Origin of the sequence: Pseudomonas sp. UYEF17, assembly GCF_040546125.1 — a bacterium.
GTDB classification, from domain to species: domain Bacteria; phylum Pseudomonadota; class Gammaproteobacteria; order Pseudomonadales; family Pseudomonadaceae; genus Aquipseudomonas; species Aquipseudomonas putida_Z.
The window spans coordinates 395,256-452,107 of the sequence record NZ_JBEPNE010000002.1 but is presented as its reverse complement, the minus strand read 5'-3'; the positions used below and the strand labels follow the sequence as shown (position 1 = coordinate 452,107).

The following is a 56,852-nucleotide window of genomic DNA, read 5'->3' as shown; positions in this document are numbered from 1 at the left end:
GCCAGTACCAGGCAGGCCGCAAGCAAGCGTTGCTGCGGCCGGGACACCACCGGCAGCGAGCGCACCTTGCGGGTACGCTCGAACAGGCCGGGCAATGAATCGAGCGGTGCCAACGTACTGGGCCAGTCGCCGCTCAGCGCGACCTTTTGCAGCTCCGCCCACGGTTGCCGTGGCACCTCGCCCAGTGCATCCGGCCAGGCCAGCCAGTGCTCCTGCCTGTCTTCGGCCAGCCCTTTGTACAAATACATGCCGGGTGTGCGCTGCCATTGCCAGGCATGGCCCGCCTCGGGGGGCGGCAGCAGCTGTAGTTCTGCCCAGCAACGTGCCACCTGCAAGCCCCATTCGGCGCACTGCCCGCGCCAGTCCTCCAGTTGCTGACGGGCCACTACCAGTAACCGAAGATGGCCGCGCTCGCGGGCCAGGCAGGCGCATATCACCTCGTCGACTGCCTGCAGCAAGCGGTCTTCGAGCAACAACGGCCATTCTTCACGCTTGAGCCCCGGCGGTGCCGGCACGCGGAAGTAGCTGCAGGCCTCGGCAGGCAGGATCAACGCCACACGGGCCTGCAAGTTCGCCGGGGGCTCGCCCTGCCCATGGCGTTGCACAAGGCCGCCCTCGGCCAGCGCCCAGTGCCAGACAACGCCTGGTCGCAGCAACAACCACGACTGGGCCGGGCTACGCCGCCGCCATTCAAACTTCATGAGCGCCCCCACGGGAGGGCGAAGGTGCAGACATAGGGTGCTCCGTCACGCTGCAGTTCCAGACGCACGCCACGGCCGGGGTGCGCAGGTTGGTCGGAAGGCCAGGCCAGCCAGCGGCCGCCCTGGTAATAAAGAACATTCATGGCGCTGACCCGGTCGAGCCGCTCGCGCTGGACCCAGCGTGGGGTGGCGGCGGCATAGAGATCGGCCGAGCTTTCCAGCAGCAGGCGTTGCTCGCGGGCCTCGAAGCGCAGGCGCTGGCGCTGCAGGCGCGAGCCGCCCTCGGCTTCCGGCATGCCGGTGATGGCGACCCAAAGCAACTGGTTGCTTGCCGGTTGCCAGTCCAGCCAGCGGCTGGCCAAGGGCAGGCGCTGGTCGTAGACACGGCGCATTACCGGGCTGTCGAAGCGACGCTCCAGCGCCAGGCAGAAGTCCAGCACCGAGGTTTCCTGCGTGGTGACCTGCAGGCGCTCGCGAACCTTGAGCCAGCCGTTGACCAGGGCGGCGAGCATGATGCCGAGCAAAGCAGTAAGTGCCAGGGCGACCATCAGCTCGATCAGGGTAAGGCCGGCCTGGCGGTTCTTGCTCGGCCGGGTCCAAGGCTGACGGGTATGCGCCCTCCCTGTGGGAGCGGGCGCGCCCGCGAACACCGGCGAAGCCGGTGCCATACACCGCGGTGCCTGCTTCGCGGGTAAACCCGCTCCCACAGGGACCGCGCAAGCTTCACGATCTCTGTCACTCACGGCTGATCCAGGGGCAGGCACCTGCGCGGGGTGGAACCGGGACTCTGTGGGAGCGGGTTCACCCGCGAACACCGGCGCAGCCGGTGCCATACACCGAGTCGCCTGCTTCGCGGGCATGCCCGCTCCCACAGGGACCGCGCAAGCTTCACGATCTCTGTCACTCACGGCTGATCCAGGGGCAGGCACCTGCGCGGGGTGGAACCGGGCCTCTGTGGGAGCGGGCGCGCCCGCGAACACCGGCGAAGCCGGTGCCATACACCGAGTCGCCTGCTTCGCGGGCATGCCCGCTCCCACTGGGACCGCGCAAGCTTCACGGTTTCTGTAACTCATGGCCGCTCCAGGAACACGGTGTACTGGCCTAGCGGCAGGCGCTGGTCGCGGTCGGCGAACAGCAGCAGTTCGCCGCGACGCAGGTCGCGTAGGCCGGTGCGGCGCAGCTGCAGTTGCCAGTGGCAGCGCTGGCCGCCCTGGCTCAGTTCACCGCCAACCTGGTTTGCCGCCGGCCAGTATTGCTCGACGGCAAAACGGGTTTGCAGTTCTCGCGCGCATAGCAGGCCAAGGCGGTGTTGCTGCAGGTTGTCCTGCACCGCCAGGCGCTGGCGCAAAACCTGGCTGGTCATCACCGCCAGCACCGCGGCAATCGCCAGGGCCACGGTCACCTCCAGCAGGGTAAAGCCACGCTGATGCCGCTTCATGGGGCGACCATCACCTGCAAGCGGCCATCGCGGCTCCAGGCCCATTGCTGGCTGCCATTGGCCCAGCGCCAGCGCACGTTGCCCGGTTGCGCCCAGCCATGTGGGGTGAACAACAGGCGCGGCTGTGGGCTAGCCGGCCAGTCCGGGCGCAGCCCCTTGGGCCAGTCACCAAGGGCAACTGCTTCGACCACCCAGCCATTACCCTCGCGCCGGACGAACTCCGGGCGCTGGCCATTCCAGCGCAGCCCGCGCAGCTGCCCGGCATGCCGGGACAGAGCGGCCTGCGCCCGGGTCTCGCTCGCCAGCCGTTGCAGCGCCTGGTCGACACTGGCCTGGCTGTTGCCGAACCCGGCCACCGCCAATCCGGTCATCAGCCCGGCGATGGCCAGCACCACCAGCAATTCGATCAGGCTGAAGCCCCGCTGACGGCGCACCCGTTACAGCTCCCAGTTACCCAGGTCGGCATCCTGGCCTTCGCCGCCCGGCAGGCCGTCGGCGCCCAGCGAGTACACGTCGACCCGGCCATGCTCGCCGGGCATGCGGTACTGGTACGGGGTGCCCCACGGGTCTTCCGGCAGGCGGCGTACGTAGCCGTCGCTGCGCCAGGCCCGTGGCAGCGGTTCCTGGGCCGGCTTTTTCACCAGCGCGGCCAGGCCCTGCTCGCTACTGGGGAAGCGCAGGTTGTCCAGGCGGTACATGTCCAGCGCCTGCTCCAGGGTGGCCAGGTCGGCCATCACTTTCTGCTTCATGGCCTTGTCCTGATTGCCCAGCACGCTGGGCGCGACCACGGCGATCAGCAGGCCGATGATGAAGATCACCACCATGATTTCCATGAGGGTGAAACCGCGCTGGCGGTTACGTCGATGCTGCATGGCAGTACTCCTTGTCGTCACAGTTGCAGGCCCTGGTTGAGTTGCATGATCGGCAGCAGCACCGCCAGCACGATGAACAGCACCACGGCGCCCATCACCAGGATCATCAGGGGTTCGAACAGCGCCATGGCGGTATCGACCTGGCGGGCGAAGCCACGCTCCTGGTCGTCGGCCACGCGCTCGAGCATGTCGGCCAAAGTGCCACTGGCCTCGCCGCTGCCGACCATGTTCACCAGCAGCGGCGGGAACTGCTGGCTGGCATCCAGTGCGCGATGCAGGCTGGTGCCGCCCTGCACCTGCTGGCGCACCTGCTCCATGGCCAGGCGGATACGCCGGTTGCCGACGGTTTCGGTGGCCACTTGCAGGGCTTCGAGCAGGGCCACGCCGCTGCCGCTGAGGATTGCCAGGCTGCGTGCCAGGCGCGCGCTTTCCAGCACCTGCAGCAGGCTGCCGATATGTGGCAGGCGTAGCAGCAGCTGGTCGCGGCGCAGGCACCAGTGCGGCTTGCGCAGCAACCAGCCGCCGAGCGCGCCGAGCAACAGGGCCAGCCCCAAAAGCCAGGGCCCGGCCTGCACCAGCCCTTGGCTCAGGCCGATCAACAGCGATGTAATGAGCGGCAGGCTCTGCCCGGCATGGGCGAACTGTTCGGTGAGTTTGGGTACGACGAAGGTCATCAGGCCTACCACCACGGCAAGCGACACTCCCATCAACACGGTGGGGTAGATCAGCGCGGTACGTGCCTTGTGCTGCTGTCGTTGAACCTGCTCCAGATGGTCGGCGAGGCGGGTCAGCACCTGGGCCAGGCGCCCGGACCGCTCGCCGGCCTCGACCAGCGCGCAGTACAGGCCGGTAAACGGCGCCCCCTGACGCGCCAAGCTGCGGGCCAGGCCCAGGCCTTCGGCCAACGAGCCGCGCAAGGCCACCAGCACACTGTGCAGGGCGGGCTGGCGCAGTTGCCGTTCCAGGGTAGCCAGGGCGTCGACCAGAGGGATGCCAGCACCGGTCAGGGTGGCCAGCTGCCGAGTCAGTTCGCACAGCTGGGCGCGGCTCAGGCGCTGACGACGTGGTTGTCGGGTGCCGGCTTCGTGACGCTGCAAGCGGCGGGCGAACAGGCCCTGCTCACGCAACAACTGGCGGGCATGGCGTTCGCTGTCGGCCTGCAAGCTGGCCTTGTGGGTCTTGCCGGCTAGGTCGACGGCCTGGTAGCGATAGGTCGGCATGGCTCAGCCCTGCACCACGCGCAGTACTTCGGCCAGGCTGGTCTCGCCACGGGCCAGGCAGTCGCTGGCCATCGCCACCAGGCTCTGCCGGCGCTCGGCCAGGTAGTCCTGCATGGCCAGTTCACTGGCGCCGTCGTACAACAGGCCGATCAGCCCGGCATCCAGCTCGATGAATTCATACAGGCCCAGGCGCCCGATATACCCGCTGCCCTGGCATTGCTCGCAGCCCACCGCGTGGTAGCTGCTGCCCAGCGCCGCCAGTTCGGGCCACAGGTCGCGTTCCGCCGGCTGCAGCGGGTGCGCGACGGCGCAACTGCAAAGGCGCCGCACCAGGCGCTGGGCCAGTACGCCGCGCAGGCACGAGGCGATCAGGAACGGTTCGATGCCCATGTCGCGCAGGCGGGTCACCGCGCCCACCGCACTGTTGGTGTGCAGCGTGGACAACACCAGGTGGCCGGTGAGGCTGGCCTGTACGGCGATCTGCGCGGTCTCCTGGTCACGGATTTCGCCGAGCATGATCACGTCCGGGTCCTGGCGCAGGATGGCGCGAAGGCCGCTGGCAAAGGTCAGCCCGGCACGCGGGTTGATAGCGGTCTGGCCGATGCCGGCGATAGCGTATTCCACCGGGTCCTCGACAGTGAGGATGTTGCGGCTGCCGTCGTTGAGGCTGTTGAGGCTGGCATACAGGGTAGTGGTCTTGCCCGAACCGGTCGGCCCCGTGGACAGCACGATGCCGTTGGGCCGTGCCAGGCAACTGCGCAGGCCCTGCAACACCGCCGCCGGCATGCCCAGGTTGCCCAGCGCCAGCAGGCTGGCCTGCTTGTCGAGCACGCGCATCACCACCCGTTCACCGTGGATGCCGGGCAGTGTCGAGACCCGCACATCCACTTCGCGCCCCGCCGCACGCAGGGTGATACGGCCATCCTGGGGCTGGCGCTTTTCGGCGATGTCCAGACGGGCCATGACCTTGATCCGCGACACCAGCATGGCCGACAGCGCACGCGGTGGGCGCAACACTTCGCGCAGGTGGCCATCGACCCGCAGGCGCACCACCAGGCTCTGCTCGAAGGTTTCTATATGAATGTCCGAAGCGCGCAGGCGCAGGGCCTGGCCGAACAGGCCGTTGATCAGGCGGATCACCGGGGCTTCGTCGTCGCTTTCCAGCAGGTCCTCGATGCGCGGCATTTCGCTCATCAGGCTGTCCAGGTCGACCTGGTCGCCGATGCCTTCGATCAGCGCCTCGGTGGCAGCATCGCCGGCCTGGTACAGCTGGCCGAGGCGTTCGTCGAACAGTGCAGGCTCCAGGTATTCGAGCAGGCTGGGCTGGCCGTGCACGCGCAGCAGCTCCTGCAATTGGGCGCTGTCGGCGTCGTGCCGCAACCATAGCTGCCAGCCCTGCTCCGCAGGGGCCATGGCCACCCCGCTCTGCCGTGCCTGGCGATAAGGCAGCATCACCAGTCACCGCCTTCCAGCCGTGCACGGCTGGAGGGGAACACCTGCAACAACGGCGTAGCGTCTTGCGCATCCGCAAGGTCGGGCAACTGCAGCGGTGTGGTCTGCTGCAAGGTGCGGTACTTGTCTTCGCTGAGCCCGGCCAGGCTCGGCCCGTCACGCAGGATGCGCGGGCGGATGAACACCATCAGGTTCTGCTTGGTGTTCTTGGTGGCGTCGGAGCGGAACAGCCGGCCCAGGTAAGGGATATCGCCAAGCAGCGGCACGCGCTGGTCGCTGGTGCTCAGTTCGTCGCTGATCAGGCCGCCGAGGATCACCAGGCCGTTGTCCTCGACCATGACCTTGGTCTTGATCTCGCGCTTGTTGGTGATCACGTCGCTGGCAGCCGTAGTGTCGGCAATCGACGACACTTCCTGGACGATGTCCAGGCGCACGCTGTTGTCGACGTTGATCTGCGGCTTGATGCGCAGCTTCACCCCGACTTCCTTGCGCTCGATGGTCTGGTACGGGTTGGCATTGTTCTGCGTCACCGATCCTGTGACGAAGGGCACTTCCTGGCCGACCAGGATCGACGCCTCGGCGTTGTCCAGGGTCAGCAGGGTGGGCGTGGACAGCAGGTTGAAGCCGCTCTTGCCCTTCAGCGCGTTGACCAGCATGGCGAAGTTGAAGCCGCCGCCGAAATGGCCGATACCCGCCATGGCGCCGGTGGTGCTGGACAGCAGGTCGCCAAGGGCCTCGTTGTCGCCACTGGCAGCGGCCCCGGCGATGCTGGCGATGTTTACCCCGTTGCTGCCGAAATTGACGATACCGGCACCGAACTTCTCGTCAGCGAACAGCCACTGCACGCCCAGTTCCTGGGCGCTGCTGTCGGACACCTCGGCGATGATCGCTTCCACCACTACCTGGGCACGGCGGATGTCCAACTGCTCGACGATGGCGCGGTAGGCGGCCAGCTCGCTGTCGGGGCCGACCATGACCACGGCGTTGGTGCCTTCTTCGTATTCCAGGCGGATGCCCGAGCCTCCGGCGACAGGCACTACGGGCCTGTCCTTGCCCTCTGCTTCGCCCGCACCTTCAGAGGGCGCCATGCCTTCCTGGCTGAGCCCGCGCAACACCTTGACCACTTCGCCCGCATTGGCATGGCGCAGGTAGATGACCTGGGTACTGCCGCTGCCTGGTGCGTCCTGGGGGCGGTCGAGCTGGCGCAGCAAGCTGGCGATACGTTCCAGGTTGCTGCGCCAGTCGGTAACTACCAACTGGTGCGCCGCCGGATAAGGTGTGATCACACCGACCCGTGGGTCGATCAGGGGTTTGAGAATGCCCAGCACCTGCTCGCTGGCGGCGTTGCGCACATTGAATACCCGCGTGGCCACGCTGTCGCTGCCTTCCCCCTGCTGCCCTCCCGCCTCCACCGGCACCGGCTCCAGGCGAGCGGCCTGGTCGGGAACGATCTTCACGCTGCCGTTGGGCAGGTCGACAGTGGCGTAGCCCTGGGCGCGCAGCTGGGCCAGGAAGATGTCGTAGATGGCATCGGCGTCGTGCAGGTCGACGGTGCGCACGGTGACCTTGCCCTTGACCCGGGGGTCGACGATGAAGGTGGTGCCGGTTATGCGCGACACGCTGTCGATGAACTCGCCCAGTTCGGTGTCGACGAAGTTCACCTCGTACATGGGCGTGCCGTTGTCGTCGAACACCGGCTCTTCAGCACAGGCCATGGACAGGGCCAGGCTCAGCGCGGCCGCCACGCAATATCTAACAGGCATCGTTCATCCTTGCCGCTTGAAGCCGGTCACGGCGGAGCGTGGCGGCCAGGGCAGGCGTTCACGCCGCCCCTGGTTGTTGAAAATCAGGCCATCGCTGTCGATGTCCTGCAGCACGATCCCTGGTGCCAGGCGCTGGCCGCGGGCCAAGGTGCGCACCTGCTCGCCATAGCGCAGCACCACCACACTGGAGGCCAGCGGCTGGGCCTTGAGGCCACCCAGGTATTGCAATGGCAGACGGGTGATGGCGATGGCGCCGTCGTCGACGGGTACCTGCCATTGGCCGACCATCAAGCCAGGCAGCGGCTTGGCGGGCGCGGCGGGCGCAGTGGCCGGTTGCGGCTGGCGGCCCAGTTGCAGCACGCACTGGGCGGCCAGCCAGCCGGCCAGGGTCAGGCCAGCGCCAGTCAGCAGGCGCGAGGCGAGCATCACGAGGCCAGTTGCCTTGGGTGCCAGCCCGGGTGCCCCTGCACGTAGCGCACTTCGGGCAGTTGCAGCGGCGCAAGTTGCCAGTCGCTCGCCTGGCGGGCGAGCCAGGCTTCGACCCGTTGCCACAGCGGCTCGCCGGCCTGGGTTTCGAATTGCAGGCCAAAGGTGCGGCACAGGCCCTGCACCGGTTCCAGGCCACTGATGCGCTTGCCTTGCGGGCTGTAGCTGACACGCCAGGCCTGGCCCTGCCAGCGCGGCAGGTCCTGGCTGTTGTCCAGCAGCAGCGGGTCGCCGAACAGTTGCTCCGCAGCGTTTTCCAACACTTGCTCGACCTGCCGGGCCGGCGCTTCGACCACCGGTGCCGGGTAGCCACCGGTGAGGCTGATCAGGTGTTCGCGGGTAATGGCCGCCCCGGCGGGCAGCGGGTAGTCGTAACGCAGGCCCGGCAGCAGCACCGGCATGCTGCTGTCGTCGGCCAGGGCCTGATGCAGCAGGCGGTCCCAGCTGCCGCCTCGGGTATCGCGGCGCCACAGCGCCTGGGGCGCGCGGGCCAGCGGCTGATCGAGCCAGGCCGCGTGGCCGGCGCGCTGCTGGCGCAATTCTGCCTGCAATGCCCCGACACGCTGTTGCGCGACGGGTGCCAGCTGTTGCTCAAAGGCCGGGAAGAAACGCCCGTCGAACTGCCACAGCCCGGCCACGCGTTGGCAGCGCAGGCGGAAGGCGCCGCTGCCCCGGCAACCGGCGAACAGCACCGGCACGCGGCGGCCGCTGGCCTGGCTCACCTCGACCGGCGCCGGCCACAGGTCCTGGCCGCGGGCACACAGCAGCACGTCGATCTGCGCCACCCGCTCGGCCAGCCACAGACCCGGCCCGGTACCGACATCGGCCATGGCCACCACCAGGTCGGCCTCGCGCCGGGCTTGTTCGAACACCGGCTGCAATGACTGGTACCACTGTTTAAGGGAGGCTTTCTGGTCCTGGGCGTAGGGGTCGGTCACGCCGACCACGGCAATACGTGCACCGCCGCGTTCGAAGACGTGCAAGGCTTCCAGGCCCAACGCCAGGCGTTGCGTGTCTGCCAGCCCGGCGCCCAGGGTAACGGCGCCAGCCTGGCGATACAGCGCCGGGCTGCGCTGTGGCCACAGCACGCGCTCGTCGCTGCTGACCCGCGCTTCGCTGCCCAGCAGCTGGCTGCCCTGCAGGCCGCTTTCGCCTTGGGTCAGGTAGGCCAGGCCACTGCCATTCCAGCCCTGGCCGTTTTCCAGGGTCAGGCTGTTGCCCGCCCCAGCCTCGCCGCGCAGCTGCTCGAGCAACGCAGCCAGCACCGCGTAGCCGCCCAGCTGGGCAGATGCAGCCTGGCTGGCATCGAGCAGCGGCGCCAGTTTCGGGTAGGCGATGCTGGCACTGCTGCCGGTCATCCATGGGGCGCGGCCCAGGTGGCTGACCGGCCCCAGGCGGGTGGCCGGCACCACCGCCTGGCCAGGCTGGCGGGCATCGAGGGTATCGGCCACATACAGCAGGTCGAGGCTGGCGTTGCCGCCCTGCTGCCCAGGGAAGGCGGAGCAGGCGCCGAGCAACGGAGCCAAAGCACCGATACCCATCCAGCCGATCACTTCGCGCCTGTGCACACTGCTTGCCATCGAACCCGCCATCCTTATCCATGTTCATTCAGGGCCCCGGATGTTGCGGCGTTGGCATTACAGTTTGATGGCAGAAATCCGACAGCCATTCCAAAGTGATCTGTACAGCACACTTCTAAGAGCAAGTTGTTTTAAAACCCCCTTAACATTTCTGCCAATGAATCATCATATTTGCGCACTAAAGTCGCGGTTTCCTCTAACTCAGCCAACATAAGGACACCCTGATGAGTCGAGATACCGGCGACAACCTGGACCGGAACCAAAGCGGCAACCTGCCGATGGCCAGCGTCATGGACGCCTACCTGAGCCGCCGCAGCGTGATGCGCGGCAGCCTGGGAGCCGCCATCGCCATGATTGCCGGTACCGGCCTGACAGGCTGCTTCGACGGTGGTGGTTCCGATCACGATGATCCGGTCACCGAGCCGCCGGTCACCGAGCCACCCGTGACTGAGCCGGAAGTGCCGAAACTGGCACTGGGCTTCCAGTCCATCCCGGGCTCGCGCACCGACGCCTGCGTGGTTGCCGCCGGCTACAGCGCCTACGTGCTGGCGCCCTGGGGCACGCCGATCAACAGCAACGGCAACCCGTGGAAGTCCGACGGCAGCAACACCTCGACCGACCAGGCCAACGCCATGGGCATGCACCATGACGGCATGCACTTCTTCCCCATCAATGGCAGCTCCGAAGACGGCCTGCTGGCGATCAACTTCGAGTACATCGACACCGCCGCCCTGCACCCTGCCGGCCCGACCACCGATGTGAACGGCAAGCGCCCGGTCGAGGAAGTGCGCAAGGAAATCAACGCCCACGGCGCCGGCGTGGTGCGCCTGCAGAAAATCGGCGGCCGCTGGCAGGTGGTCGACAACGACCCGCTCAACCGCCGCTTCACTACCGCCTCGCGCATGGAAATCACCGGCCCGCTACGGGGTACCGAGCACGTCAAGACCAAGTACTCCACCGCCGGCACCCACTGCCGCGGTACCAACAACAACTGCGGCAACGGCTATACCCCGTGGGGCACCTACCTGACCTGTGAAGAGAACTGGCCAGGCATCTTCGTCAACAAGGGCACCCGCCCCGAAGACCAGCGCCGCATTGGCGTGGGCACCTCCAGCGGCCAATACAAGTGGGAAACCGCGGCCGGTGACAGCAGCGAAGTGGCCGACGAATTCGCCCGTTTCGACGTCACCGTCAAAGGCGCCAGCGCCACCGACGACTACCGCAACGAAGCCAGCACCTACGGCTATATCGTCGAAATCGACCCGTACAACAGCAACACCCTGGCCACCAAGCGCACGGCGCTGGGCCGCTTCCGCCACGAAGGCTGCGCCCCGGGCCTGCCCGTCGCCGGCAAGCCGCTGGTGTGGTACATGGGTGACGACTCGAACAACGAGTACCTGTACAAGTGGGTGTCCACCGCCGTGTGGGACGCCGCCGACGCCAACCCGGCGGACCGCCTGGCCACCGGCGCCAAGTACCTTGACCAGGGCAAGCTCTACGTGGCCCGCTTCAATGCCGACGGCACTGGCGTATGGCTACTGCTGGACGTGGCCACCGCCACCACTGGCGGCAGTACCCTGGGCGCACTGTATGGCGACCTGCCGGGCATCATCCTCAACACCCGTGGTGCTGGCGATGCCGTGGGCGCAACGCCGATGGACCGCCCGGAATGGACCACGGTCAACCCGCTCAACGGCGACGTGTACCTGACCCTGACCAACAACAGCGCGCGCACCCCGGAAAAGGTCGACGCAGCCAACCCGCGCGGCCCGAACCGTCACGGCCACATCATCCGCTGGCACGACAGCGACGACCAGCTGAGCTTCACCTGGGACATCTTCGTGTTCGGCGCCAACGCTGCCGGCACTGCCGATATCAACCGCTCCGGCCTGACCGAACTGAACCAGTTCGCCAGCCCGGACGGCATGAGTTTCGATAGCCGTGGCGTGTTGTGGTTCGAGACCGACAACGGCGAGAGCACCGTGACCGACTACACCAACGACCAGTTGCTGGCAGTAATCCCCACCAACCTGGTGGATGCCAGCGGCAAGCAGGTGCCGGTGAACGCACAGAACCAGGTGGACCTGCGCCGCTTCTTCGTCGGGCCGAATGGCTGCGAAGTGACCGGGATTACCTTTACCCCGGACAACAAGACGCTGTTCGTCAACATCCAGCACCCGGAGAACTGGCCGTATACCGACAAGGCCACCGATGCCACCCCGACAGGTACCACGGTAAGGCCGCGGGCTGCGACGGTGGTGATCCAGCGTATCGATGGCGGGGAGATCGGCACCGCCTGATCGATCTGTGCACGGGGGCCGCTTTGCGGCCCTATCGCGACACAAGGCCGCTCCTACAAGGGATCGCATTCCCCCTGTAGGAGCGGCCTTGTGTCGCGATAGGGCTGCAAAGCAGCCCCGGCAATCTCAAGCCTTACCACACCATCGGCTCGCGGCTACGCACCCGCACTTGCTGCGCCGGCACCCGGGCATGCCATTGCCCCCCAGCGCCTCCACCTGGAACTCGCTGCGCTCAACCGTTCGAAGGGATCGCATTCCCCTGTAGGAGCGGCCTTGTGTCGCGATGGGCTGCAAAGCAGCCCCGGCAATCTCAAGCCCTACCACACCATCGGCTCACGGCTACGCACCCGCACTTGCTGCGCCGGCACCCGGGCATGCCATTGCACCACCCCCAGCGCCTCCACCTGGAACTCGCTGCGTATCACCCGCCCCTCCTCCGCGAACGACAGCTGCAACAGGAAATACCCGCTGTTCAGCAGCAGCCCTTCGCTCAAGCGCTCGAAGGTTTCGTCATCCACCGCCCCCAGGGCCTGGCGTAGCGCAGTTGCATCCACATACCCCGACGCCGGGCGACCGCTGATGATGCGGCTGAGCAACGAGCGCGGATAACGCCCTTCATACAGCGCTTCCAGCAACGGCAGATGCTCCAGCCCCAAGGCATTGGCATTCAGCCGCCAGCCGGTGGTCTGCGGCAAGGTGCACAGCATTGGGTAACGGCTTTGGCGGCTGGCATCCGGTTCCAGTAGCAGGTTCAACTCGCTGGTATCGAGCATCGGCTGGTTGGCTGCCAAGCGCGGTGGTTGCTGGCGCAGGTACTGGGCGCTCTCGGCGCCCTGCAGGCGGGCATCGCTGTCGGCATCCAGCCAGTCGGCCAGGGCATCGACCAGGCGCTCGGCAGCCATGTCGTCGCCCAGCAGGTAACGCAACTGGCGCGCAGCACGCTCGCCGTCAGCGCCAAGCAGCGCATTGACGTTGAAACAGGTGTGCTGATCGCGCACCCGCAACTGCGCCTGGCCGGCGCCAAAATCGTAGTTCAACGGCTGCCCGCGCAAGGCCTGCCAGAACAGCGGGCTAAGCCGCCAGCTAGGGTCACGCAGGGCCTGCTCGGCATAGGCCAGGCCGGCCTGCTCCATCGCTCGCGCCTGCACCCGCTGGTGCAACAGGCGCACATCATCGACCTGGCGCCGGCCATCTTCCACCAGCCAGGCCATGCCCGTCGCCAGCATCGCCAGCACCACCATCACCATCAGCAGGGCCGCGCCCTGCTGTTGCCTGCCACCCATCCTTGCCTGCCTCTGTCGCCGAATAAAGACGCCAGTCAACACGCCAGGTGTTGCAGGTAGATGGCAGTGACCGTTCGTCATGTGTACGTCATCTGCGCGAGGCAGGATTGTCTTTCCTTTTCATGACCTTACAGGAGTGGTCGCAATGGGTGGCATTGGAATCTGGCAACTGGTGATCGTACTGCTGATCGTATTCCTGCTGTTTGGTACCAAGCGCCTCAAAGGCCTGGGCAGCGATATGGGCGAGGCGATCCAGGGTTTTCGCAAGTCCATGGGCGGCGACAATGACGCCAACGCCCCTGGCCTGGCGCAGGTGCAGCAACAGGCACCGCTGACTGGCCAGGCCACACAACAGCCTCAACCGGACCGTCAGCCCTGATGTTCGAGGTAGGCTTCAGCGAGTTGCTGCTGGTCGGCATCGTCGCGCTGTTGGTTTTAGGCCCGGAGCGCCTGCCGGTGGCGGCACGCACCCTCGGGCGCGGCCTGGGCCAGGCACGCAGGGCCATGCACGCCCTGCGCACGCAGGTGGAGCGGGAGATCGAACTGCCCGCTGTCGAGCTACCCACTCTCGACAGTGCGCCTTTGCAGCGCCTGGAACAGGAGATCCGCCAAGGCATCAGCCTGAACGCGGAGCCGGCCAATGATGCGGCCACGGTCGCTCCCCCCAAGGAAAACCTTTCATGAGCATTGCCATGGACCCGGCGGCGAGCATGCCGCTGACCGAACACCTGCGCGACCTGCGCAAACGCCTGGTGCGTTGCCTGGCGCTGGTGGCGCTGGTGTTCGCCGGGCTGTTCCCCTTCGCCCAGACGCTGTACACGCTGATCTCCGAACCGCTGCGGCGCTTCTTGCCGGAAGGCGCGAGCATGATCGCCACCAGCGTCACTTCGCCGTTCCTGACACCGTTCAAGCTGACCGCGATGTGCGCAGTGTTCGTCGCCATGCCGCTGCTGCTGCACCAGGCCTGGGGCTTTCTGGCGCCGGGGCTGTACCGCCGTGAACGGCGCGTTGCCCTGCCGTTGCTGGTGTCGAGCATCGTGCTGTTCTATGCCGGCATGGCCTTCGCATTCTTCCTGGTGTTCCCGATGATGTTCGGCTTCTTTGCAAGCGTTACACCGGAGGGCGTGGCGATGATGACCGATATCAGCCAGTACCTGGACTTTATCCTGGCGCTGTTTCTGGCGTTCGGGCTGGCGTTCGAGATCCCGGTAGCGACGTTTATCGTGGTTTGGGTGGGGTTGGCCGATGTGGCTACGTTGCGACGCAGCAGGCCCTACGTGATAGTCGGCTGCTTTGTGGTGGGGATGATACTGACGCCGCCGGATGTGTTTTCGCAGACGATGCTGGCGGTGCCGATGTGGGTGCTGTTCGAGGTGGGGTTGCTGGCTTGTGGGTGGTTGAAGCGGCCTGGGCAGGGCAAGGAGATTGTGGCTGGGTTGTAGGGCCTCTTCGCGGGTAAACCCGCTCCCACAGGGATCGCACAATATCCGAGGGTTGTGCGATCCCTGTGGGAGCGGGTTTACCCGCGAATAGCCTTGATGCGGTTTAGAACTCGGCGAGCCGCCAGACTTCGTAGGCTGGCGTCTCGTACGGGTGGCTCTGCTTGAGTGCAGCGACGACCTGGGCAATCAGGTCGTCAGCCACCACCAGCTCCACCTTCCACTCTTCCACCACCTCGACCTGGCCGGTTTGCCCGAGGAACGGCTGGCTGCCGTCCAGCGGGCGGAACTGGCCCTGGCCCAGCGTCTGCCAGGCGCAGTGATCATAGTCGCCGATGCGCCCGCCACCCGCGGCGAACACAGCGGCCTTGACCACTTCGACGTGGCTGGCGGGGACGAAGAAGGCGAGCTTGTACACGCCTTAGTTCACCCACACCCGTGCGTTACGGAACATACGCATCAGTGCGGCATCTTCCTGCCACTCATCCGGGCGCCAGGAGTTCTGCACGGCACGGAACACACGCTCCGGGTGCGGCATCATGATGGTCACGCGGCCGTCGCGGCTGGTGAGGCCGGTGATACCACGCGGCGAGCCGTTCGGGTTGGCCGGGTAGGCTTCGGTGACCTTGCCGTGGTTGTCGACGTAGCGCAGCGCCACGCAACCGGACAGGTCGGCTGCCAGCAGTGCTTCTTCGCTGGCGAACTCGGCATGGCCTTCACCGTGGGCGATGGCGATCGGCATGCGCGAACCGGCCATGCCCTGCAGGAAGATCGAGTTGGACTTCTGCACTTCGACCATGGCCACACGCGCTTCGAACTGCTCCGAGCGGTTGCGCACGAAGTGCGGCCAGTGCTCGGTGCCCGGGATCAGCTCGTGCAGGTTGGACATCATCTGGCAACCGTTGCACACGCCCAGGGCGAAGCTGTCGGTACGCTCGAAGAAGGCCTGGAAGGCGTCACGGGCGCGGCTGTTGAACAGCGCCGACTTGGCCCAGCCTTCACCGGCACCCAGCACATCGCCGTAGGAGAAGCCACCGCAGGCGACCAGGCCCTTGAAGGCTTCGAAGTCGACACGGCCAGCGAGGATGTCGCTCATGTGCACGTCGATGGCGGCGAAGCCGGCACGGTCGAAGGCGGCTGCCATCTCGACCTGGCCGTTGACGCCCTGCTCGCGCAGGATGGCCACTTGCGGGCGCACGCCCTTCTTGATGTACGGCGCGGCGATGTCGTCGTTGACATCGAAGCCCAGCTTGACCGACAGGCCCGGGTTGTCTTCCTCGAGCAGCAGGTCGAATTCCTGGTCAGCGCAGTCGGCGTTGTCGCGCAGGCGCTGGATCTGGTAGCTGGTCTCGGCCCACTGGCGCTGCAGCATGCGGCGGTCGTCGTCGAACAGCACTTCGCCGTTCAGGCTGATGGACACTTCACCGTTGTTGACCGGCTTGCCGATCACCGCGACGCAGCCTTCACCCAGGCCAGCGGCGCTGAACTGTGCCAGTACGTCGGGGGTGGCATCCTGGCGAACCTGGATGACCGCGCCCAGCTCTTCGTTGAAGAGGATGGCCGGCACGTCGCCCTGGCTGTCGGTCAGCGGGTCGAGGTGCAGGTCGAGGCCGCAGTGGCCGGCGAAGGCCATTTCCAGCACGGTGGTGACCAGGCCGCCGTCGGAGCGGTCGTGGTAGGCCAGCAGGTGGCCATCTTCGTTCAGGCCCTGGATCACGGCGAAGAACGCCTTCAGGTCTTCGGCGTCGTCGACGTCCGGTGCCTGGGCAGCGATCTTGCCGTAGGTCTGTGCCAGGATCGAGGCGCCCATGCGGTTCTTGCCGCGGCCCAGGTCGATCAGGATCAGGTCGGTCTCGCCCTTGTCCATGCGCAGTTGCGGGGTCAGGGTCTTGCGGATGTCGGTGACCGGGGCGAAGCCGGTGATGATCAGCGACATTGGCGAGGTAACGCTCTTCTCGACGCCCTCGTCGCTCCACTTGGTCTTCATCGACATCGAGTCTTTGCCGACCGGAATGGTAATGCCCAGCTCCGGGCACAGCTCCATGCCGACAGCCTTGACGGTGTCGTACAGGCGGGCGTCTTCACCTGGGTGGCCGGCGGCAGACATCCAGTTGGCCGACAGTTTGATGTCGGACAGCTTCTTGATGCGCGAGGCAGCCAGGTTGGTCAGTGTCTCGCCAATTGCCATGCGGCCGGACGCCGGGGCATCCAGCAGCGCCAGCGGGGTACGCTCGCCCATGGCCATGGCTTCACCGGTGTAGACGTCGAAGCTGGTGGCGGTGACGGCGCAGTCGGCCACCGGTACCTGCCACGGGCCGACCATCTGGTCACGAGCGACCAGGCCGGTGATGGTACGGTCGCCGATGGTGATCAGGAAGCTCTTGCTGGCCACGGCCGGGTGGCTGAGGACGCGCTGAACGGCGTTGTCCAGGTCCAGCTTGCTCGGGTCGAAGTCATCGCCCAGCTCGGCTTCGCGGGTAACCGAACGGTGCATGCGTGGCGGCTTGCCCAGCAGTACGTCGAGCGGCATGTCTACCGGCGTGTTGCCGAAGTGGCTGTCGCTTACGGTCAGGTGTTGTTCTTCAGTCGCTTCACCCACTACGGCAAACGGGCAACGCTCACGCTCGCAGATTGCCTTGAAGCGCTCGAAGTCGACGGCGCTGACGGCCAGCACGTAGCGCTCTTGCGATTCGTTGCTCCAGATTTCGTGCGGGGCCATGCCCGGCTCGTCGTTGGGCACGTTGCGCAGTTCGAAGCGGCCACCACGGCCACCGTCGTTGACCAGCTCAGGGAAGGCGTTGGAGATACCGCCGGCGCCAACGTCGTGGATGAAGGCGATCGGGTTGTTGTCGCCCAGCTGCCAGCAGCGGTCGATGACCTCCTGGCAACGGCGCTCCATTTCCGGGTTTTCGCGCTGTACCGAAGCGAAGTCCAGGTCAGCCGAGCTGGCACCGGTAGCCACCGACGAAGCGGCGCCGCCGCCCAGGCCGATCAGCATGGCCGGGCCACCGAGCACGATCAGCTTGGCGCCGACGGTGATCTCGCCCTTCTGCACGTGGTCTTCACGGATGTTGCCCATGCCACCGGCAAGCATGATCGGCTTGTGGTAGCCGCGCACTTCTTCACCGTGCGGGGTGTTGATGGCCTGCTCGAAGGTACGGAAGTAGCCGGTCAGCGCCGGGCGACCGAATTCGTTGTTGAACGCAGCGCCACCCAGTGGGCCTTCGATCATGATGTCGAGGGCGTCGACGATGCGCTCAGGCTTGCCGTAGGCCTGCTCCCACGGCTGTTCGAAGCCCGGGATACGCAGGTTGGACACGGTGAAGCCGGTCAGGCCAGCCTTGGGCTTGGCGCCACGGCCGGTCGCGCCTTCGTCGCGGATTTCACCGCCGGAGCCAGTGGAGGCGCCGGAGAACGGGGCGATGGCGGTCGGGTGGTTGTGCGTCTCGACCTTCATCAGGATGTGCACCGGCTCCTGCACCGCGCCGTACTGGCGGGTTTCAGGGTTCGGGAAGAAACGGCCGGCAACGTTGCCGACGATCACCGAGGCGTTGTCCTTGTAAGCAGACAGCACACCTTCGTTGTGCATCTGGTAGGTGTTCTTGATCATGCCGAACAGGCTCTTTTCCTGAGCCTGGCCGTCGATGTCCCAACTGGCGTTGAAGATCTTGTGGCGGCAGTGCTCGGAGTTGGCCTGGGCGAACATCATCAGTTCGATGTCGTTCGGGTTGCGCTTGAGGCCCTGGAAGGCGTTGACCAGGTAGTCGATCTCGTCTTCGGCCAGGGCCAGGCCCAGGTCGATGTTGGCCTTGGCCAAGGCGTCACGGCCACCGGCGAGGATGTCCACCGAGGTCATCGGCTTGGGCTGGGCATGGCTGAACAGGTCAGCGGCCTGCTCCAGCTGGCCGAGCACGCGCTGGGTCATGCGGTCGTGCAGCTCGGCGGCGATCAGTTCGGCGTCGGCTTCGCTCAGGTTGCCGGCAACGTAGTAGGCGATACCGCGCTCCAGGCGCTGGATCGACTGCAGGCCGCAGTTGTGGGCGATGTCGCTGGCCTTGCTGGCCCACGGCGAAATGGTGCCCAGGCGCGGCACGACCAGGAACAGGCGGCCGCTCGGCTCCTGTACCGGCACGCTCGGGCCGTACTTGAGCAGACGCCCCAGCACCTGCTGCTGGTCGGCGGTCAGCTCGCCGTCGACATCGGCGAAGTGGGCAAATTCGGCATACAAACCAGTAACAGCGGGGACTTTCTGGCTCAGTTGCTCGAGTAATTTACCGTGGCGAAAGGCAGAAAGGGCAGGAGCGCCGCGCAGGATCAACATCGTCGGGACAGCCTCAGGAAGGGGTGTGCTTAGAGGCCGTGCATTCTAGCCTAATTCGAAGGGTTTCGGCACCCGCTCTAAGCCACGGCTGCCGGGCGGCGGAACCGGACTTTCGGGTCAAAAAAATACACCTGCCTCGCTCGCCCTGTAGGAGCGGCCTTGTGTCGCGATGGGGCGCGCAGCGGCCCCAGATTTTCAGCTCCGCCGCAAATATCCCGGGGCCGCTGCGCGCCCCATCGCGACACAAGGCCGCTCCTACAAGGGGACCAGGCCGCCATTGTACATAAAGCGCTACCAGACAAGCTAACAGTTGTCGAGATATGGTTGGGCCAGTCCTTTGCGTATACTGCAACCTATGTTCGCCCACACTGCTTTGCGCCAGCGTTGCGCCAGATGGCTTTTCGCAACCGGACTCTTTCTGCTGCTCGGTGCCTGCGTTGAAAAACCCAGCACCCTCGAGCGCGTGAAGGAGGATGGCGTGCTGCGCGTGATCACCCGCAACAGCCCGGCCACCTACTTCCAGGACCGCAACGGCGAAACCGGCTTCGAATACGAGCTGGTCCAGCATTTCGCCGAGGATCTCGGCGTAAAGCTGCAGATCGAGACCGCCGACAACCTCGACGAGCTGTACGACAGCCTCGGCAAGCCCTCCGGCCCGGTGCTGGCAGCGGCCGGCCTGGTCACCAGCGAGCGGCGCAAGGCCCAGGTCAGGTACTCCCACCCTTACCTGGAAGTGACCCCACAGGTCATCTACCGCAACGGCCGCACGCGCCCCACCAACGCCAAGGGCCTGGTCGGCAAGAAGATCATGGTGCTCAAGGGCAGCAGCCACGCCGACCAGCTGGCCGAGCTGAAAAAGCAGTACCCGGGCCTGGAATACGAAGAATCCGACGCCGTCGAGGTGGTCGACCTGCTGCGCATGGTCGATGAAGGCCAGATCGACCTGACCCTGGTCGACTCCAACGAGCTGGCGATGAACCAGGTGTACTTCCCCAACGTGCGGGTTGCCTTCGACCTGGGCGACACCCGCGACCAGCGCTGGGCGGTGGCGGCCGGTGAAGACAACAGCCTGCTCAACGAGGTCAACGAGTTCCTCGACAAGGCACAGAAGAACGGCACCCTGCAACGCCTGAAGGACCGCTACTACGGCCATGTCGACGTACTGGGCTATGTGGGTGCCTACACCTTCGCCCAGCACCTGCAGCAGCGCCTGCCCAAGTACGAGAAGCACTTCAAGAGCTACGCCAAGGTCGAGCAGGTGGACTGGCGCCTGCTGGCCGCCATCGGCTACCAGGAATCGATGTGGCAGCCCGAGGTCACCTCCAAGACCGGCGTGCGCGGCCTGATGATGCTGACCCAGCGCACCGCCCAGGCGATGGGCGTATCCAATCGCCTGGACCCGAAGCAGAGCATCCAGGGCGGCGCCAAGTATTTCATGAAGATCAAGGAAGAGCTCGACGACAGCATCCAGGAACCGGACCGCACCTGGTTCGCCCTGGCCGCCTACAACGTCGGCACCGGCCACCTGGAAGACGCCCGCACCCTGGCCAAGCGCGAGAAGCTCAACCCGAACAAGTGGCTGGACGTGAAGAAGATGCTGCCACGGCTTTCGCAGAAGCAGTGGTATCGGCAGACCAAATACGGTTATGCACGTGGCGGCGAGCCGGTGCATTTCGTGGCCAACATCCGTCGCTACTACGACATCCTCACCTGGGTGACCCAGCCGCAGCTCGAAGGCCAGGTGGCCGAGGGCAGCCTGCATGTGCCCGGGGTGAACAAGGACAAGCCGGCGGAGCAGTCGCCGCCGATGTAAGCCTGCACCGGCCTCTTCGCGGGTAAACCCGCTCCCACAGGTACATCACAGGTTTTGAAGATAGTGGTATTCCTGTGGGAGCGGGTTTACCCGCGAAGGGGCCGGAACAGGTCAAGACTTGGCCCGGCGGGCCTTGAAGAAGTCACTGAGGATCTGCCCGCACTCCTCCGCCAGCACCCCGCCCTCCACCATCACCCGGTGGTTCAGGAAGCCCTGCCCGAAGAACTGCCCCTGGCTCTGCACGATCCCCGCCTTGGGCTCCAGCGCGCCGTAGACCACCCGCATCACCCGCGAATGCACGATCAACCCCGCACACATGCTGCACGGTTCCAGGGTCACATACAGGGTGCTGCCCGGCAGCCGGTAGTTGCTGGCGGATTTCGCCGCCGCGCGAATGGCCACCATCTCGGCGTGCGCACTGGGGTCACTGTCGATGATCGGCCGATTGAAGCCCTGCCCGATCACCTGCCCGTGCTGCACCAGTACCGCGCCCACCGGCACCTCGCCCATGGCCGCACCTTCGGCGGCCAGGGCCAGGGCCAGGCGCATGAATTCCTGATCGCGGCTGCGATCGATGATCTGCGGGCGCATCAGACCACCGCGATCGCGGCCATCAGGCCGGTTTCCATGTGGTCGATGACGTGGCAGTGGAACATCCAGGTGCCCGGGTTATCCGCCACCAGCGCCACCTGGGCGCGCTCGTTCTTGCCCAGCAGGTAGGTATCGGTGAACCACGGCTCCTTGATGTCGTGGCGGTTGGAGCCAATCACCTTGAAGCTCATGCCGTGCAGGTGGATCGGGTGCTGGTACTGGGTCATGTTCTTCAGCTCGAAGATGTAGCTCTTGCCCTTCTTCAGCGTGGCAATCGGCCGATCGGCGCAAGTCTTGTCGGTGATATCCCAGGCCTGGCCGTTGATCTGCCACATGCTCGACGGCCTATCCTGGTCCGTAGTGACCGAGACTTTCGCCGCCCACTCGAAATTGAAGTTGAGCTTTTCGGCATTCTCCAGGTCCGGCTCGGCGATCGGGTTGGGCGGGAGCGCCGGCGGCCAGTCGCTCGGCGCGTCGTTGCTGGCCACCGAACGCAGGGTGCCCAGGCGAACGAAACCGTCGCGCAGGGAGATCTCCTCCCCCGCCTCGGGTATACGAATAGCCAGGCAGATACGCATGCCTGGGCCGAGCCAGTAGTCATCGTCCAATGGGCGCGGGGTTACCGGGTTGCCGTCCAGAGCATAGATTTTTGCCTCGCAGTTGCCCTTGAGGTTGAGGCGGTAGGTCCAGGTGTTGTCCAGGTTAAGCAGACGCACCCGCACAACCTGGCCGGCTGGCAGCTCGGTGACCGAATCGGCCTGGCCATTGATGGTGATCAGGCGCCCGGCGGTGCCGTTGCGCGCCGCCTCACGCGGGATGCTGAACGGCAACCAGGCGCCCTGCTCGTCCACGTGCCAGTTCTTCAGGCTGAGCGTGCGCTCATGCTGGAAGCCGGTCGGCTCGCGCTCCTCGACGATCAGCGGGCCGACCAGGCCACGGCCCAGCTCTTCGGAGCTGCTGACGTGCGGGTGGTACCAGTAGCTGCCGGCATCCGGCACACGGAACTTGTAGTCGAAATACTCGCCCGGCTTGACCGGCAGTTGCGACACATAGGGCACGCCGTCCATTTCCAGCGGCAGGCGGATACCGTGCCAGTGGATGGTGGTTTCGACCGGCAGGTGGTTGATGAAGCGCACCCGCAGCCAGGTACCCTGGCGCACGCGCAGTTCGGTACCCGGTGCCGACGGGCCGAAGGCCCAGGCCTCGGTCTTGTGCCCAGGCACCAGTTCGACATCCAAGGGCGCTGCGATCAGCTCATAGTCATGGCCGGCGTTGTCATCTTCGACCTTGCCCAGCCAATAACGCGCCGCGCCACCGGCGCCCAGGCCAACCACAACCAGGCCGGTCAGGCCCTTGAGCATTCGTCGACGGGTGAAGGACATCGGTGCGGGTACCTCGTGTTCTGCGCAATCAAGCTGCCAGCATGGCTGGCGATGAAGGGCGAATACGATACACCTGCAAATGGGAAATATTAAGTGAAGTCTCTTTGGATGCTAACAGCAGCCTTGCTATCGCACGTGCTGTCGGGGGCCAGACAAAGGTCGTTGAACCATTGCTGGTCCCCAACGGACGGCACGCGCAAGGCCGCCTGCAGCAATTGCGGGTCGAGCAGAATGTCCAGGTTGTTCAGGCGCGTGGCTATGTCGGGGTGCGTATCGAACGGATGAGTAGTGGCCAGCCCCAGCACTTCCTCGCCCAGGTGCAACGGCGTGCCTTGCAGGTGCGCCGCCAGCGCCTGCAAAAGGTTGCTGCCACCGTGAGCGAGCAGCAAGCCGTCGATCACCCTGCCCAGGGCAATCACCCGTAACAGCGCCTGTACGAACAGCTTCGGGCCAGCGACCTCGGCACCTGCCCGATCAGCCAGCAATTCCTGTGCACGCCCCCAGTGATGAACCGCAAGCTGGAAATGGTGCAAGAACTGCCCGGCCAGCCACAAGGTGGGCCGAACCACCCAGCGCGGAGCATCCTCGTCGCCGACCATGGCCGAATAATGCGCGCACATCAGGCTGAATCGCGCACTGGTTTCGCTACCCCGCTCCGTATCACGGCGCCTGAAATGGCCCAGTTCGTGACCGATGATCGAGGCCGCCTCGGCCTGGCTCAAGGCGGCCAGGCAAGGTAGAGGCAGATACAATGTGCGCCCCCTGAGGACCTGCCCGTCGGGCTGCAGCAGGATCGGAACGCTGGTGACGAAAAACCCTTGGTCAAGCCCGACCACGATATGGTCCGGGGCCGGCGCGTGCAGTTGCGTTGCCAAGGTCTCGATCCACTGCCACACCGCTGGGGTCGCCTGCCTGCCGAGCGGGCGGGCCAGAAAACTGGCGGTCGGAGACTGCATCAGCGGCCACTGCCGACGCATTCGCCAGACCTGGCGAACACACACAACCAGAACAGAGGCCAGCGGCAGTACCACGATCAGCACCGTCATGCCGCCCTGCGCTGCGCGGCTCGCTCCGGAACTGGCCTCGTAGAGCAACGACAGGCAAAGCGAACCGGCAAGCATGACCATGTAAATGCTCAAGCAACAGCCCAGGCCCTGCCAGCTGGCCATCATGCGCTCATGCAGATAGGCCGCAGAACGCAGCGCCCGCCAGGCGTCCAACTTCAGCTTGAGCCAGGCCCAGAGGCCTGCCAGCAAAGCGGCCACCGCCAGCCAGCAGCTCACACTGGCCATCATCTTGCGTACGCTTACCCAGTGGCGATCCGCATCGAGCAGGTCCAGTTGGCGCTGCAGGGCCTGCCGCGGATCGAGATGCCTGGCAAGCTCCTTGCGGGCTTCCCACGGCAATTGGCGTAGCAACGTCTCATTGGGGGCAGCCAGCCATTGCCGTATGGTCCGGGCCTGATCCTGCGCCGTGTCAGCCCGCCAGTACTGCACTTTACCCCAGCCAAACAGCACCAGTGGCAACAGCAGCAGGATCAGGCCCCAACCGAAGCGCCTCATTGCCCCATAGCGCCAACGGTCACGATCAGGCTCATCTGGCCGCATCACCCAGACGCGCCACGCCCGGAAACAACTGCGCCAACGTACGCCTGGCCTGGGCCGCTTGCACATAGGCATAAAGCAGATCCACCAGTTCCTGCAGGCCAAGGCGGCGCCCGGCCACGACGGGCGTGCACAACCACAGCCTGACGCGCAAGCCGCCCGCGACGACCACCGCGTCAGGCGAGGCCAGCGCCCTGAAACAGGCCGGTGCCAGCGCTGGTGCATGGCTGAACGCCGACACGGTAAAGATCAGCCGGGTGGTGAAGTAACCCTGCTCGACCTCGAAACCGTCGAAGGAATGCAGTGGGGTCGGCGCCTGCGCGTTGGCGAAGCACAGGGTATCTGGCGTCACGCTCAGCACCCGCTTGCCGTGCCGGCGGTATAGCACGACGGCGCAGGCTAGCCCCGCTACCCCGAGGCCGGCCAGGCCGAGGCCGAAACCAGACATCAGCCAGATGACACCGCTGCTGGCACCGGGACTGAACTGCACCGCCAGGGCGGTCAGCCATATCCCCAGTGCGCCGAACAGCAGGCCAATCACAGCACAGGCCAGCGCCTTGCCGAGCGAGCGCTCCAGCAGTACGAAGCTGTCGGTGGGGCCATCAGCCTGCTCCTGCAGGTACGCGAGGTGGGCTTCGCGTTCGCCGTTATCCATCGGTCTGCAACAGATCCAGTTGCCGTTGCGCATGTGCCGCATCGCGGTAGGCCGCCAGCAGGGCGAGCACTTCCTCGTTCCCCAGCTTGCGTCCGTTGCTGGCCAGGCCTGCGGACATGATGCGGATCTGCGGTCGCGGTTTCTTCAACACCATGGCCTGGTTACCGAAGAACTGCAGTTTCACCACATGATGCTTTGGCAGGACGGCTTCGCTGCTCATTTCCAGCGTCTGCACCATGACCAGCCCTTCATCCTTGACCGAAACGTCTTCCACTTCCGCCAGGTCTACCGGTGCATCCAGCGTATCGACAAACAATTGCCGGCGGGTCAGGCGCATGAATACCTGGGTACCGGCATTACGGTGTTGCCAGGTCACCGCTGCTGCAATCAAGGTGATGAAGACACCGGCTGCAACCGCCCCCAAGCGCTCAGGGTTGAATGTCACGGCCGTGATGATCAGGGAACCCAGCAACAATACTGGCCCCCAGACCCGGTAACGCCGGGAGTTGGTGAACTCGCTCTGCTCGGGCACGCGCTCGATCACTTGCTTGAGCTCAGCGATCACCCGGTCGCGCTGGGCGGCACGGCTTTGCTCATAGTCCTGACCGAGCGAGCCAGACAGCTCGGACAGCGGGTCGTTGAACTCGCCCATGGTCATTGCGCCTCCGTGTTCTGTGCTGCCAGGTAATCGGTAAGGAATGCCTGGGCATTGCCCTGATGCGACAGCCCTTCCGAATAGCCGACCTGCATTGCCTGAGCCTCACCCGGCAGATACAGTTCGCCGCCCCAGTTACCCTGGATGATCAGCACAACGTATTTCTTGCCATCCACGGTGGTGGAGTAACGGGTATCCCTGCTGGTTTTCTCCACCTGCATTTTCTGGATGCGCATGTTCCAGTCGTGATCGACGCCCTCGATTTGTACCAGCGCTTCGTTGGCGGCGCGTGCACCGATGCGCAGCGTCCACACCTTGGCACCTTGCGTCCCCGTGTAGGCAATTACCTGGTCAGCCACTTCCGGCCGTTCTTCAGCGTGAACCTGGCCCAGCCACAGGCTGAGCGCAGCCACCAGAAGGGCAGTCCATTTGCGATAAGCGAGCATGTCTTTTCCATCCTGAATCGGAACAAACGCCCATTGAAATAAGCCTGGCCCGTCTAGCCAACCCCGCTGACCGGTTCGCACAACAGACAGCGCCGTGCGCACAATGGCTGTCGCTGAAAATGTGCACGCGTTACCATTTCCGGCCATGCCGCCCTCAGCCAAGGATGCCTAGCGCACATGCGATCGATCAGCCCCTACCTCGACACCGACTTTTCATTCGATAGCCCCGGGTCACTCGCCGAGGCCGGTGTGCTGGACGCGAACAGCGCGCGGGTGATGGGCAGCGCGTCCGGCCACTATCGGGCGCAGACGGTACACGACGGGTTGCAGTACTTCGATTGCAACCTGCAATTTCCGGAGCCGCTGAGGATCGACAAGGTGCTGCCGCAAAGCCTGTGCATCGTGCAGGTGTTCGACGGGGCGTGGCAGCACACGGTGGACGGAAGGCTCAACTGTTATGCCCCTGGCCAATTGCACATGCTGGGCCTTGGTGAAAGCCTGGAGGCCCAGGACCAATTGCCCGCCAACAGTCACGCCCGTATGGCCGGGGTACGTATTGCTGGCGATTACCTGCACGAGCTGGCCCGGGACGACGCGCAGCTGAAGCCTCTGCTGGCGCTGGTCGCCGATGGCATGCGCTTCGACCAGTTGCCACAGTGCCCAGCGGTGAGCCGCCTGTTCCAGCAGCTCTATCTGTCGCCCTACACCGGCGGGCTCAGGCGCCTGCATTGCGAGAGCCTGAGCCTGGCCATCGTGCTGGAGCTGGCCAGCCACCTGATCGGGCACAGGTCTGCCGAGAAGATTCAGGACCGGGGGCGCCGCGATCTCGCCGTTGAAACGCGCCGCCAGCTCGACGAAAACCTGAACGCCCCGCCCACTGCTGCAGCCCTCGCTCGCCAATTGGGGGTGAGCGAAACCACCATGCGCCGCGCGTTCAGCCACGAATACGGCCGGTCGCTCCTGCAATACGTTCGGCAACAAAGAATGGAACTGGCCCGCGCCCTTCTGCTGGAGCGTCGATGGCAGGTATCGCAGGTTGCCTACCATGTCGGCTACGCCAACCCTGCCAATTTCTGCCATGCCTACAAGGCGTATTTCGGGCATTCTCCTGGGGCCGAGTAGGATTCCAGGCTCCCTGTATCTAGAATTTCAGTCAAAAAGATATTTTCAACAAGCGCTGAAATTGGTGATTCGACTGAAAAACTTGACAGATTTTCATTAAAAGCCCTATTTTCAACGGATGATGAAATTAGCAGATCTAGTGAAAATCGAAGAGCAGTCTGCCGATGCACTCCGCAGCATCCTGGCCGAGGTCCCGGCTGCCGAGCGGCTGGAAGTCAGCTTAGCCAAGCGAAACGACGAAATAGACTTGGTCGCCCAACTCGAGGTATTCGGCGAACGGCACACACTGGTAGCTGAGGTGAAATCAAATGCGCAACCTCGTCATGTTCGCGCTGCGCTACTCCATCTACAGGACTATGTACGGCGCCAGCCTGAGTCAGTAGTCCCTGTACTGATCGCGCCCTATTTGTCAGTCGAAGCTCAAGCATTGTGCAGGCAGTACAACGTCGCGTATCTCGATCTGGAGGGTAATGCCCGGTTTGCCTTTGGCACGTTCTTCATTTCTCGTCAGGTCGCCAGCAAACCAACAGCCGAACGACGTGAACTGCGTTCCTTGTTCAAGCCAAAATCAGCTCAGGTATTACGGCGCATGCTGCGTGAGCCTGCGCATCCATGGCGAGTTGCTGAGCTGGCAGAAGCAGCTGGTGTCAGTCTCGGCCTGGTGAGCAACGTTCGCTCAGGGCTGCTGGACCGTGAGTGGGCCGAACGCTCAGAGCAGGGGATATTCCTGTCTGATCCTGATGCTTTACTCGATGCCTGGCGCGAGGATTACGAACCGCCCCCACACAAACGAATAGGCTTTTACACGACGCTGCATGGCGCATTGTTTGACGAAGCTATCCGTACGCTTCATCCACAGCAAGACGGGAAAGTAACTGCAGCAATGGCTTCGTTTACCGCAGCAACGTGGCTGGCACCGTATGGACGCACTGGAACCCACTACTTCTACGCCGATTTGCAGGGGATCGAAAAACTGCGCTCGACTCTGAAACTATCTCCCAGTAACAAAGGGGAGAACGTGATCGTTTATCTGCTTGATGATCAAGGATTATTAGACGACATCGTGGAGCCCGCCCCCGGAGTCATTTGCACCAGCCCTGTGCAGACCTACCTTGATCTCGCCAAATCGGGAGAGCGAGGACGAGAGGCGGCTGATTTTCTTCGACAAGAGAAACTGAAATGGTCGAAATGACTCCGAATGAACCGCAGCGGGCTAATGACTACGACGACCGCACCACAGCAGCGGTCAAGTCCGTTTTGATTGAGATCGGACAAGTCCTTGGTAGCTTCAAAGGCAAATTCGCCGTGGTAGGGGGCGCCGTACCCTGGCTATTGCTGAATGAAAACGAAGACATGCCGCACGTGGGTACGCTCGACCTCGATCTTGGCCTCGATGCTGAAGCGCTGGGGGACGGTGAGTACGCCAACCTGGTCGATGAGTTACTGAGTCATGGCTATGCACAAAGTCAGCAGCTAAAACGCTTCCAGCTAGTGCGGCAAATCAAAACGGTCGACGACGGGCCTCCTATTGATGTGATCATTGACTTCCTGAGGCCGAAAGACACAGAACTGGTAAAGAACGTACCACCACTTATCACTGACTTCGCAGTGCAACGCGCTGACGGTGCCGATCTGGCCCTTCGTTTTTACCAGATGGTGGCGATTTCCGGGAACATGCCAAACGGCGGCACCAATCGCGTCGAGGTCGCCGTTTGTTCCATCCCTGCTCTGCTCGCAATGAAAGGCCACGCCATCGAAGGACGTTACAAGCAAAAAGACGCGTATGACATCTACTACTGCGTTCGGAATTACCCAGGGGGATCTGAAGCATTAGCAGAGGAGTGTCGCCCTGTGCTTGAGATCGCCAGTGGAAAGGCCGGCTATACATTTATCGCCAAAAAGTTCGACTGCGTAGAGGGCTTTGGCCCCACTTGTGTACGCGGCTTTGTTGAAGAAACACAGATCTTGGGCGATCGCACCCCAGAACAGTGGCAGCTAGATGCGTTCGGGCAGGTCGATGCGTGGCTTCGGGCTTTGGGTATTCGATAGCGAACAAGGACCAGAAACAGGTTCCGACCGGAGCCACCTGCCAAATTGTCAGACTGCTAAAACCAGAAGCCCGCAATCAAGCGGGCTTCTGGACTTTGTACGCAAGTCGCTGCCGGTTTATGCCGGACGCGGGATCATTCCCACTCGATGGTCGCTGGCGGCTTGCTCGACACGTCGTAGGTAACGCGCGAGATACCGTCGATTTCGTTGATGATACGGCCGCTGACGGTTTCCAGCAGTTCGTACGGCAGGTGCGCCCAGCGCGCGGTCATGAAATCCACGGTCTCGACGGCACGCAGGGCCACGACCCAGGCGTAGCGACGGCCATCGCCAACGACGCCAACCGACTTGACCGGCTGGAACACCACGAATGCCTGGCTGGTCTTGTGGTACCAGTCGGCCTTGCGCAGCTCTTCGATGAAGATGTGGTCGGCGCGACGCAGGATGTCGGCGTATTCCTTCTTCACTTCACCGAGGATACGCACGCCCAGGCCCGGGCCCGGGAACGGGTGGCGGTAGACCATGTCGTACGGCAGGCCCAGCTCCAGGCCGATCTTGCGCACTTCGTCCTTGAACAGTTCACGCAGCGGCTCGACCAGCTTGAGGTTCATTTCCTCAGGCAGGCCACCGACGTTGTGGTGCGACTTGATCACGTGGGCCTTGCCGCTCTTGGCGCCAGCCGATTCGATCACGTCCGGGTAGATGGTGCCCTGGGCGAGGAACTGGATGTTTTCCAGCTTGCTGGCTTCGGCATCGAACACGTCGATGAAGGTGCGGCCGATGATCTTGCGCTTCTTCTCCGGGTCGGCTTCGCCGGCCAGGTTGTCGAGGAACTGCTTTTCAGCGTCGGCGCGGATGACCTTGACGCCCATGTTCTCCTTGAACATGGCCATCACCTGGTCGCCTTCGTGCAGGCGCAGCAGGCCGTTGTCGACGAATACGCAGGTCAGCTGGTCGCCGATGGCGCGGTGCAGCAGTGCGGCAACGACGGAGCTGTCGACGCCGCCGGACAGGCCCAGCAGGACGTTGGCCGAACCAACCTGCTCACGCACCTGGGCAATAGCATCTTCGACGATGTTGGACGGAGTCCACAGGGCTTCACAGCCGCAGATGTCCTGCACGAAGCGGGACAGAATGCGACCGCCCTGCTTGGTGTGGGTCACTTCCGGGTGGAACTGCACGCCGTAGTAGCCGCGCGCGTCGTCGAACATGCCGGCGATCGGGCAGCTCGGGGTGCTGGCCAGCACGTGGAAGTTGCCCGGCATCTGGGTGACCTTGTCGCCGTGGCTCATCCACACGTCCAGGCCCAGTACGCCGTCGGCATCGATGTGGTCTTCGATGCCGTCGAGCAGGCGGCTCTTGCCGACCACGTCCACACGGGCATAACCGAATTCACGCAGGTCGGAGCCTTCGACCTTGCCGCCCATCTGCTCGGCCATGGTCTGCATGCCGTAGCAGATACCCAGCACGGGTACGTTCAGGTCGAACACCGCCTGCGGGGCGCGCGGGCTGTTGGCTTCGTGGACCGACTCGGGGCCGCCGGCGAGGATGATGCCGCGCGGGTTGAATTCGCGGATCGCTTCATCGTCCATGTCGAACGGATGCAGCTCGCAGTACACGCCGATTTCGCGCACGCGGCGGGCGATCAGCTGGGTGTACTGGGAACCGAAATCGAGGATCAGGATGCGGTGAGCGTGAATGTCGAGGGCCATGACTCAATCTCGTCAGTGGAAATCGGAAACGACGCGGGGCTGTCATGACAGCCCCGCATGCTTGTATTGCTTGAAGCCTCAGCCTACGCGGTAGTTAGGGGCTTCTTTGGTGATCTGCACGTCATGCACGTGGGACTCGGCCATGCCGGCACCGGTGATGCGCACGAATTCCGGCTTGGTGCGCATCTCTTCGATGGTTGCGCTGCCGGTATAGCCCATGGACGAACGCAGGCCGCCCATCAGCTGGTGGATGATCGCGGCCAGGGCGCCCTTGTAGGGAACACGGCCTTCGATGCCTTCCGGTACCAGCTTCTCGGCGCCGGCCGAGGAGTCCTGGAAGTAGCGGTCGGACGAGCCTTGCGCCTGTGCCATGGCACCCAGCGAGCCCATGCCGCGGTAGGCCTTGTAGGAACGGCCCTGGAACAATTCGACTTCACCCGGAGCCTCTTCGGTACCGGCGAACATCGAACCCATCATCACGCAGGAAGCACCGGCGACGATGGCCTTGGACAGGTCACCCGAGAAGCGGATGCCGCCGTCGGCGATCAGCGGCACGCCAGTGCCTTCCAGTGCAGCGGCAACGTTGGCGATGGCGCTGATTTGCGGCACGCCGACACCGGCAACGATACGGGTGGTGCAGATCGAGCCCGGGCCGATACCGACCTTGACCGCGTCAGCGCCAGCTTCGGCCAGAGCCTTGGCGGCAGCGCCGGTGGCGATGTTGCCGCCGATCACCTGCACTTGCGGGTAGGTTTCCTTGACCCAGCGAACGCGGTCGATCACACCTTTGGAGTGACCGTGGGCGGTGTCGACCACCACCACGTCAACGCCAGCAGCCACCAGGGCGGCAACGCGCTCGCCGGTGTCCTTGCCGGTGCCGACCGCGGCGCCGACGCGCAGGCGACCCTGGTCGTCCTTGCTGGCCAGCGGGTAGGCCTTGGCCTTTTCGATGTCCTTGACGGTCATCATGCCCTTGAGGTTGAACTTGTCGTCAACGATCAGGACTTTTTCCAGGCGGTGCTTGTGCAGCAGCTCACGGACTTCGTTCTTGTCGGCGCCTTCGCGGACGGTGACCAAACGCTCTTTCGGGGTCATCACGTCGCGGACCTTGGCATCCAGGCGGCTTTCGAAGCGCACGTCACGGGAGGTGACGATGCCGACCAGGTCGCCGTTCGCCAGCACCGGAACGCCAGAGATGTTGTTCAGGCGGGTCAGGTCGAACAGGTCGCGCACGGTGGCGTCGGCGTCGATGGTGATCGGGTCCTTGACCACGCCAGCCTCGAACTTCTTGACCTTGCGGACTTCGCTGGCCTGCTGTTCGATGGTCATGTTCTTGTGGATGATGCCGATGCCGCCTTCCTGGGCCATGGCAATGGCCAGGCGCGCTTCGGTCACGGTATCCATGGCGGCGGAAACCAGCGGAATGTTCAGCTCGATGCCGCGGGTCAAACGGGTCTTGAGACTGACTTCATTGGGCAGTACCTCGGAATAGCCAGGTACAAGGAGGATATCGTCGAAGGTCAGGGCTTCTTGGCTGATACGCAGCATCGCGGGGGCTCCCGGGCGGGAAAAATGGAAGCGCGCCATTATACTCATGCACGGCGCGCCGCTCAATGCAAAATAAGGGCCTTCGGTCAGCCTTGTGGCAGTTTTACCTGTACCACGGTCACCGGCTGGTCGAGCCAGTCGGCGAAGCTGTCGAGAAAGGCCTGGGTGAACCCGGCCTCGCCCCAGTTGTTGAAGATGAACCCCAGGTTGGAAAAGGCACATGGCTGCAGGTAAATGAAGCCATTGATGTCATCTTCGAAGCCGCACAACGGGCAGGTGAAGTTGTCGCTCACCGCCGGCATCCATTCTTCCAGGCTTTCGAACAGCGGCTCACCCACCTCGCCCCGGCACTCGGGGCAACCGGCCTCTTCGAGGAAACCTTCGGTAGGGGTATAGATGCAGCGCTTGAGCATCACCTCCAGGCCGTTGACCTGCTCGCCGAAGGGCAGTTTCTGCGGGTGCAGGGCGACTTTGCGGGCACCTTCGGCCAGGGCATGGCCCATGCGATTGCCGGTGCGGCCACAGGTGGTCAGCTGTTCCTCGACGACTTTCTCGCGCACCAGCCAGCGCAGGATGGCGCGGGCCCGGGCTTCATGCACCGGGACGGTAGACAGCTTGGGAACGATGATGCTCTGGGTGTTCATGAACGGGACAAGCCTGAAAAACTGCGGTATTGGCGCAATTCTACCGCCTGCTCAGGCGCTCAGGTAGCGACCGATCAGCGCCAGGCCGCTGGCCAGCACCAGCCAGGTGACCAGGCGCACGAAAGCTTCGCGGGACAGCCGGTGGGTGAGCCTGCGCCCTGCCCAGAGGCCGACGAGCATGACCGGCAACAGGCAGGCAGCGAGCAGCAGCAGGTTCTGGTCGGCATAGACACCTGCGATCAGGAACAGTGTCAGGCGCACCACCGTACTGCAACTGATCAGCGCGCTCTGGGTAGCGCGCACCTGTTCCTTCACCTCCAGCCGCGCGCTCAGGTACAGGGCATAAAGAAAGCCGCCGCTGCCGAACAAGGCACCGAACAGCCCGCCTGCCGTGCCCATCGGCATTGCCCAGAAACCCGACAGACTGGCCGGCCGCACCTTCACCGCCAGCCCGTACAAGGCATAGGCCGTGACGAACAGGCCCATCAGCAGCAGCAACAGGTCGGACTTCAGCTGTAGCAGGAATACCACGCCCAGCGTGCAGCCAATGGCCATGAACGGCAGCAGCCGCAGCAGTTCGCCGCGCACGACATCGCGGCGCGAGGGCAACAGGTTGCCGAAGGCGGCGACGAAATCCAGCAGCACCAGCAGCGGAATGATCCGCGACAGCGGCATGAAGTGGATCAGCACTGGGCCCGCCACCAGCGCGGTGCCGAAACCGGCGATGCCGAAGACGATGTAGGCAGCGCCGACACCAAGCAGGATGGGCAGCCAGTCAAGGCCGGAAAACGACAGTTGGGCGAGCATGGCAGCAGCTCCTGGGAAGACAGGCAAAGGTTAGCCAGCCATGAGCCATGCCGACTAATATGCCTTTGTCGCCACACTCATCTCGAAAAGGCATGACATGACGTCGATCCGCCAATTGCGTTACTTCGTGGAAATCGCCGAATGCGGCAGCTTCAGCGCTGCCGCCGAGCGGCTGTACATCGCCCAGTCGGCGCTGAGCCGGCAGATCAAGGAACTGGAGCAGCAACTGGGCACGCCGCTGTTCGAGCGCACCGCGCGCCTGCCGCGCCTGACACTGGCTGGCCAGGCCTTCCTGGAACGGGCGCGGCGCTTGCTGGCCGACCTGGCGCAGGCCGAGAGGGTTACCCGCGATATTGGCGAAGGGTTGCAGGGCAGCCTGCGCCTGAACCACTCCAGTACCGTACCGCTGACCGGCCCGTTGCTGGCTCGCCTGGGCGGCTACTTGCGCGACAACCCAGGGGTTTCGCTGGAAATTGCCCAGCAGTCGTCGGAGGCTCAACTGGAGGATATCGCTGCCGGGCGGTTGGATATCGGCCTGCTGCGCTTGCCGGTGCTGCGCCAGCATGAAGGGGTAGTGCTGCATGAACTGTTCAGCGAACCCCTGCTGCTGGCGGTCGCCGCCGCGCATCCCTTGGCCAGCGCGCCACAGGTGAAACTGGAACAACTGCGGGAAGAGCGCTTCATTTCCATTCCGCACCGGGACCGTGGCGGGCTGAGCTACCTGTCGGCCTCGATGTGCATGGAGGCAGGCTTTTTCCCGCGAGCGGCGCAGGTGCTGTCGCGCAAGACCACCCAGTTGCAGCTGATTCAGGCGGGGTTTGGGGTGGCGTTGTTGCCGGAATGCATGCGTGAGATTGCGCCAGCGTCAGTCAGCTTCGTGGCGCTGGAAGGAGGGTGTGAGAGTACTGTGGCGATGGCTTGCAGGCGTGACGCAGGTTCGATGGTGCGCCAGTTCGTGACGGCGATGCAGGCCTGAAGGGCCTGCCCCTATAGAACTGCACATAACTCAGTGAATTAGCAGGTGTCCTGTGGGAGCGGCTTTAGCCGCGAACACCGGCGCAGCCGGTGCCATGCACCGCGTTGGATTCTTCGCGGCTAAAGCCGCTCCCACAGGGTATGCGGACTGCTTGCACTTTCGGTTATCTACGCGACAGCGCAGCCCAAAGGGCTGGGCCGGCGATAGGGCCGGGACAGACAACCGGGGCCGATGTCCTTTATGATGCCCGCCATGATCAGAGACCCTTTCGAACGACTCGGCCTGGACCGCGAGGTCCTTACCGTCAGCCAACTGAACGGCCGCGCCCGCGTGCTGCTGGAAGACGTGTTCCGCAGCGTGTGGGTGGAAGGCGAGATTTCCAACCTCGCCCGCCCGGCGTCCGGCCACATGTACTTCACCCTCAAGGACAGCGGCGCACAGGTGCGTTGCGCGCTGTTCCGGCAGAACGCCATGCGGGTGCGCCAGGCCCTGCGCGACGGCCTGGCGGTGCGGGTACGCGGCAAGGTTTCGCTGTTCGAAGGGCGTGGCGACTATCAGCTGATTCTCGACACCGTCGAGCCGGCCGGTGATGGCGCCCTGCGCCTGGCCTTCGAAGCACTGAAGGAAAAGCTCGGTGCCGAGGGGCTGTTCAGCGCCGAACGCAAGCAGCCGCTGCCAGCCCACCCGCAGCGCATCGGCATCATTACCTCGCCCACCGGTGCAGTGATCCGCGACATCATCAGTGTGTTCGGTCGCCGCGCCCCGCAGGTGGAGCTGAACCTGATCCCCACCGCAGTACAGGGCCGCGAAGCCATTGCACAGATCGTGCGCGCCATCCGCCTGGCCGACAGCCTCGGGTTCGATGCGCTGATCCTGGCCCGGGGCGGTGGCTCGCTGGAAGACCTGTGGTGCTTCAACGAAGAAGCCGTGGCGCGGGCCGTGGCCGCCTGTGTCACGCCGATTGTCAGCGCCGTGGGCCATGAGACCGATGTCTCGATCAGCGACTTCGTCGCCGACGTGCGCGCGCCCACACCGTCTGCTGCCGCCGAGCTGCTGGCCCCCGACAACAGTGGCCTGCAGCAACGCCTGGATGGCCTGCAACGGCGCCTGCTGCTGCGCATGCAGAACCGCCTGACCCACGACCGCCTGCGCCTGGAGTCGCTGACCCGGCGCCTGCGCCACCCGGGCGAGCGCCTGCGCCAGCAGGCCCAACGCCTGGACGACCTGGACATGCGCCTGCGCCGCGCGTTCATGCTCAACCTCAACCAGCGTCACGAGCGCCTGGCACGCCTGGACACCCGCCTCGCCGCGCAACACCCGGGGCGCACCCTGAAACTGCTGGGCCAACGCCTGGACAGCCTGGCCGAGCGCCTGCCACGGGCCATGCGCGAGGTGCTCAAGGACCGCCGCCAGCGCTTCCAGGCCCAGTTGCAGACGCTGCAGGTGGTCAGCCCGCTGGCCACCCTCGCCCGCGGCTACAGCATCCTGCTGGACGAACAGGGCCAGGCCATCCGCAGCGCCGAACAGACCCGCAATGGCCAGCGCCTGACCGCCCGCCTGAACGAAGGCGAGCTGTTGGTGCGGGTCGAAGACAACCACCTGACCCCGGTCACCCTCTCACTTCTGGACTGACACATGCCCCGCCTGCTCGCGCCCCTGCTTGCCCTTTCCCTCCTGCTGCTGGCCGGCGGCGCCCAGGCCAGCTACATCACCCGCACGCTGAACAAGCCGGTACCCGGCGGCGTGGCGGTGGTCGACCTCGGCCCCGCCGCCAGCGCGCCCAGCGCCCGCTTCGACGGCAAACCGGTGCTGGTGGTGAAAGAGCAGGACAACTGGCTGGCCATCGTCGGCATCCCGCTGACCCAGAAGCCCGGCACCGCGGTGCTGAGCCAGGGCGGCCGTACCCTGCCTTTCAGCGTAGGTAGTAAAAAGTACCCCGAGCAGCGCATCACCCTGAAGAACACCCGCCAGGTCAACCCGAACCCGGCCGACCTCAAGCGCATCGATCGTGAGCTGGCCGAGCAGATCAAGGCTTACCGCAGCTTCAGCCCGACCCTGCCCAGCAATCTGATTCTCGACAAGCCGGTCAGTGGCCCGCTGTCGAGCAAGTTCGGCGTGCGCCGTTTCTTCAATGGCGAAGAACGCAACCCGCATGCCGGGCTGGACTTCGCGGTGCCGGCCGGCACGCCAATCAAGACCCCGGCAAATGGCAAGGTGATCCTGGTGGGCGATTACTTTTTCAACGGCCGCACGGTGTTCGTCGACCACGGGCAGGGCTTTATCAGCATGTTCTGCCATATGTCGAAGATCGATGTGCAGGTGGGGCAGCAGTTGCGCCGGGGCGAGGTGGTGGGGCGTGTGGGCTCGACCGGGCGGGCTACCGGGCCGCACATGCACTGGAACGTCAGCCTGAACGATGCGCGGGTGGATCCGGCGATTTTCATTGGCGCGTTCCAGCCCTGAGAGCGGTACTGCCTGTGCCGGCCTCTTCGCGGGTAAACCCGCTCCCACAGGGATGGCGTTACACCTGTGGGAGCGGGTTCACCCGCGAAAGGGCCGGCACAGTCGACATCAGTTCAACTGTGTTGCGCCATCGAAAAATACTGCGCAAAAATCGAGAAGCACTCAGAAAATTACAGCGATAAAATCTCGCCTTTCAGCTTTTTTTAAGCATTCCTCTCAATTTTTCCTGAACGCTTGCCATCCCCCACCCCACTGGTTAGGGTTGAAGGCATGAAAACCTTCAGCACCCTCATCCTGCTCCGACAACATCGCAGCCTCTGCCTGGTCAGCGCCCGACTACCAGGCTGAATCGCGTCGCCTCGCCTTTTCATCTCGTTATCGCTCGGCAGGCCCGATCTCGGCCGCACACAAAAGGATTGCTTCCATGACCATGCTCAAAGACCCTTCGAAGAAATACCGCGCTTTCCCGACCATCGACCTGCCTGACCGTACCTGGCCGTCGAAGACCATCACCGCCGCGCCAATCTGGTGCAGCTCCGACCTGCGTGATGGCAACCAGTCGCTGATCGAGCCAATGGATTCGGAGAAGAAACTGCGCTTCTGGAAGACCCTGGTGCAGGTTGGCGTGAAGGAAATCGAAGCCTCGTTCCCGTCCGCCTCGCAGACCGATTTCGATTTCGTGCGCATGCTGATCGAAGACGGCCACATCCCGGACGACACCACCATCCAGGTGCTCACCCAGGCCCGTGAAGACCTCATCGCCCGCACCTTCGAGTCGCTGCGCGGGGCGAAGAAGGCCATCGTCCACCTGTACAACGCCACCAGCCCGTCGTTCCGCCGCATCGTCTTCAACCAGGACAAGCAAGGCGTGAAGGACATCGCGGTGAACGCGGCCAAGCTGTTCGTCAAGTACGCCGCCCAGCAGCCGGAAACCCAGTGGACCTTCCAGTACTCGCCGGAAACCTTCAGCGCCACCGAGATGGAGTTCGCCAAGGAAGTCTGCGACGCGGTCATCGAGGTGTGGAACCCGACCCCCGAGCACAAGATCATCCTCAACCTGCCGGCCACCGTGGAAGTGTCCACCCCGAACATCTATGCCGACCAGATCGAATGGTTCTGCCGTAATGTCAGCCGTCGCGACAGCGTGATCATCAGCCTGCACTGCCACAACGACCGTGGCACCGGCATTGCCGCCACCGAACTGGGCCTGATGGCCGGTGCCGATCGCGCCGAAGGCTGCCTGTTCGGCAACGGCGAGCGTACCGGTAACGTCGACCTGGTGACCCTGGCGTTGAACCTCTACACCCAGGGCATCGACCCGCTGCTGGACTTCTCCGACATCGACGGCGTGCGCAAGGTGGTCGAAGAGTGCAACCAGCTGCCGGTGCACCCACGCCACCCGTACGTGGGCGACTTGGTCCACACCGCGTTCTCCGGCTCGCACCAGGATGCCATCCGCAAGGGCTTCGCCAAGCAGCAGGAAGGCGAGCTGTGGGAAGTGCCTTACTTGCCAATCGACCCGGCCGACATCGGCCGCAGCTACGAGGCGGTAATCCGCGTCAACAGCCAGTCGGGCAAAGGCGGCATCACCTACCTGCTCGAGCAGGAATACGGCATCAGCCTGCCGCGCCGCATGCAGATCGAGTTCAGCCAGGTAGTACAGGGTGAAACCGACCGCCTGGGCCTGGAAATGACCGCCCAGCAGATCTACAGCCTGCTGCACAAGGAATACCTCCAGGCCAACGCTCCGTACGCGCTGGTCAGCCACCGCCTGCAGGAAGAGAACGGCCACAGCGCCGTGGAAGTGGAAGTCGCCGGTGAAGGCGAAACCACCCTGCACTGGCGCGGCAAGGGCAACGGCGCACTGGAAGCACTGGTGGCCGGCCTGCCGATTGCCGTGGAGATCATGGACTACAACGAGCATGCCATTGGCGCCGGTACCAATGCCAAGGCCGCGGCCTATATCGAACTGCGCGTGGCCGGTGGCCGCCCGGTGCATGGTGTGGGTATCGATGAAAACATCACCACAGCCAGCTTCAAGGCACTGTTCAGCGCGCTGAACCGCTCGCTGAGCCTGCAGGAAGCCAAGGCGGCCTGAGCCGTGCCGCAATGAATGAGAAAGCCCGCATCGTTTGATGCGGGCTTTTTTGTTGGCCTGTGCCGGCCTCTTCGCGGGTGAACCCGCTCCCACAGGGATCGCGCTGCACTCAGCATCTGTACAGTACCTGTGGGAGCGGGTTCACCCGCGAAAGGGCCGGTACAGGCGCTGCAAGATCTCCAGGCAAAAAAAGGGGCGCCGACCAAGCGCCCCACAAGCCGTAAAGCACACAACAAATTCAGTTGGCGTCCAGCAGCGCCATCGCCTCCGCGCTGCACGCTTCGATCCGCGCCCAGTCGCCGTTCTTGATCCAGCTGCTGTCGAGCATCCAGGTACCACCCACGCACATCACATTGGGCAGCGCCATGTAATTGCGCACGTTGGCCGGGTTCACCCCACCCGTAGGGCAGAAACGAATATCGCCGAACGGGCCGCCAAAGGCCTTGATCGCCGCCACGCCGCCGCTGATCTCCGCCGGGAACAGCTTGAAGCGGCGGTAGCCCAGGGCGTACCCCATCATGATTTCGGACGGCGTGCTGATGCCTGGCAGCAGCGGGATCTCGCTCTCCACACCGGCTTCGAGAATGTCCTGGGTAATGCCTGGGGTAACGACGAATTGCGCACCCGCAGCTTCAACGGCGGCGAACATACCGCGATCGAGCACGGTGCCGGCGCCGACACAAAGCTCCGGGCGCTGCTCGCGCAACACCTGGATGGCCTTCAGGCCATATTGCGAGCGCAAGGTCACTTCCAGGGTACGGATACCGCCGGCGGCCAGGGCGTCAGCCAGCGGCAGGATGTCTTCCTCACGGGCGATGGTGATCACCGGCAGGATGCGCGCCTTTTCGCAAATGGCGTCGATCCGTGCGGCTTTGTCGGCCATCGAGAGCTTGGACTGTGGGCGTTCGAGGGTGGTCATGACTGTGGATCCTTGGCTCATGGGCACCAGTAGATGTCCAGGGGGGCGTGAAGAAAAGCGCGAATCGGCATTTCGGTAAGGTCGTTGCCAGCCAGCGCGGCGCGCAGGGTAGCGAGTTTGCCCTGCCCTTGTACGGACAGCGCGGTAAAGGCGGAGCTGGCCAGCAGCGAGCGGGTCATCGACAGGCGCTGGTGCGGCACGCTCGGTGCCAGCAAGGGCAGGCAGCGGCGTGGGTTGGCCAGGTCGAGGCCTGCCTCCAGGTTGGGGCTGGCGGGGAACAGCGAAGCGGTGTGGCCATCATCCCCCATGCCCAGCACCAGTACGTCGATCGGCGGCAGCTCGGCCAGGGCCTGATCGGCCTTGCCCGCGGCGGCATCAAGGTTCTCCGCCTGCTGGTAAAGGCCAACGAAGCGGGCCTTGGCCGCCGCGCCCTTGAACAGGTGGCGGGCCAGCAGGCCGGCGTTGCTGTCGGCGTGCTCCACCGGCACCCAGCGCTCATCGGCCAGGCTGACGGTGACCTTGGCCCAGTCGAGGTTTTCGCTGGCCAGCTGCTCGAGGAACGGCACCGGGCTACGGCCACCGGACAGCACCACGCAGGCCTGGCCCTTGGCGGCAATGGCCGCACGCAGGCGCTCGGCCACGTCATGGGCCTGGGTTGCGGCCAGAGCCTTGGCATCCGCCAGCTCGTGTACCTTCACAGCCGCTGGCAGTTTCAGTTCAGATATCCCCATACCACGCCCTCCCATCGCGTGTGATCAGTGCAATCGAGCTCATCGGCCCCCAGGAGCCTGCCGCGTATGGCTTGGGCGCATCGCCCGCGTTACGCCAGCCGGCGATCAGCTGGTCGCACCACTTCCACGCATACTCGATTTCGTCCTTGCGCACGAACAGGTTCTGGTTACCGCGCATCACTTCGAGCAACAGCCGCTCGTATGCATCCGGAATCCGTGCACTGCGCCAGGTATCGGAGAAATTCAGCTGCAACGGGCCGCTGCGCAGTTGCATGCCTTTGTCCAGGCCCTGCTCCTTGGTCATCACCCGTAAAGAGATGCCTTCGTCCGGTTGCAGGCGGATGATCAGCTTGTTACCGATCTGCAAACGCTGTTCCGGGGCGAAGATGTAGTGCGGCGTTTCCTTGAAGTGGATGACGATCTGCGACAGCTTCTGCGGCATGCGCTTGCCGGTACGCAGGTAGAACGGCACCCCCGACCAGCGCCAGTTACGGATGTCGGCACGCAGGGCGACGAAGGTTTCGGTGTCGCTCTGGGCGTTGGCGTTGTCTTCTTCCAGGTAACCAGGCACCGGCTTGCCATCGCTGTAGCCGGCGATGTACTGGCCGCGCACCACACGGGTGCTCAGCCCTTCACCGGTGATCGGTGCCAGGGCCTTGAGTACCTTGACCTTCTCGTCACGGATGGCATCGGCCGACAGTTCGCTGGGCGGGTCCATGGCGATCAGGCACAGCAGCTGCAGCAGGTGGTTCTGGATCATGTCGCGCAGCTGGCCGGCCTTGTCGAAGTAGCCCCAGCGGCCTTCGATACCGACCTTCTCGGCGACTGTGATCTCCACATGGGAGATGGAATTCTGGTTCCACTGGGTTTCGAACAGGCTGTTGGCGAAACGCAGGGCGATCAGGTTCTGCACCGTTTCCTTGCCCAGGTAGTGGTCGATGCGGTAGACCCGGCTCTCCGGGAAGAACCGCGCCACGGCATCGTTGACCCGGCGCGACGACTCCAGGTCGTGGCCAATGGGCTTCTCCAGTACCACCCGGGTGCGTTCGGCCAGCCCGGCCTTGTCGAGGTTTTCGCAGATGGCCCCGTACACCGCCGCAGCGGTGGCGAAGTAGGCGATCAGCGGCAGCTCGCCCGGCAACTGCTCGGCCAGGGCCTGGTAGCCCTCGGGCTGGAGGAAGTCCAGGTGCTGGTAGCTCAGCCTGGCGAGGAAGCGGCCCAGCGCGGCGGGCTCGATATCGGCCTCGGGCACATGCCGGCGCAGGTGCGCTTCGATGCTGTCCAGGTGGCCCTGCGCGCTACCGGCCTCGCGGGCCAGCGCCAGCAGGCGGGTTTCCGGGTGCAACAGGTTGGCCCGGTCGAGCTGGTAGAGCGCAGGAAACAGCTTGCGCAATGCCAGGTCGCCGAGGGCGCCAAACAGGGCAAAGGTGCAAGGTTCGACACTGATCGCAGCCATGATGTTGGTTCTTTCCTAAAGTTGGTCTAGGAATACCGCTTTCACATACGGTTTTCAAGGGATAATGTAGTAAAAACCACAACATTACACACAAGTGTTACAGACAAGTGGTACGTCAACCGCGCCGACAGTACGATAGACGACCGTGCAAAAAGCCTGCTGCTCCCACAGCCGGCTGTCTTCCCGACCCAAGGACACACCCCATGGACCGCGTGCGAAACCTCCTGGAACAGATCCAGGGCCGCCTCGACGAGCTGAACAAGGCCGAACGCAAAGTCGCCGAAGTCATCCTGCTCAACCCGCAACAAGCCACCCGTTTCAGCATTGCTGCGCTGGCCCAGGCGGCCAAGGTCAGCGAACCTACCGTCAACCGCTTCTGCCGCTCGTTCGGCGTCAGCGGCTACCCCGAGCTCAAGCTGCAGCTGGCGCAGAGCCTGGCCAGCGGCGCCGCCTACGTCAGCCGCGCGGTGGAGGCTGACGACGACCCGGCCGCCTACACCCAGAAGATCTTCGCCAGTGCCATCGCCTCGCTCGACAGCGCCTGCCAGCAGCTCGACCCGCAGCAGGTCAGCCGTGCCGTGGACATGATGATCCAGGCCCGGCAGATCCACTTCTTCGGCCTGGGCGCCTCGGCCCCGGTGGCGCTGGACGCCCAGCACAAGTTCTTCCGCTTCAACCTGGCAGTATCCGCCCACGCCGACGTACTGATGCAGCGCATGCTGGCCTCGGTGGCGCACACCGGCGACCTGTTCGTGATCATCTCCTACACCGGGCGCACCCGCGAACTGGTCGAGGTTGCCCGCCTGGCCCGGGAAAACGGCGCCTCGGTGCTGGGCCTGACCGCTGCCGGTTCGCCACTGGCCAATGCCTGCAGCCTGAGCCTGCACATTCCGCTGCCGGAAGACACCGACATCTACATGCCGATGACCTCGCGGATCATCCAGCTGACTGTGCTCGATGTGCTGGCCACCGGCATGACCCTGCGTCGCGGCGTGGACTTCCAGCCGCACCTGCGCAAGATCAAGGAAAGCCTCAACGCCAGCCGCTACCCGATCGAGGACGACGAGCTCAACTGAGCCGGTGTGCCTGCAGGCGCAGGTGGGCACGCTGCCCCGGCGCCAGGCTCAGGCCCTCGCCACTGCCGCTGGCGGCCTCGACACAGACGAAGCGCTGGCATTCACGCCCGGTCACGCCCATCAGCGGGCGGTTGCCCGGGTGCCACACCACCGTGTCGTCGCTGTCACCGGTATCGATGCACAGCTCGCGCTGCCAGGCCGGGTCCTGCAATTGCACCCGCGGCGTGCCGGGGTAGACCTTCTGGCAACCGCCCTTGAGCTTCAGCGCGCCATCTTCACGGCAGGCCTGGCGGTTCAGGCGGTCGTAGCCTTCGATATCCTCCAGCCCGGACAGCGCTATCTCGGACACGTCACTGATGCGCCAGTAGGCCAGCAGGGCATGGCTCAGCTGGCAGGGTTCGCTGTCCTGGTGCTCGGTGCTCAGGCTCAGCTCCATGCGGCTACCCAGCCGGGCATGCAGGTCGACCTGCCAGTCGCACAGGTCCAGCCGCCATTTCAGCGTTACCCCCTCCTCGTCCTCGCGGCTGTCCACCAGCTTCCAGTCGAGCAGGCGCGCCCAGCCATGGGCCGGCCACAAGTCCTCGCTGGGGTGGCGGCCATACCATGGCCAGCACACAGGCACACCACCGCGGATCGCGCCCACCTGCGGCCACTGCTCGGCGCACCACAGCCAGGGCCGTTCACCCGCTGGTTGAAAATGCAGCAGTTGCGCACCCTGGCGGCTGAACACCGCCTGGCAACGGGGATGGTCGATGATCAGCACATCGCGCTGCTGGTAACGCTCCCACTCGAATGTCGGCCGGGGCCGCTGCGAGGTAAAGAAGCGATGGAGCGGATGTTCGGGCATGGTTCAGAGCTCTTGTTGTTTGAGATAGCGCTGTCTCGGCCTATCCCCGACAACCACTGAAGGCCAGTGGCTGCCGGGTACCGAAGTGGATTGGCGTAAATTTACAACAATTGCTCTCAGAATGACGACTGAATCTTCAAACCTGCGACCAGCGCGTTGTCCACCTCATCCACCCCGCCGGGGCTCTTGATGTACTGCAGGTTGGGCCGCACGGTCAGCCAGTTGGTGACGTGGAAGCCGTAGTAGAGCTCGGCGTTGTACTCGGTACGCTGCAGCGGCACGAAGCCTGGGTTGTCGTAATCGCTGATGCCGCTCTGGGCGTTGAGCAGTTCGGCGCGCTTCTTCACGTCGTCATTCACATGAATGCGCGCCACGCCGAAGCCGATATCGTCCTTGGGCCGGGCGTCGAATGCGCCTTTGTAGACCAAGCCCAGTTGCTGATAGTTGTCGACGACGTTGGTGGCCTTGTCGTGCACGGTGAAGTTGGCAAACAGGCTCAGGCCACGGTTCACGTCGCCGCCATGTGCAGTGACCTGCTGCTGCGCCACCACCCACCAGCCATGCTTGCTGGAGTGCGACTTGAAGGCTTCGCCCGTCAGCGCCTGCGGGTTGCCGTTGACGTCATCGAACACATCGTCGGCCTTGGCCGTGCTGTAGTAGTAACCCAGGCGGTACTCGCCCGGCAGGCCATTGACCTTGGGTGACCACACCGCTTCCACCGGCAGGATCGCGCCTTTGGTGCCGCTGCCACTGAGCTTGAAGCCGTTGCCGGTTTCCAGGTTGGAAGGGTTCTGCTCGAAGGCACCGACCTGAACGAAGAATTCCGGAGTGATGTTGTATTTCACCCGCAGCGCCCACTGGCTGACCGGCCAGTTGTACCAGATGCCGCCAACCCAGTTGCCCACCTGCGAGCCGCAGAAGGCCAGGTTCTGGAAATCGCAGGGGAAGCTGTTGAAGTCCTCGCCCTCGCCGAAGCGGCCAAATTTCACGTCCAGTGCGCCGTCGAAGTACTTCTGCTTGACCCACATCTGGGTCAGCCGCCAGGTCTGGCCGCGGCCCCACACTTCCTGCACCGAGCTGAACTGCCCGGCGCGCGGATCGCTGATGCGGTCGTTGGACAGGTTGCGGCCGCTGCGCTCGGTGATCGCCAGTTTGAACTCGGCGTCATGCCAGCCAAAGATTTTCTGCAGGTCCAGGTGCGCGCCCAGGGCGAACTGGTCGCTATAGCGCGCGGTCTTGTCGTCGTTGTAACCACCGTGCAGGTTACCGGCAACCTCACCGACATAATCGAGGGTGAAGTCATAGCCCTTTTCCAGCAGCTCGGTGCGGGTGCCGCCCCAGTCGCCGGTCATCCACTTCGATTCGCTGGAAAAAGCCTCGGCAGCCTGCGCGCCGCTGCCAGCGGCCATCGCCAGCGGTGCGAGCAAGGCGAGCGAACCTAATGTCCTGATGCGTTTGCGCTGTTCCATCCCTTTGCGTCCTCTTTGTTCTTATTGACGGTGTAGACGAGTTATCGGCCTTTGAAGTGCGCCACATTGTCCTTCATGGTTGCGGCAGTAGTGGCCAGGTGCAGGCGCTCGCCGCTGGCGGCGTCGAACAGCAGCACCCGTGCCGGGTCGAATTGCAGGTTCAGGCTGTCGCCGACCCGGCACGCCACATCCGGCGCCAGGCGGCAGCAGACCTTGGTCTGGTTGAGGGTGACGAACACCAGCAGGTCTGGCCCGGTGGGCTCGGTCACCTGCACCTCGGCGCGAATGCCGGGCAGGCCATTGCCCTCGGCTGCACCCAGGGCAATCTGCTCGGGGCGGATGCCCAGGATGATCTCGCGGCCCTCCAGCTCGTCTGCAGCCACCCCCAGGGGCAGTTCGCAACGCGCCTGGCCGCTGTCGAGCACGGCCAGCAGGCGCCCGTCCTGTTGCGTGAGGCGCACCGGGATGAAGTTCATCGGCGGCGAACCGATGAAGCTGGCGACGAACTGGTTGGCCGGATCGTTGTAGATCTGCTGCGGGGTGCCGAACTGCTGGATGATGCCGTCCTTCATCACCGCCACCTTGTCGCCCAGGGTCATGGCCTCGATCTGGTCATGGGTGACGTACACGGTGGTGGTCTTCAGGCGCTGGTGCATCAGTTTCATTTCGGTACGCATTTCGACGCGCAGCTTGGCATCGAGGTTGGACAGCGGTTCATCGAACAGGTAGATCTTCGGCCGCCGCGCCAGCGCCCGGCCCATGGCCACGCGCTGCTGCTGGCCACCGGACAGCTGCGCCGGCTTGCGCGCCAGCAGGTGCTCGATCTGCAACAGCTTGGCCACCCGCGCCACTTCCTCGTCGATGGCGGCCTGGGGCAGCTTGCGGATCTTCAGGCCGAACTCGATGTTCTCGCGCACGCTCATGGTCGGGTACAGCGCGTAGGACTGGAACACCATGGCGATGTCGCGGTCCTTGGGGCTCATGCCGCTGACGTCCTGCTGGTCGATGAGTATCGCGCCGCCAGTGATCTGCTCCAGCCCGGCGATGCAGTTCATCAAGGTCGACTTGCCACAACCCGACGGGCCGACCAGGATCAGGAATTCGCCATCCTTGATCGACAGCTGGATGTCCTTGAGGGTGTCCGGCAGGCCGCTGCCGTAGGTCTTGTTCACATTGCGAAGTTCGAGCGTTGCCATGACTTACCCCTTTACCGCGCCAGCAGTCAGCCCGCGGACGAAATATTTGCCTGCCACCACGTAGACCAGCAGGGTTGGCAGGCCGGCGATCATCGCCGCCGCCATGTCGACGTTGTATTCCTTGGCCCCGGTGCTGGTGTTGACCAGGTTGTTCAGGGCCACGGTAATCGGTTGCGAATCGCCGCTGGAGAACACCACGCCGAACAGGAAGTCGTTCCAGATCTGGGTGAACTGCCAGATCAGGCAGACCATGATGATCGGCGTGGACATCGGCAGGATGATGCGGCGGAAGATGGTGAAGAACCCGGCACCGTCCAGGCGCGCAGCCTTGACCAGCGCATCGGGAATGCTCACGTAGAAGTTGCGGAAGAACAGCGTGGTGAAGGCCAGGCCGTAGACCACGTGCACCAGCACCAGGCCGGTGGTGGTGCTGGCCAGGCCGAGCTTGCCGAGGGTGAACGAGGCCGGCAGCAGTACGGTCTGGAACGGCAGGAAGCAGCCGAACAGCAGCAGGCCGAAGAACAGCTGCGAACCGCGGAAGCGCCACATCGACAGCACATAGCCGTTCAGCGCGCCGATGGCGGTGGAGATCAGCACCGCTGGCACGGTGATCATGATCGAGTTCCAGAAGTAACCGCTGACCGTGCTCCAGGCCTTGACCCAGCCGATGCCGGTAATTACCACCGGCCAGCTCAGCAGGTTGCCGGTGCTGATGTCGTCCGGGGTCTTGAAGCTGGTCAGCAGCATCACCACCAGCGGCACCAGGTACAGCAGCACCGCCAGCAACAGCACCGCGTGGATGGCGATGCGGCTCGGGCTAAGCACCGCTTTGTCGAGAGGGCTATGCATGGCGTTTGCTCCGCAGCTCCGAGTACAGGTAAGGCACGAGGATCGCCAGGATCGCCCCGAGCATCAGGATGGCGCTGGCCGAGCCCATGCCCATCTGGCCGCGGCTGAAGGTGAACGAATACATGAACATCGCAGGCAGGTCGGACGAGTAGCCAGGGCCGCCGGCAGTCATGGCCGCCACCAGGTCGAAGCTCTTGATGGCAATGTGCGCGAGGATCATCAGCGAGCTGAAGAACACCGGGCGCAGGCTGGGCAGTACCACGCGCCAGTAGATGCGCGGCAGGCTGGCGCCGTCGATCTGCGCGGCGCGGATGATCGACGGATCGACGCCACGCAGGCCGGCGAGGAACATTGCCATGATGAAGCCCGAGGCCTGCCACACGGCGGCGATCACCAGGCAGTACACCACCCGGTCGGGATCGATCAGCCAGTCCAGGCGAAAGCCCTCCCAGCCCCAGTCACGCAGCAGCTTGTCCAGGCCCATGCCCGGGTTGAGCAGCCACTTCCAGGCGGTGCCGGTGACGATCATCGACAGCGCCATGGGGTACAGGTAGATGGTGCGGATGAAACCTTCGCGACGGATGCGCTGGTCCAGCAAGACTGCCAGCACTACGCCGATGACCAGGCTGATGGCGATGAACAGGCCGCCGAACAGCAGCAGGTTCTTGCTTGCCACCCACCAGCGGTCGTTGTCGAACAGCCGGGCATACTGCGCCAGGCCGGCCCATTTGTAGGTCGGCAGGAAGGTCGAGGTGGTGAAGGACAGGACGAAGGTCCAGAGGATGTAGCCGTAGAAGCCCACCAGGACGATGAACATGCTCGGCGCCAGCACCAGCTTGGGCAGCCAGCGCTGTAGCGCGTCCAGGGGTGAGGCCCGCAGTTGGGCGGTTGCTGTGGTCATGGTTCACCTCAAAGGCGCCGCACTCCCCTGTAGGAGCGGCCTTGTGTCGCGATGGGCTGCGCAGCAGCCCCAAAGGACTCAAGGTCGATTACCTACCTTAAAGATCGAGTGCGCAGGTTATGGGGCTGCTGCGCAGCCCATCGCGACACAAGGCCGCTCCTACAACGGAATCGCGTCAGCTTTACTGGGCAGCCTTGATCGCCGCCGCCAGCTTCTTCGCCGCATCGGCCGGGTCGGCCTTGGGGTCGTTGATGTAGTTGGTCACCACATCGAAAAACGCGCCCTGCACGGCCAGCGTGGTGGCCATGTTGTGCGCCATGCTCGGCTGCAGGCCGCCATTCTTGGCATCGGCCAGGAAGTCCTTGGCGGAGGTTTGCGCGCAGGCGTCGAAGCCATACTTGCCCATGTCGGCCAGCATGTCGTTGCGCACCGGGATCGACCCCTTGTTGCTGCTGAAGACCTTCTGGAAGTCCTCGCCCAGCACCTTGCGGGCAATATCCTGCTGGCCGGCAGACGTGCCGGCGTCGTTCTGCTTGAACACCACCAGCGAGTCGATGTTGTACAGGAACGCCTTGTCGGTGCCGGGGAATGGCACGCACTGATAATCCTTGCCGGCGGTTTTCTTCGCCAGGGTCCATTCGCTCTTGGCCCAGTCGCCCATGATCTGCATGCCGGCCTTGCCGTTGATGACCTTGGCCGCTTCCAGGTTCCAGTCCTGGCCTTTGCCGTCCGGGTCCATGTAGGTGGCGACCTTCTTCAGTTCGGTCAGCGCCTTGACCATCTGCGGGCCGGTCAGGGCCGCGCTGTCGAGGTCGACCAGGGCCTTCTTGTAGCCATCGGCCCCCATCACCGCCAGCACCACGCTTTCGAACACGGTGCTGTCCTGCCACGGCTGGCCGCCATGGGCGAGCGGGATGAAGCCGGCGGCCTTGAGCTTGTCGGCGGCGGCGTAGAATTCGTCGAGGGTGGCTGGCGCCTTGTCGATGCCAGCCTTCTTGAAGACGTCGGGGTTGATCCACAGCCAGTTGATGCGGTGGATGTTCACCGGCACGGCGACATAGTCACCGTCGTACTTCACGGTGTCCGCGACCTTCTTGTCGAGCAGGGAGTCCCACTTTTCGTCCTTGGCCACGCCCTTGAGCACATCGGCGTCGAGCAGGCCGGTGGCTGCCCAGTCTTGGATGTCCGGGCCCTTGATCTGCGCGACACCCGGCGGGTTGCCGGCCACGGCGCGGCTCTTGAGCACGGTCATGGCGGTGGCACCACCACCACCGGCGACGGCGCCGTCCTTCCAGGTGAAGCCATCTTTTTCGACCTGGGCCTTGAGCACATCCACCGCCGCTTTTTCACCACCGGAGGTCCACCAGTGCACCACCTCGACACTGCCTTTGGCATCGGCAGCCAAGGCACTCAGCGGGAACAAGGAGGCCAGTGAGATTGCGGCAGCGAGACGGAGCGTGGAATTCATCGAAGCACCTTTCTTGTTGTTATGCCGTGCAAGTCGATCGCTTGCGTTGCATGAAGTCTAAACAGCCTGCTCGCCTCGCCAGGTAACGAAGCGATGCGTGAATGTCATCGTTTGGTTACATTGCCGGCCAAGTTGCTGGCCAGGCTGGGTGCCAGTGGCAAGCCCGGCAGCAGCAGCGCCTGGTAGGCATGGTAGAGGTCGGGCTTGCCTGGCCAGATGGTCGCGGCCGGCTGGTTGTGCGCATCGAGTTCGTGGTGCCAGCTGCCAGCGCCATGGTCAATGAAATGGTTGGCGATGAAGTCCCAGCAACGGCGGTACCACTGCTCGTAGTGCGCCTCGCCCGTGCGCTGCAACAGGGCCGCGGCGGCGGCGCAGGCTTCGGCATGCACCCAGTGCAGGCGTGCGCGCACCACCGGGCGATCGTCCCAGTCCAGGGTGTAGATGAAACCGGGCGCGCCATCGACGTTCCAGGCTTGCTGGCAGGCTGTATCGAACAACGCGCGGGCACAGTCTGGCAGCCACTGCGGGGCATGCAGGCAGGCCCGTTCCAGGCTGGCTTCAAGATGCAGCAGTAACCGCGCCCACTCCAGGGCATGCCCGGGCGTGGAACCATAAGGCCGGAAGTGGTCGGCCGGGTGCGACTGGTTGTAGTGCGGCAGTGGCTGCCAGAGGGCGTCGAAATGCTCGATGACCCGGTAGCCGTTGGCGGCGGCATGGGTATGGATGATGCGTTCGGCGATGCGCAAGGCGCGTTGCAGCCACAGGCTGTTGCCAGTGACGTCTGCCAGGGCCAGGAAGGCCTCGACCGCATGCATGTTGCTGTTGGCGCCACGGTACTGCTCGGGCAACTGCCAGACGCGGGAGAAGGCTTCCCGCAGGGCACCCTCCTCTTCGCTCCAGAAATGCGCTTCGAGCACCTGCACCGCGCCTGCCAGCAGGGCTGGTGCACCGCCAGCACCTGCCATCACCGCCGAGCTGGCGGCCAGGGCGACAAACGCATGCAGGTAAGCCGCCTTGCCGCTGTCGTCATGGCCACCGGGGTGGGCGAACCAGCCGCCGTAGGTGGCATCCTGCAGCGCGCCACGCAGGGCGGCCACACCGTGTTCGGCATAGGCCAGGTAGCCGGGCACGCCCTGCAGGTGGGCCAGGGCGAAACAGTGGGTCATGCGGGCGGTGATCAGGGTTTCGGCGCGGGCACCGGGGGCAAGCAGGCCTGCGGCGTCGAGGCTGCCGAAGCCATCGGGCAGTTTCGAAGCCGTGGCGAAGGCCAGCAGGCGTTGCCCTTCTGCCATGCGCCAGGCGTTGTGCGCCGGGGCGTCGAGCCAGCGGGTGGAAGCCAGGTTGGAGGTGCTCATGGGCCAGCTTGATCCTTGCCAGTCGTCTGCGAATTCTAGTGAGCTGGCCTGGAAGGGAATGTCACCAAGGAAGGTGGATTTGTCACCAGCCAGTGACATTTGTGTTGCTTGTACCGGCCTCTTCGCGGGTAAACCCGCTCCCACAAAGTCCTCATAGGTCCACCAGACTCCGAGGCTAATGCAAAAACCTGTGGGAGCGGGTTTACCCGCGAAGGGGCCGGTAGAGGCAATACAACCCTTCAGTCCATGCCCCGCGGCAGGTACAAGGTCACCCGCAACCCGCCCTCACGCAGGTTCAGCAAGCTCACCTCCCCGCCATGGCTATGGGCAATGTTGCGCGCAATCCCCAACCCCAGCCCGTACCCCTGCTGCTGCCCGGCCAGACGGAAGTGCGGCTCGAACACCTGTTCCAGTTGCTGCTGCGGCACCCCCGGCCCCTGGTCATCCACCTGCAGCACGAACCCCTCGGCACTGTCGATGATGCGCAACCGTGCCCGCTCGCCGTACTTTATGGCGTTGTCGATCAGGTTGCCGATGCAGCGCCGCAGCGCCAGCGGCTTGCCCGGGTAAGGCGCCAGCGCCCGGCCTTCGAGCGTGATGCGGCCATCGCCCAGGTAAGGCTCGGCCAGGATTTCCAGCACCTGATTGAGATCGACCGGCTCGATATTCTCGTGGATGTCGGTGTCCTTCACGCACTGCAACGCGCCTTTGACCAGCAGCTCCAGCTCGTCCAGGTCCTGGCTGAACTTGGCCTGCAGGCGCTCGTCCTCCAGCAGCTCGACGCGCAGGCGCAAGCGGGTGATCGGCGTGCGCAGGTCGTGGGAAATGGCACTGAACAGCTGGCTGCGCTCGGTCAGGTAGCGGCTGATGCGCTCGCGCATGCTGTTGAACGCACGCCCCACCTCGACCACCTCGCTGCCACCACCTTCGGCCACCGGCGCCACATCGGCGCCCAGCGACATCTCCCGCGCAGCCCGCGCCAGGCGCTTGAGCGGCCAGCTTTGCCAGTGCACCAGCAAGCCGATGAACAACAGCAGCAAGGCCGTGGTCAGCACGATGAAGCCGATCTGCTGACGCGGCAGGCGCTCGGCCTCCAGGCTGGTGTAGGGCTCGGGCAGCAGCGAGGCGATGTACAGCCACTCACCCTCGCCCAGGCGGATCTGGGTGACCAGCACCGGCGGGTTGAGTGGCTCCAGGGTCAGCGAGTAATGCGCCCAGGAGCGTGGCAGTTCGTCGAGCTTCAGGCCGCTGTTGAAGATACGCAGGTCGTCCGGCCCGACGAACTCCACGGAAATTTCCATCTGCGAACCCAGGCGCTCATGCAGCACTTGCTGGAACACATCGATAACCGCCTGCTTGCGCGGGGTAACGGGCAGTAGCGGCATGTCCAGCGGCTTGGCGTTGAGCGACACGAAAAAGCGCGTGCCGCCCATGCTGCGCAGCTGGTCGAGGACCATCGGCCGGTAGGCCACCGGCAACGAGCGGAAGTAGCTGACACTGGCACTCATCGAATGAGCCAGGCTGCTGGCGCTGGCACGCAGGCCCTGCAACTGGCTGGCGCGCAATTGGGCAACCCAGATGATGCTCGACAACCCCTGGGCCAGCAGCACTACCAGCAGGGTCAGCAGCAGCATGCGCCCCAGTAGCGAGCGCGGCAGCAGCCGCCAGCGCCGTTCAGGGCGCATTGCAGACATGGGCAGCCAACAGGTAGCCGCTGCCGCGTACGGTGCGGATCAGCCGAGGTGGTTTGTCGGTATCGCGCAGGCGCTGGCGCAGGCGGCTGACCGCCATGTCGACGATGCGGTCCAGCGGCATCGGCTCGCGGCCACGGGTGGCGTTGCCGATGGTGTCGCGGTCGAGGATCTGCTGTGGGTGGTCGAGGAACAGCTTGAGCAGGGCGAAGTCGGCGCCGGAGAGAATCACCTCCTCACCGTCGCGATGGAACAGGCGGTGGCTGACCGTGTCCAGGCGCCAGTCGTCGAAGGCCAGCACCGCACTGCCCGGCGCCGCCTGGCCGAACTCGGCGCGGCGCAGCAGGGCCTTGATCCGCGCTTGCAGTTCGCGGGGGCTGAACGGCTTGCCCAGGTAGTCGTCGGCGCCCAGCTCCAGGCCGATGACCCGGTCGGTTTCGTCGGAGCTGGCGGTGAGCATGATGATCGGTACCCGTGCCTGACGCGGGTGCTGGCGTACCCAGCGGCACAGGCTGAAGCCGTCTTCGTCGGGCAGCATGACATCGAGGATGACCAGGTCGCAGGGGGTGGATTCCAGCGCGCGGCGAAAGCCCTTGCCGTCGGCTTCGGCATGCACCTGGAAGCCGGAGCGGCTCAGGTAGGTTTGCAGCAGTTCGCGGATTTCCTGGTCGTCGTCGACCATCAGGATCGATTTGCCGGCAGTGCTCAAGGTGGTCCTTCCTCTTGTTGATTGCAGGTCTTTTTGCCTGCTGTCGGGTGTTGCCTTCGGGGCTGCCTTGCAGCCCATCGCGACACAAGGCCGCTCCTACAGAATGGCGCGGCCCCGTGTAGGAGCGGCCTTGTGTCGCGATGGGCCGCACAGCGGCCCCCTGCTACCTATCGGTTATCCAGCGCCTGCTGCAAAGCCACCCCGGCCCCCAGCAACCCGGAAAACTCCGCCGTCACCAGCCAAACCGGTACGCCAGCGAAATAGCCACTCATGCAGCCCTTGTCGGAAAAACTCGCGGCAAACCCGCTGCGCACGAACAGCTCGGCAAAGCGCGGGATCACGCCGCCGACAATATAGACCCCACCCCGCGCGCCCAGCGTCAGAACATTGTTACCAGCGACTCGGCCGAGGAACCGGCAAAACTGCTCGATCACCGCCAGCGCCCGCGGCTCGCCGCCGAGCGCGGCATCGGTGATCTGTGCCGGGGTCTTGTGTCGGGGTGTGTCGCCGTCCAGCGCGCAGATTGCCTGGTACAGGCGCAGCAGGCCACCGCCACTGAGCACGGTTTCGGCGCTGACATGGCCGATCTGCCCGTGAATCTGTTGGTGAATCGCCGCTTCGCGGGCATTGCCCACCGGCAGGTCGACGTGCCCGCCCTCGCCCGGCAGGGCATGCCAGTGCTGTTCGCCCAGGCGCAATAGCGCACCCACGCCCAGCCCGGTACCCGGGCCGATGACCAGGGCCGGCCGCGACAGGTCCGCCTGGCCTGGGCACACTTCGCGGAACTCGCCGGGGCGCAGGCGGGTCATGCCCAGCGCCATGGCGGTAAAATCGTTGATCAGCAGCAGCCGCTCGACCTGCAATGTCTGGCAGAAGGCCACACGGCTGAGGCGCCAGTGGTTGTTGGTAAAGCGGAACTCATCGCCATCGACCGGCCCAGCCACCGCCAGGCAGGCAGCAGTCACGCCGCCGCGGGTAATGCCCAAGCCTTCAAGGTAAGCCTCGATGGCCTGTTCCGGGCTGGTGTAGTCCTCGGTGGCGAAGACCTTCACTTCGTGCAGCTGGTTGTCACGCCACAACGCAAAACGGGCATTGGTGCCGCCGATGTCGCCAACCAGCAGGTCCTTCATTTGAGGTTCTCCAGGGCCGAGGTGAACGCACTGGCGCCCTGCTCTGCCGGGCTGAACGCCATGCGCATGAAGCCGAACAGCTCGCGCCCGCAGCCCAGGTCGTTGCCCTGTGGCGCTGGCGGCAGGTCGCGGCTGGCCAGTTCTTCGGCCGACACCATTACCCGCAGCGTGCCCTCGACACCATCGACCCGCACCATATCACCATCGCGCACCCGTGCCAGCGGGCCGCCGTCATAAGCCTCGGGGCAAACGTGAATGGCCGCCGGGATCTTGCCCGAGGCACCGGACATGCGCCCGTCGGTCACCAGCGCCACCTTGAAGCCACGGTCCTGCAGCACACCGAGGAACGGTGTGAGCTTGTGCAGCTCGGGCATGCCGTTGCAGCGCGGGCCCTGGAAGCGCACCACGGCGACGAAGTCACGCTCCAGCTCGCCGGCCTTGAACGCATCGGCCAGCGACTGCTGGTCGTGGAACACCCGCGCCGGGGCCTCGACCACCTGGTGCTCGGGGGCAACAGCGGACACCTTCATCACGCCGCGGCCAAGGTTGCCCTCCATCACCCGCAGGCCGCCTTCGGCCGAGAACGGCCGCGCCACCGGGCGCAGGATGCTTTCGTCCAGGCTGTGCTGCGGCCCTTCGCGCCACACCAGCTTGCCGTTGTCGAGGAACGGCTCCTGGGTGTAGCGGCGCAGGCCATGGCCGGCCACGGTGTTGACGTCTTCGTGCAGCAGCCCGGCATCGAGCAGCTCGCGGATCAGGAAGGCCATGCCGCCCGCGGCCTGGAAGTGGTTGATGTCGGCCTTGCCGTTGGGGTAGACGTGGGACAGGGTCGGTACCACCTCGGACAGGTCGGCCATGTCCTGCCAGGTCAGCTGGATACCCGCGGCCTGGGCAATCGCCGGGATGTGCAGGGTATGGTTGGTCGAGCCACCGGTGGCGTGCAGGGCGACGATGGAGTTGACCAGCGCCTTCTCGTCGACGATTTCACCCAGCGGCATGAAGCTGCCGCTGGCCTTGGTCATGCGCGTGACCTGTTGCGCGGCCTCGGCGGTGAGCGCGTCGCGCAGCGGTGTGTACGGGTTGACGAACGAGGCGCCCGGCAGGTGCAGGCCCATCACTTCCATCACCAGCTGGTTGGTATTGGCAGTGCCGTAGAAGGTACAGGTGCCAGGGCTGTGGTAGGACTTCATCTCCGACTCCAGCAGCTCTTCGCGGCTGGCCTTGCCTTCGGCGTAGCGCTGGCGCACGTCGGCCTTCTGCTTGTTGGAAATGCCGGAGACCATCGGCCCGCCCGGAACGAAGATGGTCGGCAGGTGGCCGAAGCGCAGCGCCCCCATCATCAGGCCGGGGACAATCTTGTCGCAGATGCCCAGCATCAGCGCGGCGTCGAACATGTTGTGCGACAGGGCCACGGCGGTGGACATGGCGATCACTTCGCGGCTGGCGATGGCCAGCTCCATGCCCGGTTCGCCCTGAGTCACGCCATCGCACATGGCCGGCACGCCACCGGCGAACTGGCCGACCGAGCCGACCTCGCGCAGGGCCTGCTTGATCTGCTCGGGGAAGTGCTGGTACGGCTGGTGCGCCGAAAGCATGTCGTTGTAGGCCGAGACGATGGCCACGTTGGCCGCGTTC

The 56,852-nt window shown here is 64.6% G+C and carries 50 protein-coding genes and 1 pseudogene (2 of these 51 cut by a window edge); 13 read left to right on the top strand and 38 right to left on the bottom strand.

Going from position 1 to position 56,852, the window contains the following annotated elements:
* The 10 genes from gspL to ABIB24_RS04855 form a co-directional block, all read right to left on the bottom strand.
* On the bottom strand, positions 1–701 hold the 5' portion of the coding sequence (gene gspL, locus ABIB24_RS04900) for a type II secretion system protein GspL (RefSeq protein WP_274079215.1). The gene continues 376 nt to the left of window position 1, outside the view; the window shows 701 of its 1,077 coding nt (coding positions 1–701); the start codon lies at positions 699–701; its stop codon lies off the left edge, out of view.
* Positions 698–1,369 carry a prepilin-type N-terminal cleavage/methylation domain-containing protein gene (locus tag ABIB24_RS04895; protein WP_289515070.1) on the bottom strand — a complete coding sequence of 224 codons (672 nt, stop codon included), beginning with the start codon at positions 1,367–1,369 and terminating at the stop codon, positions 698–700. The genes gspL and ABIB24_RS04895 overlap by 4 nt, the downstream gene beginning before the upstream one ends.
* A gap of 401 nt (positions 1,370–1,770) precedes the next feature.
* On the bottom strand, positions 1,771–2,139 hold the full coding sequence (locus ABIB24_RS04890; RefSeq protein ID WP_274079984.1) for a type II secretion system protein GspI: 369 nt from the start codon (positions 2,137–2,139) through the stop codon (positions 1,771–1,773).
* Positions 2,136–2,573 carry a type II secretion system minor pseudopilin GspH gene (gene gspH, locus ABIB24_RS04885; RefSeq protein ID WP_274079985.1) on the bottom strand — a complete coding sequence of 146 codons (438 nt, stop codon included), beginning with the start codon at positions 2,571–2,573 and terminating at the stop codon, positions 2,136–2,138. The genes ABIB24_RS04890 and gspH overlap by 4 nt, the downstream gene beginning before the upstream one ends.
* A 3-nt stretch (positions 2,574–2,576) precedes the next feature.
* Positions 2,577–3,011, bottom strand: a complete 435-nt coding sequence (gene gspG, locus ABIB24_RS04880; protein ID WP_013971171.1) for a type II secretion system major pseudopilin GspG — start codon at positions 3,009–3,011, stop codon at positions 2,577–2,579.
* A gap of 17 nt (positions 3,012–3,028) precedes the next feature.
* The gene (gene gspF / locus ABIB24_RS04875) at positions 3,029–4,231 is read right to left on the bottom strand and encodes a type II secretion system inner membrane protein GspF (protein ID WP_075043926.1); all 1,203 of its coding nucleotides are present in this window, start codon (positions 4,229–4,231) and stop codon (positions 3,029–3,031) included.
* Positions 4,232–4,234: 3 nt separating this feature from the next.
* Entirely contained in the window at positions 4,235–5,683 is a 1,449-nt protein-coding gene (locus ABIB24_RS04870) for a GspE/PulE family protein (RefSeq protein WP_025337898.1), read from the bottom strand.
* Positions 5,683–7,446 carry a type II secretion system secretin GspD gene (gene gspD / locus ABIB24_RS04865; RefSeq protein ID WP_075043924.1) on the bottom strand — a complete coding sequence of 588 codons (1,764 nt, stop codon included), beginning with the start codon at positions 7,444–7,446 and terminating at the stop codon, positions 5,683–5,685. The genes ABIB24_RS04870 and gspD overlap by 1 nt, the downstream gene beginning before the upstream one ends.
* A 3-nt stretch (positions 7,447–7,449) precedes the next feature.
* Entirely contained in the window at positions 7,450–7,875 is a 426-nt protein-coding gene (locus ABIB24_RS04860; RefSeq protein ID WP_170978813.1) for a pilus assembly protein PilZ, read from the bottom strand.
* Positions 7,872–9,512 (bottom strand): bifunctional UDP-sugar hydrolase/5'-nucleotidase, encoded by a 1,641-nt coding sequence (locus ABIB24_RS04855; RefSeq protein ID WP_274119701.1) that lies wholly within the window; start codon positions 9,510–9,512, stop codon positions 7,872–7,874. Before ABIB24_RS04855 ends, ABIB24_RS04860 begins: the two co-directional genes overlap by 4 nt.
* Before the next feature lie 224 nt (positions 9,513–9,736).
* On the opposite strand from ABIB24_RS04855, the gene ABIB24_RS04850 reads away from it, so the two are divergent.
* Complete coding sequence (locus tag ABIB24_RS04850; RefSeq protein ID WP_354316176.1) at positions 9,737–11,812, top strand: PhoX family protein; 2,076 nt, start codon at positions 9,737–9,739, stop codon at positions 11,810–11,812.
* A gap of 133 nt (positions 11,813–11,945) precedes the next feature.
* Here the strand turns inward: ABIB24_RS04850 and ABIB24_RS04845 are convergent.
* Both ABIB24_RS04845 and gspK read right to left on the bottom strand, forming a co-directional pair.
* Positions 11,946–12,049, bottom strand: a pseudogene (locus ABIB24_RS04845) (type II secretion system minor pseudopilin GspK); the annotation flags it as partial.
* Between the two features lie 80 nt (positions 12,050–12,129).
* Positions 12,130–13,095, bottom strand: a complete 966-nt coding sequence (gspK, locus tag ABIB24_RS04840; protein WP_274078583.1) for a type II secretion system minor pseudopilin GspK — start codon at positions 13,093–13,095, stop codon at positions 12,130–12,132.
* 145 nt (positions 13,096–13,240) lie between these two features.
* Between gspK and tatA the strand changes: the two genes are divergently transcribed.
* Genes tatA through tatC form a run of 3 tightly spaced genes read left to right on the top strand, consistent with a single transcriptional unit; the run spans position 13,241 to position 14,537 of the window.
* Positions 13,241–13,474, top strand: coding sequence for a twin-arginine translocase TatA/TatE family subunit (gene tatA, locus ABIB24_RS04835; RefSeq protein ID WP_274078582.1), 234 nt, complete (start codon positions 13,241–13,243; stop codon positions 13,472–13,474).
* Entirely contained in the window at positions 13,474–13,779 is a 306-nt protein-coding gene (gene tatB, locus ABIB24_RS04830) for a Sec-independent protein translocase protein TatB (RefSeq protein WP_025337891.1), read from the top strand. Before tatA ends, tatB begins: the two co-directional genes overlap by 1 nt.
* On the top strand, positions 13,776–14,537 hold the full coding sequence (gene tatC / locus ABIB24_RS04825; RefSeq protein ID WP_025337890.1) for a twin-arginine translocase subunit TatC: 762 nt from the start codon (positions 13,776–13,778) through the stop codon (positions 14,535–14,537). Before tatB ends, tatC begins: the two co-directional genes overlap by 4 nt.
* A 103-nt stretch (positions 14,538–14,640) precedes the next feature.
* On the opposite strand, the gene ABIB24_RS04820 is transcribed toward tatC, so the two are convergent.
* Both ABIB24_RS04820 and purL read right to left on the bottom strand, forming a co-directional pair.
* Positions 14,641–14,952 carry a YqfO family protein gene (locus tag ABIB24_RS04820; protein ID WP_015269114.1) on the bottom strand — a complete coding sequence of 104 codons (312 nt, stop codon included), beginning with the start codon at positions 14,950–14,952 and terminating at the stop codon, positions 14,641–14,643.
* A gap of 3 nt (positions 14,953–14,955) precedes the next feature.
* Positions 14,956–18,855: a phosphoribosylformylglycinamidine synthase gene (gene purL / locus ABIB24_RS04815; protein ID WP_137163091.1), complete on the bottom strand. Its 3,900-nt coding sequence runs from the start codon at positions 18,853–18,855 to the stop codon at positions 14,956–14,958.
* A gap of 355 nt (positions 18,856–19,210) precedes the next feature.
* Between purL and mltF the strand changes: the two genes are divergently transcribed.
* On the top strand, positions 19,211–20,668 hold the full coding sequence (gene mltF / locus ABIB24_RS04810) for a membrane-bound lytic murein transglycosylase MltF (protein ID WP_013971158.1): 1,458 nt from the start codon (positions 19,211–19,213) through the stop codon (positions 20,666–20,668).
* Between the two features lie 111 nt (positions 20,669–20,779).
* On the opposite strand, the gene tadA is transcribed toward mltF, so the two are convergent.
* The 6 genes from tadA to ABIB24_RS04780 form a co-directional block, all read right to left on the bottom strand.
* Positions 20,780–21,259: a tRNA adenosine(34) deaminase TadA gene (tadA, locus tag ABIB24_RS04805; RefSeq protein WP_063911428.1), complete on the bottom strand. Its 480-nt coding sequence runs from the start codon at positions 21,257–21,259 to the stop codon at positions 20,780–20,782.
* Complete coding sequence (locus ABIB24_RS04800) at positions 21,259–22,641, bottom strand: multicopper oxidase family protein (protein ID WP_354316175.1); 1,383 nt, start codon at positions 22,639–22,641, stop codon at positions 21,259–21,261. Before ABIB24_RS04800 ends, tadA begins: the two co-directional genes overlap by 1 nt.
* 89 nt (positions 22,642–22,730) lie before the next feature.
* On the bottom strand, positions 22,731–24,158 hold the full coding sequence (locus tag ABIB24_RS04795; protein ID WP_354316190.1) for a M48 family metallopeptidase: 1,428 nt from the start codon (positions 24,156–24,158) through the stop codon (positions 22,731–22,733).
* 76 nt (positions 24,159–24,234) lie between these two features.
* A complete protein-coding gene (locus tag ABIB24_RS04790; RefSeq protein WP_354316174.1) occupies positions 24,235–24,933 on the bottom strand; it encodes a hypothetical protein in 699 nt (232 codons plus the stop codon).
* The gene (locus ABIB24_RS04785) at positions 24,893–25,558 is read right to left on the bottom strand and encodes a hypothetical protein (protein WP_354316173.1); all 666 of its coding nucleotides are present in this window, start codon (positions 25,556–25,558) and stop codon (positions 24,893–24,895) included. The genes ABIB24_RS04790 and ABIB24_RS04785 overlap by 41 nt, the downstream gene beginning before the upstream one ends.
* Positions 25,555–26,001, bottom strand: a complete 447-nt coding sequence (locus ABIB24_RS04780) for a hypothetical protein (RefSeq protein WP_085664539.1) — start codon at positions 25,999–26,001, stop codon at positions 25,555–25,557. The genes ABIB24_RS04785 and ABIB24_RS04780 overlap by 4 nt, the downstream gene beginning before the upstream one ends.
* Positions 26,002–26,178: 177 nt before the next feature.
* On the opposite strand from ABIB24_RS04780, the gene ABIB24_RS04775 reads away from it, so the two are divergent.
* The 3 genes from ABIB24_RS04775 (at position 26,179) to ABIB24_RS04765 (ending at position 29,172) form a co-directional block, all read left to right on the top strand.
* Complete coding sequence (locus ABIB24_RS04775; protein ID WP_354316172.1) at positions 26,179–27,123, top strand: helix-turn-helix transcriptional regulator; 945 nt, start codon at positions 26,179–26,181, stop codon at positions 27,121–27,123.
* 139 nt (positions 27,124–27,262) lie between these two features.
* Positions 27,263–28,315, top strand: a complete 1,053-nt coding sequence (locus tag ABIB24_RS04770; RefSeq protein WP_354316171.1) for a hypothetical protein — start codon at positions 27,263–27,265, stop codon at positions 28,313–28,315.
* On the top strand, positions 28,303–29,172 hold the full coding sequence (locus ABIB24_RS04765; RefSeq protein ID WP_354316170.1) for a hypothetical protein: 870 nt from the start codon (positions 28,303–28,305) through the stop codon (positions 29,170–29,172). The genes ABIB24_RS04770 and ABIB24_RS04765 overlap by 13 nt, the downstream gene beginning before the upstream one ends.
* A gap of 134 nt (positions 29,173–29,306) precedes the next feature.
* Here ABIB24_RS04765 and guaA read toward each other — a convergent pair whose 3' ends face one another.
* From guaA to ABIB24_RS04745, 4 genes are all read right to left on the bottom strand, one after another.
* Entirely contained in the window at positions 29,307–30,884 is a 1,578-nt protein-coding gene (gene guaA / locus ABIB24_RS04760; protein ID WP_013971139.1) for a glutamine-hydrolyzing GMP synthase, read from the bottom strand.
* A 78-nt stretch (positions 30,885–30,962) separates the two neighbouring features.
* The gene (gene guaB / locus ABIB24_RS04755; RefSeq protein WP_013971138.1) at positions 30,963–32,432 is read right to left on the bottom strand and encodes an IMP dehydrogenase; all 1,470 of its coding nucleotides are present in this window, start codon (positions 32,430–32,432) and stop codon (positions 30,963–30,965) included.
* Between the two features lie 86 nt (positions 32,433–32,518).
* Positions 32,519–33,076: a hypothetical protein gene (locus tag ABIB24_RS04750; RefSeq protein ID WP_025337880.1), complete on the bottom strand. Its 558-nt coding sequence runs from the start codon at positions 33,074–33,076 to the stop codon at positions 32,519–32,521.
* Between the two features lie 51 nt (positions 33,077–33,127).
* Positions 33,128–33,883, bottom strand: coding sequence for a sulfite exporter TauE/SafE family protein (locus ABIB24_RS04745; protein ID WP_354316169.1), 756 nt, complete (start codon positions 33,881–33,883; stop codon positions 33,128–33,130).
* Between the two features lie 97 nt (positions 33,884–33,980).
* On the opposite strand from ABIB24_RS04745, the gene ABIB24_RS04740 reads away from it, so the two are divergent.
* The 4 genes from ABIB24_RS04740 to leuA all read left to right on the top strand — a co-directional run bounded on the left by ABIB24_RS04740 (position 33,981) and on the right by leuA (position 39,420).
* Positions 33,981–34,859, top strand: coding sequence for a LysR family transcriptional regulator (locus tag ABIB24_RS04740; RefSeq protein WP_013971136.1), 879 nt, complete (start codon positions 33,981–33,983; stop codon positions 34,857–34,859).
* 252 nt (positions 34,860–35,111) lie between these two features.
* On the top strand, positions 35,112–36,491 hold the full coding sequence (gene xseA / locus ABIB24_RS04735) for an exodeoxyribonuclease VII large subunit (RefSeq protein WP_354316168.1): 1,380 nt from the start codon (positions 35,112–35,114) through the stop codon (positions 36,489–36,491).
* Between the two features lie 3 nt (positions 36,492–36,494).
* Positions 36,495–37,322 carry a M23 family metallopeptidase gene (locus ABIB24_RS04730; RefSeq protein ID WP_137163084.1) on the top strand — a complete coding sequence of 276 codons (828 nt, stop codon included), beginning with the start codon at positions 36,495–36,497 and terminating at the stop codon, positions 37,320–37,322.
* A 424-nt stretch (positions 37,323–37,746) separates the two neighbouring features.
* The gene (gene leuA / locus ABIB24_RS04725) at positions 37,747–39,420 is read left to right on the top strand and encodes a 2-isopropylmalate synthase (protein WP_085587545.1); all 1,674 of its coding nucleotides are present in this window, start codon (positions 37,747–37,749) and stop codon (positions 39,418–39,420) included.
* Between the two features lie 238 nt (positions 39,421–39,658).
* Here leuA and ABIB24_RS04720 read toward each other — a convergent pair whose 3' ends face one another.
* Genes ABIB24_RS04720 through zwf form a run of 3 tightly spaced genes read right to left on the bottom strand, consistent with a single transcriptional unit; the run spans position 39,659 to position 42,526 of the window.
* Positions 39,659–40,339 carry a bifunctional 4-hydroxy-2-oxoglutarate aldolase/2-dehydro-3-deoxy-phosphogluconate aldolase gene (locus ABIB24_RS04720; protein ID WP_354316167.1) on the bottom strand — a complete coding sequence of 227 codons (681 nt, stop codon included), beginning with the start codon at positions 40,337–40,339 and terminating at the stop codon, positions 39,659–39,661.
* 17 nt (positions 40,340–40,356) lie between these two features.
* Positions 40,357–41,070, bottom strand: a complete 714-nt coding sequence (gene pgl, locus ABIB24_RS04715) for a 6-phosphogluconolactonase (RefSeq protein WP_085587541.1) — start codon at positions 41,068–41,070, stop codon at positions 40,357–40,359.
* Positions 41,057–42,526: a glucose-6-phosphate dehydrogenase gene (gene zwf, locus ABIB24_RS04710; protein WP_085616745.1), complete on the bottom strand. Its 1,470-nt coding sequence runs from the start codon at positions 42,524–42,526 to the stop codon at positions 41,057–41,059. Before zwf ends, pgl begins: the two co-directional genes overlap by 14 nt.
* Positions 42,527–42,738: 212 nt before the next feature.
* On the opposite strand from zwf, the gene hexR reads away from it, so the two are divergent.
* Entirely contained in the window at positions 42,739–43,602 is an 864-nt protein-coding gene (hexR, locus tag ABIB24_RS04705) for a DNA-binding transcriptional regulator HexR (RefSeq protein ID WP_169774905.1), read from the top strand.
* Here the strand turns inward: hexR and ABIB24_RS04700 are convergent.
* The 11 genes from ABIB24_RS04700 to edd form a co-directional block, all read right to left on the bottom strand.
* Positions 43,595–44,449, bottom strand: coding sequence for a D-hexose-6-phosphate mutarotase (locus ABIB24_RS04700; protein WP_013971129.1), 855 nt, complete (start codon positions 44,447–44,449; stop codon positions 43,595–43,597). The two genes, hexR and ABIB24_RS04700, sit on opposite strands and share 8 nt — an antisense overlap.
* Before the next feature lie 116 nt (positions 44,450–44,565).
* Positions 44,566–45,858, bottom strand: coding sequence for a carbohydrate porin (locus tag ABIB24_RS04695; protein ID WP_256575221.1), 1,293 nt, complete (start codon positions 45,856–45,858; stop codon positions 44,566–44,568).
* A 101-nt stretch (positions 45,859–45,959) separates the two neighbouring features.
* Positions 45,960–47,114 (bottom strand): ABC transporter ATP-binding protein, encoded by a 1,155-nt coding sequence (locus ABIB24_RS04690; protein ID WP_075043902.1) that lies wholly within the window; start codon positions 47,112–47,114, stop codon positions 45,960–45,962.
* Between the two features lie 3 nt (positions 47,115–47,117).
* Entirely contained in the window at positions 47,118–47,963 is an 846-nt protein-coding gene (locus tag ABIB24_RS04685) for a carbohydrate ABC transporter permease (protein ID WP_274078571.1), read from the bottom strand.
* Entirely contained in the window at positions 47,956–48,864 is a 909-nt protein-coding gene (locus ABIB24_RS04680; protein WP_025337868.1) for a carbohydrate ABC transporter permease, read from the bottom strand. Before ABIB24_RS04680 ends, ABIB24_RS04685 begins: the two co-directional genes overlap by 8 nt.
* A gap of 181 nt (positions 48,865–49,045) precedes the next feature.
* Positions 49,046–50,332, bottom strand: coding sequence for an ABC transporter substrate-binding protein (locus ABIB24_RS04675; protein WP_238067320.1), 1,287 nt, complete (start codon positions 50,330–50,332; stop codon positions 49,046–49,048).
* A gap of 104 nt (positions 50,333–50,436) precedes the next feature.
* Complete coding sequence (locus ABIB24_RS04670) at positions 50,437–51,687, bottom strand: D-mannose isomerase (RefSeq protein WP_354316166.1); 1,251 nt, start codon at positions 51,685–51,687, stop codon at positions 50,437–50,439.
* A 239-nt stretch (positions 51,688–51,926) separates the two neighbouring features.
* On the bottom strand, positions 51,927–53,381 hold the full coding sequence (locus ABIB24_RS04665; protein ID WP_025337865.1) for an ATP-binding protein: 1,455 nt from the start codon (positions 53,379–53,381) through the stop codon (positions 51,927–51,929).
* Positions 53,362–54,087, bottom strand: coding sequence for a two-component system response regulator GltR (gene gltR / locus ABIB24_RS04660; protein ID WP_025337864.1), 726 nt, complete (start codon positions 54,085–54,087; stop codon positions 53,362–53,364). The genes ABIB24_RS04665 and gltR overlap by 20 nt, the downstream gene beginning before the upstream one ends.
* Before the next feature lie 167 nt (positions 54,088–54,254).
* On the bottom strand, positions 54,255–55,217 hold the full coding sequence (locus ABIB24_RS04655) for a glucokinase (RefSeq protein WP_274078570.1): 963 nt from the start codon (positions 55,215–55,217) through the stop codon (positions 54,255–54,257).
* Positions 55,214–56,852, bottom strand: the 3' portion of a protein-coding gene (gene edd / locus ABIB24_RS04650; RefSeq protein WP_015269093.1) for a phosphogluconate dehydratase. It continues 188 nt past the right edge of the window; the window shows 1,639 of its 1,827 coding nt (coding positions 189–1,827); its start codon lies beyond the right edge, outside the window; the stop codon is at positions 55,214–55,216. The genes ABIB24_RS04655 and edd overlap by 4 nt, the downstream gene beginning before the upstream one ends.

Excerpts from the sequence above, each read along its gene's own strand:
- ABIB24_RS04895 (WP_289515070.1), bottom strand. The coding sequence starts at position 1,369 with ATGGCACCGGCTTCGCCGGTGTTCGCGGGCGCGCCCGCTCCCACAGGG.
- ABIB24_RS04890 (WP_274079984.1), bottom strand. The coding sequence starts at position 2,139 with ATGAAGCGGCATCAGCGTGGCTTTACCCTGCTGGAGGTGACCGTGGCC.
- gspG (WP_013971171.1), bottom strand. The coding sequence starts at position 3,011 with ATGCAGCATCGACGTAACCGCCAGCGCGGTTTCACCCTCATGGAAATC.
- gspF (WP_075043926.1), bottom strand. The coding sequence starts at position 4,231 with ATGCCGACCTATCGCTACCAGGCCGTCGACCTAGCCGGCAAGACCCAC.
- ABIB24_RS04870 (WP_025337898.1), bottom strand. The coding sequence starts at position 5,683 with ATGCTGCCTTATCGCCAGGCACGGCAGAGCGGGGTGGCCATGGCCCCT.
- gspD (WP_075043924.1), bottom strand. The coding sequence starts at position 7,446 with ATGCCTGTTAGATATTGCGTGGCGGCCGCGCTGAGCCTGGCCCTGTCC.
- ABIB24_RS04855 (WP_274119701.1), bottom strand. The coding sequence starts at position 9,512 with ATGGCAAGCAGTGTGCACAGGCGCGAAGTGATCGGCTGGATGGGTATC.
- ABIB24_RS04850 (WP_354316176.1), top strand. The coding sequence starts at position 9,737 with ATGAGTCGAGATACCGGCGACAACCTGGACCGGAACCAAAGCGGCAAC.
- gspK (WP_274078583.1), bottom strand. The coding sequence starts at position 13,095 with ATGGGTGGCAGGCAACAGCAGGGCGCGGCCCTGCTGATGGTGATGGTG.
- tatA (WP_274078582.1), top strand. The coding sequence starts at position 13,241 with ATGGGTGGCATTGGAATCTGGCAACTGGTGATCGTACTGCTGATCGTA.
- tatB (WP_025337891.1), top strand. The coding sequence starts at position 13,474 with ATGTTCGAGGTAGGCTTCAGCGAGTTGCTGCTGGTCGGCATCGTCGCG.
- tatC (WP_025337890.1), top strand. The coding sequence starts at position 13,776 with ATGAGCATTGCCATGGACCCGGCGGCGAGCATGCCGCTGACCGAACAC.
- purL (WP_137163091.1), bottom strand. The coding sequence starts at position 18,855 with ATGTTGATCCTGCGCGGCGCTCCTGCCCTTTCTGCCTTTCGCCACGGT.
- mltF (WP_013971158.1), top strand. The coding sequence starts at position 19,211 with ATGTTCGCCCACACTGCTTTGCGCCAGCGTTGCGCCAGATGGCTTTTC.
- tadA (WP_063911428.1), bottom strand. The coding sequence starts at position 21,259 with ATGCGCCCGCAGATCATCGATCGCAGCCGCGATCAGGAATTCATGCGC.
- ABIB24_RS04800 (WP_354316175.1), bottom strand. The coding sequence starts at position 22,641 with ATGTCCTTCACCCGTCGACGAATGCTCAAGGGCCTGACCGGCCTGGTT.
- ABIB24_RS04790 (WP_354316174.1), bottom strand. The coding sequence starts at position 24,933 with ATGCGCAACGGCAACTGGATCTGTTGCAGACCGATGGATAACGGCGAA.
- ABIB24_RS04785 (WP_354316173.1), bottom strand. The coding sequence starts at position 25,558 with ATGACCATGGGCGAGTTCAACGACCCGCTGTCCGAGCTGTCTGGCTCG.
- ABIB24_RS04780 (WP_085664539.1), bottom strand. The coding sequence starts at position 26,001 with ATGCTCGCTTATCGCAAATGGACTGCCCTTCTGGTGGCTGCGCTCAGC.
- ABIB24_RS04775 (WP_354316172.1), top strand. The coding sequence starts at position 26,179 with ATGCGATCGATCAGCCCCTACCTCGACACCGACTTTTCATTCGATAGC.
- ABIB24_RS04765 (WP_354316170.1), top strand. The coding sequence starts at position 28,303 with ATGGTCGAAATGACTCCGAATGAACCGCAGCGGGCTAATGACTACGAC.
- guaA (WP_013971139.1), bottom strand. The coding sequence starts at position 30,884 with ATGGCCCTCGACATTCACGCTCACCGCATCCTGATCCTCGATTTCGGT.
- guaB (WP_013971138.1), bottom strand. The coding sequence starts at position 32,432 with ATGCTGCGTATCAGCCAAGAAGCCCTGACCTTCGACGATATCCTCCTT.
- ABIB24_RS04750 (WP_025337880.1), bottom strand. The coding sequence starts at position 33,076 with ATGAACACCCAGAGCATCATCGTTCCCAAGCTGTCTACCGTCCCGGTG.
- ABIB24_RS04745 (WP_354316169.1), bottom strand. The coding sequence starts at position 33,883 with ATGCTCGCCCAACTGTCGTTTTCCGGCCTTGACTGGCTGCCCATCCTG.
- ABIB24_RS04740 (WP_013971136.1), top strand. The coding sequence starts at position 33,981 with ATGACGTCGATCCGCCAATTGCGTTACTTCGTGGAAATCGCCGAATGC.
- xseA (WP_354316168.1), top strand. The coding sequence starts at position 35,112 with ATGATCAGAGACCCTTTCGAACGACTCGGCCTGGACCGCGAGGTCCTT.
- ABIB24_RS04730 (WP_137163084.1), top strand. The coding sequence starts at position 36,495 with ATGCCCCGCCTGCTCGCGCCCCTGCTTGCCCTTTCCCTCCTGCTGCTG.
- leuA (WP_085587545.1), top strand. The coding sequence starts at position 37,747 with ATGACCATGCTCAAAGACCCTTCGAAGAAATACCGCGCTTTCCCGACC.
- ABIB24_RS04720 (WP_354316167.1), bottom strand. The coding sequence starts at position 40,339 with ATGACCACCCTCGAACGCCCACAGTCCAAGCTCTCGATGGCCGACAAA.
- pgl (WP_085587541.1), bottom strand. The coding sequence starts at position 41,070 with ATGGGGATATCTGAACTGAAACTGCCAGCGGCTGTGAAGGTACACGAG.
- zwf (WP_085616745.1), bottom strand. The coding sequence starts at position 42,526 with ATGGCTGCGATCAGTGTCGAACCTTGCACCTTTGCCCTGTTTGGCGCC.
- ABIB24_RS04700 (WP_013971129.1), bottom strand. The coding sequence starts at position 44,449 with ATGCCCGAACATCCGCTCCATCGCTTCTTTACCTCGCAGCGGCCCCGG.
- ABIB24_RS04695 (WP_256575221.1), bottom strand. The coding sequence starts at position 45,858 with ATGGCCGCTGGCAGCGGCGCGCAGGCTGCCGAGGCTTTTTCCAGCGAA.
- ABIB24_RS04690 (WP_075043902.1), bottom strand. The coding sequence starts at position 47,114 with ATGGCAACGCTCGAACTTCGCAATGTGAACAAGACCTACGGCAGCGGC.
- ABIB24_RS04685 (WP_274078571.1), bottom strand. The coding sequence starts at position 47,963 with ATGCATAGCCCTCTCGACAAAGCGGTGCTTAGCCCGAGCCGCATCGCC.
- ABIB24_RS04680 (WP_025337868.1), bottom strand. The coding sequence starts at position 48,864 with ATGACCACAGCAACCGCCCAACTGCGGGCCTCACCCCTGGACGCGCTA.
- ABIB24_RS04675 (WP_238067320.1), bottom strand. The coding sequence starts at position 50,332 with ATGAATTCCACGCTCCGTCTCGCTGCCGCAATCTCACTGGCCTCCTTG.
- ABIB24_RS04670 (WP_354316166.1), bottom strand. The coding sequence starts at position 51,687 with ATGAGCACCTCCAACCTGGCTTCCACCCGCTGGCTCGACGCCCCGGCG.
- ABIB24_RS04665 (WP_025337865.1), bottom strand. The coding sequence starts at position 53,381 with ATGTCTGCAATGCGCCCTGAACGGCGCTGGCGGCTGCTGCCGCGCTCG.
- ABIB24_RS04655 (WP_274078570.1), bottom strand. The coding sequence starts at position 55,217 with ATGAAGGACCTGCTGGTTGGCGACATCGGCGGCACCAATGCCCGTTTT.